Annotated in this window: 55 protein-coding genes (2 of these 55 only partly in view); 33 read left to right on the top strand and 22 right to left on the bottom strand. The window is 65.0% G+C overall.

Annotation, left to right across the window (positions count from 1 at the left end):
• The 8 genes from M1248_RS04510 to M1248_RS04475 form a co-directional block, all read left to right on the top strand.
• On the top strand, window positions 1-353 hold the end of the coding sequence (locus tag M1248_RS04510) for a dihydrodipicolinate synthase family protein (RefSeq protein ID WP_163725440.1). The gene continues 652 nt to the left of window position 1, outside the view; the window shows 353 of its 1,005 coding nt (coding positions 653-1,005); its start codon lies beyond the left edge, outside the window; its stop codon occupies window positions 351-353.
• Between the two features lie 89 nt (window positions 354-442).
• Window positions 443-1,300, top strand: coding sequence for an enoyl-CoA hydratase (locus M1248_RS04505; protein WP_317147658.1), 858 nt, complete (start codon window positions 443-445; stop codon window positions 1,298-1,300).
• A 14-nt stretch (window positions 1,301-1,314) separates the two neighbouring features.
• The gene (locus M1248_RS04500; RefSeq protein WP_317147687.1) at window positions 1,315-2,508 is read left to right on the top strand and encodes an amidohydrolase family protein; all 1,194 of its coding nucleotides are present in this window, start codon (window positions 1,315-1,317) and stop codon (window positions 2,506-2,508) included.
• 2 nt (window positions 2,509-2,510) lie between these two features.
• Window positions 2,511-4,127, top strand: a complete 1,617-nt coding sequence (locus tag M1248_RS04495) for an acyl-CoA synthetase (RefSeq protein WP_317147657.1) — start codon at window positions 2,511-2,513, stop codon at window positions 4,125-4,127.
• Entirely contained in the window at window positions 4,124-4,960 is an 837-nt protein-coding gene (locus tag M1248_RS04490; RefSeq protein ID WP_317147656.1) for an amidohydrolase family protein, read from the top strand. Before M1248_RS04495 ends, M1248_RS04490 begins: the two co-directional genes overlap by 4 nt.
• 2 nt (window positions 4,961-4,962) lie before the next feature.
• Complete coding sequence (locus M1248_RS04485) at window positions 4,963-6,000, top strand: acyl-CoA dehydrogenase family protein (RefSeq protein WP_163725454.1); 1,038 nt, start codon at window positions 4,963-4,965, stop codon at window positions 5,998-6,000.
• An 8-nt stretch (window positions 6,001-6,008) separates the two neighbouring features.
• On the top strand, window positions 6,009-7,202 hold the full coding sequence (locus M1248_RS04480) for an acyl-CoA dehydrogenase family protein (RefSeq protein WP_163725457.1): 1,194 nt from the start codon (window positions 6,009-6,011) through the stop codon (window positions 7,200-7,202).
• A 1-nt stretch (window position 7,203) separates the two neighbouring features.
• On the top strand, window positions 7,204-8,214 hold the full coding sequence (locus M1248_RS04475; RefSeq protein WP_317147655.1) for an NAD-dependent epimerase/dehydratase family protein: 1,011 nt from the start codon (window positions 7,204-7,206) through the stop codon (window positions 8,212-8,214).
• A 36-nt stretch (window positions 8,215-8,250) separates the two neighbouring features.
• On the opposite strand, the gene M1248_RS04470 is transcribed toward M1248_RS04475, so the two are convergent.
• The 3 genes from M1248_RS04470 to M1248_RS04460 are packed head-to-tail and all read right to left on the bottom strand — an operon-like array spanning window position 8,251 to window position 11,413.
• On the bottom strand, window positions 8,251-9,480 hold the full coding sequence (locus M1248_RS04470) for an amidohydrolase family protein (RefSeq protein WP_317147686.1): 1,230 nt from the start codon (window positions 9,478-9,480) through the stop codon (window positions 8,251-8,253).
• An 8-nt stretch (window positions 9,481-9,488) separates the two neighbouring features.
• Entirely contained in the window at window positions 9,489-10,256 is a 768-nt protein-coding gene (locus M1248_RS04465; protein WP_317147654.1) for an SDR family oxidoreductase, read from the bottom strand.
• An 8-nt stretch (window positions 10,257-10,264) separates the two neighbouring features.
• The gene (locus tag M1248_RS04460) at window positions 10,265-11,413 is read right to left on the bottom strand and encodes a thiolase family protein (protein WP_317147653.1); all 1,149 of its coding nucleotides are present in this window, start codon (window positions 11,411-11,413) and stop codon (window positions 10,265-10,267) included.
• A gap of 29 nt (window positions 11,414-11,442) precedes the next feature.
• On the opposite strand from M1248_RS04460, the gene M1248_RS04455 reads away from it, so the two are divergent.
• Window positions 11,443-13,755: a molybdopterin-dependent oxidoreductase gene (locus tag M1248_RS04455; protein ID WP_317147652.1), complete on the top strand. Its 2,313-nt coding sequence runs from the start codon at window positions 11,443-11,445 to the stop codon at window positions 13,753-13,755.
• A gap of 119 nt (window positions 13,756-13,874) precedes the next feature.
• A complete protein-coding gene (locus tag M1248_RS04450) occupies window positions 13,875-14,510 on the top strand; it encodes a DUF2510 domain-containing protein (protein ID WP_317147651.1) in 636 nt (211 codons plus the stop codon).
• An 18-nt stretch (window positions 14,511-14,528) separates the two neighbouring features.
• Here M1248_RS04450 and M1248_RS04445 read toward each other — a convergent pair whose 3' ends face one another.
• The 7 genes from M1248_RS04445 to M1248_RS04415 form a co-directional block, all read right to left on the bottom strand.
• On the bottom strand, window positions 14,529-15,740 hold the full coding sequence (locus tag M1248_RS04445; RefSeq protein WP_317147685.1) for a CaiB/BaiF CoA transferase family protein: 1,212 nt from the start codon (window positions 15,738-15,740) through the stop codon (window positions 14,529-14,531).
• 69 nt (window positions 15,741-15,809) lie between these two features.
• Window positions 15,810-16,448, bottom strand: a complete 639-nt coding sequence (locus tag M1248_RS04440) for a TetR/AcrR family transcriptional regulator (protein ID WP_317147650.1) — start codon at window positions 16,446-16,448, stop codon at window positions 15,810-15,812.
• Between the two features lie 3 nt (window positions 16,449-16,451).
• On the bottom strand, window positions 16,452-17,660 hold the full coding sequence (locus M1248_RS04435; protein WP_317147649.1) for a cytochrome P450: 1,209 nt from the start codon (window positions 17,658-17,660) through the stop codon (window positions 16,452-16,454).
• A gap of 257 nt (window positions 17,661-17,917) precedes the next feature.
• Window positions 17,918-19,573 (bottom strand): acyl-CoA synthetase, encoded by a 1,656-nt coding sequence (locus tag M1248_RS04430; protein WP_317147648.1) that lies wholly within the window; start codon window positions 19,571-19,573, stop codon window positions 17,918-17,920.
• 8 nt (window positions 19,574-19,581) lie between these two features.
• Complete coding sequence (locus M1248_RS04425; protein WP_232076060.1) at window positions 19,582-20,196, bottom strand: PaaI family thioesterase; 615 nt, start codon at window positions 20,194-20,196, stop codon at window positions 19,582-19,584.
• A complete protein-coding gene (locus M1248_RS04420; protein ID WP_317147647.1) occupies window positions 20,193-20,651 on the bottom strand; it encodes an isochorismatase family protein in 459 nt (152 codons plus the stop codon). The genes M1248_RS04425 and M1248_RS04420 overlap by 4 nt, the downstream gene beginning before the upstream one ends.
• A complete protein-coding gene (locus tag M1248_RS04415) occupies window positions 20,648-21,646 on the bottom strand; it encodes an aromatic ring-hydroxylating oxygenase subunit alpha (RefSeq protein WP_317147646.1) in 999 nt (332 codons plus the stop codon). Before M1248_RS04415 ends, M1248_RS04420 begins: the two co-directional genes overlap by 4 nt.
• Before the next feature lie 281 nt (window positions 21,647-21,927).
• Between M1248_RS04415 and M1248_RS04410 the strand changes: the two genes are divergently transcribed.
• The 3 genes from M1248_RS04410 to M1248_RS04400 all read left to right on the top strand — a co-directional run bounded on the left by M1248_RS04410 (window position 21,928) and on the right by M1248_RS04400 (window position 25,708).
• The gene (locus M1248_RS04410) at window positions 21,928-22,860 is read left to right on the top strand and encodes an acyl-ACP desaturase (RefSeq protein WP_163725483.1); all 933 of its coding nucleotides are present in this window, start codon (window positions 21,928-21,930) and stop codon (window positions 22,858-22,860) included.
• Window positions 22,861-22,964: 104 nt separating this feature from the next.
• Entirely contained in the window at window positions 22,965-24,590 is a 1,626-nt protein-coding gene (locus tag M1248_RS04405) for an NAD(P)/FAD-dependent oxidoreductase (RefSeq protein ID WP_317147645.1), read from the top strand.
• Entirely contained in the window at window positions 24,587-25,708 is a 1,122-nt protein-coding gene (locus M1248_RS04400) for an alpha/beta hydrolase (RefSeq protein ID WP_317147644.1), read from the top strand. The genes M1248_RS04405 and M1248_RS04400 overlap by 4 nt, the downstream gene beginning before the upstream one ends.
• Here the strand turns inward: M1248_RS04400 and M1248_RS04395 are convergent.
• A complete protein-coding gene (locus M1248_RS04395; protein WP_317147643.1) occupies window positions 25,680-26,306 on the bottom strand; it encodes a TetR/AcrR family transcriptional regulator in 627 nt (208 codons plus the stop codon). The two genes, M1248_RS04400 and M1248_RS04395, sit on opposite strands and share 29 nt — an antisense overlap.
• A gap of 59 nt (window positions 26,307-26,365) precedes the next feature.
• Between M1248_RS04395 and M1248_RS04390 the strand changes: the two genes are divergently transcribed.
• The 3 genes from M1248_RS04390 to M1248_RS04380 are packed head-to-tail and all read left to right on the top strand — an operon-like array spanning window position 26,366 to window position 28,832.
• Window positions 26,366-27,421: a phosphotransferase gene (locus M1248_RS04390; protein ID WP_317147642.1), complete on the top strand. Its 1,056-nt coding sequence runs from the start codon at window positions 26,366-26,368 to the stop codon at window positions 27,419-27,421.
• Window positions 27,418-27,792: a nuclear transport factor 2 family protein gene (locus tag M1248_RS04385; RefSeq protein WP_317147641.1), complete on the top strand. Its 375-nt coding sequence runs from the start codon at window positions 27,418-27,420 to the stop codon at window positions 27,790-27,792. Before M1248_RS04390 ends, M1248_RS04385 begins: the two co-directional genes overlap by 4 nt.
• Window positions 27,789-28,832, top strand: a complete 1,044-nt coding sequence (locus tag M1248_RS04380) for a TIGR03857 family LLM class F420-dependent oxidoreductase (RefSeq protein ID WP_317147640.1) — start codon at window positions 27,789-27,791, stop codon at window positions 28,830-28,832. Before M1248_RS04385 ends, M1248_RS04380 begins: the two co-directional genes overlap by 4 nt.
• 55 nt (window positions 28,833-28,887) lie before the next feature.
• Here M1248_RS04380 and M1248_RS04375 read toward each other — a convergent pair whose 3' ends face one another.
• Entirely contained in the window at window positions 28,888-30,384 is a 1,497-nt protein-coding gene (locus M1248_RS04375) for an acyl-CoA carboxylase subunit beta (RefSeq protein ID WP_317147639.1), read from the bottom strand.
• A gap of 86 nt (window positions 30,385-30,470) precedes the next feature.
• Between M1248_RS04375 and M1248_RS04370 the strand changes: the two genes are divergently transcribed.
• Window positions 30,471-31,508: an LLM class F420-dependent oxidoreductase gene (locus tag M1248_RS04370; protein WP_317147638.1), complete on the top strand. Its 1,038-nt coding sequence runs from the start codon at window positions 30,471-30,473 to the stop codon at window positions 31,506-31,508.
• 25 nt (window positions 31,509-31,533) lie between these two features.
• Window positions 31,534-32,754: a cytochrome P450 gene (locus M1248_RS04365; protein WP_317147684.1), complete on the top strand. Its 1,221-nt coding sequence runs from the start codon at window positions 31,534-31,536 to the stop codon at window positions 32,752-32,754.
• Between the two features lie 9 nt (window positions 32,755-32,763).
• Here M1248_RS04365 and M1248_RS04360 read toward each other — a convergent pair whose 3' ends face one another.
• Window positions 32,764-34,059, bottom strand: coding sequence for an amidohydrolase family protein (locus M1248_RS04360; RefSeq protein WP_317147637.1), 1,296 nt, complete (start codon window positions 34,057-34,059; stop codon window positions 32,764-32,766).
• A gap of 111 nt (window positions 34,060-34,170) precedes the next feature.
• Between M1248_RS04360 and M1248_RS04355 the strand changes: the two genes are divergently transcribed.
• Both M1248_RS04355 and M1248_RS04350 read left to right on the top strand, forming a co-directional pair.
• Window positions 34,171-34,761: a carboxymuconolactone decarboxylase family protein gene (locus tag M1248_RS04355; protein ID WP_317147636.1), complete on the top strand. Its 591-nt coding sequence runs from the start codon at window positions 34,171-34,173 to the stop codon at window positions 34,759-34,761.
• Window positions 34,762-34,862: 101 nt separating this feature from the next.
• Complete coding sequence (locus tag M1248_RS04350) at window positions 34,863-36,251, top strand: MFS transporter (protein ID WP_163725507.1); 1,389 nt, start codon at window positions 34,863-34,865, stop codon at window positions 36,249-36,251.
• Here M1248_RS04350 and M1248_RS04345 read toward each other — a convergent pair.
• Window positions 36,241-36,654 carry a group III truncated hemoglobin gene (locus tag M1248_RS04345; RefSeq protein ID WP_317147635.1) on the bottom strand — a complete coding sequence of 138 codons (414 nt, stop codon included), beginning with the start codon at window positions 36,652-36,654 and terminating at the stop codon, window positions 36,241-36,243. The two genes, M1248_RS04350 and M1248_RS04345, sit on opposite strands and share 11 nt — an antisense overlap.
• Before the next feature lie 46 nt (window positions 36,655-36,700).
• On the opposite strand from M1248_RS04345, the gene M1248_RS04340 reads away from it, so the two are divergent.
• The 5 genes from M1248_RS04340 (at window position 36,701) to M1248_RS04320 (ending at window position 40,159) form a co-directional block, all read left to right on the top strand.
• Entirely contained in the window at window positions 36,701-37,375 is a 675-nt protein-coding gene (locus M1248_RS04340; RefSeq protein WP_317147634.1) for an HTH domain-containing protein, read from the top strand.
• Window positions 37,372-37,797 (top strand): hypothetical protein, encoded by a 426-nt coding sequence (locus M1248_RS04335; protein WP_317147633.1) that lies wholly within the window; start codon window positions 37,372-37,374, stop codon window positions 37,795-37,797. The genes M1248_RS04340 and M1248_RS04335 overlap by 4 nt, the downstream gene beginning before the upstream one ends.
• Window positions 37,798-37,819: 22 nt before the next feature.
• A complete protein-coding gene (locus tag M1248_RS04330) occupies window positions 37,820-38,239 on the top strand; it encodes a pyridoxamine 5'-phosphate oxidase family protein (protein ID WP_317147632.1) in 420 nt (139 codons plus the stop codon).
• Window positions 38,240-38,303: 64 nt separating this feature from the next.
• Entirely contained in the window at window positions 38,304-39,713 is a 1,410-nt protein-coding gene (locus tag M1248_RS04325; RefSeq protein WP_317147631.1) for a wax ester/triacylglycerol synthase family O-acyltransferase, read from the top strand.
• A 5-nt stretch (window positions 39,714-39,718) separates the two neighbouring features.
• Window positions 39,719-40,159 (top strand): pyridoxamine 5'-phosphate oxidase family protein, encoded by a 441-nt coding sequence (locus M1248_RS04320; protein WP_163725531.1) that lies wholly within the window; start codon window positions 39,719-39,721, stop codon window positions 40,157-40,159.
• Window positions 40,160-40,204: 45 nt separating this feature from the next.
• On the opposite strand, the gene M1248_RS04315 is transcribed toward M1248_RS04320, so the two are convergent.
• From M1248_RS04315 to M1248_RS04305, 3 genes are read right to left on the bottom strand one after another with little or no spacing between them, the layout of a single operon-like run.
• Window positions 40,205-41,752 carry an ATP-dependent DNA ligase gene (locus M1248_RS04315; protein WP_163725534.1) on the bottom strand — a complete coding sequence of 516 codons (1,548 nt, stop codon included), beginning with the start codon at window positions 41,750-41,752 and terminating at the stop codon, window positions 40,205-40,207.
• Between the two features lie 21 nt (window positions 41,753-41,773).
• On the bottom strand, window positions 41,774-42,142 hold the full coding sequence (locus M1248_RS04310; protein ID WP_232076061.1) for a glutamyl-tRNA amidotransferase: 369 nt from the start codon (window positions 42,140-42,142) through the stop codon (window positions 41,774-41,776).
• A 41-nt stretch (window positions 42,143-42,183) separates the two neighbouring features.
• Complete coding sequence (locus tag M1248_RS04305) at window positions 42,184-43,716, bottom strand: molybdopterin-dependent oxidoreductase (protein WP_163725540.1); 1,533 nt, start codon at window positions 43,714-43,716, stop codon at window positions 42,184-42,186.
• Between the two features lie 98 nt (window positions 43,717-43,814).
• Between M1248_RS04305 and M1248_RS04300 the strand changes: the two genes are divergently transcribed.
• From M1248_RS04300 to M1248_RS04280, 5 genes are all read left to right on the top strand, one after another.
• Complete coding sequence (locus tag M1248_RS04300; RefSeq protein ID WP_163725544.1) at window positions 43,815-44,582, top strand: SDR family NAD(P)-dependent oxidoreductase; 768 nt, start codon at window positions 43,815-43,817, stop codon at window positions 44,580-44,582.
• Between the two features lie 71 nt (window positions 44,583-44,653).
• Window positions 44,654-46,390, top strand: a complete 1,737-nt coding sequence (gene poxB / locus M1248_RS04295) for a ubiquinone-dependent pyruvate dehydrogenase (protein WP_163725547.1) — start codon at window positions 44,654-44,656, stop codon at window positions 46,388-46,390.
• Window positions 46,391-46,438: 48 nt separating this feature from the next.
• Window positions 46,439-47,800 (top strand): neutral zinc metallopeptidase, encoded by a 1,362-nt coding sequence (locus M1248_RS04290; protein WP_317147630.1) that lies wholly within the window; start codon window positions 46,439-46,441, stop codon window positions 47,798-47,800.
• Window positions 47,801-47,987: 187 nt separating this feature from the next.
• Complete coding sequence (locus tag M1248_RS04285; RefSeq protein ID WP_317147629.1) at window positions 47,988-48,815, top strand: class I SAM-dependent methyltransferase; 828 nt, start codon at window positions 47,988-47,990, stop codon at window positions 48,813-48,815.
• A gap of 12 nt (window positions 48,816-48,827) precedes the next feature.
• Window positions 48,828-49,895 carry a phosphotransferase family protein gene (locus tag M1248_RS04280; RefSeq protein WP_317147628.1) on the top strand — a complete coding sequence of 356 codons (1,068 nt, stop codon included), beginning with the start codon at window positions 48,828-48,830 and terminating at the stop codon, window positions 49,893-49,895.
• On the opposite strand, the gene M1248_RS04275 is transcribed toward M1248_RS04280, so the two are convergent.
• Window positions 49,892-50,656: a sulfite exporter TauE/SafE family protein gene (locus tag M1248_RS04275; protein WP_317147627.1), complete on the bottom strand. Its 765-nt coding sequence runs from the start codon at window positions 50,654-50,656 to the stop codon at window positions 49,892-49,894. The two genes, M1248_RS04280 and M1248_RS04275, sit on opposite strands and share 4 nt — an antisense overlap.
• A 238-nt stretch (window positions 50,657-50,894) precedes the next feature.
• Between M1248_RS04275 and M1248_RS04270 the strand changes: the two genes are divergently transcribed.
• Entirely contained in the window at window positions 50,895-51,398 is a 504-nt protein-coding gene (locus M1248_RS04270; protein ID WP_174261998.1) for a homocitrate synthase, read from the top strand.
• Between the two features lie 21 nt (window positions 51,399-51,419).
• Here M1248_RS04270 and M1248_RS04265 read toward each other — a convergent pair whose 3' ends face one another.
• Both M1248_RS04265 and M1248_RS04260 read right to left on the bottom strand, forming a co-directional pair.
• Entirely contained in the window at window positions 51,420-51,800 is a 381-nt protein-coding gene (locus tag M1248_RS04265) for a hypothetical protein (protein ID WP_317147626.1), read from the bottom strand.
• Window positions 51,801-51,802: 2 nt separating this feature from the next.
• Window positions 51,803-53,284, bottom strand: coding sequence for a cytochrome P450 (locus M1248_RS04260; protein ID WP_163725565.1), 1,482 nt, complete (start codon window positions 53,282-53,284; stop codon window positions 51,803-51,805).
• Between the two features lie 118 nt (window positions 53,285-53,402).
• Here M1248_RS04260 and M1248_RS04255 point away from each other — a divergent pair, with 118 nt between their 5' ends.
• Window positions 53,403-54,032 carry a TetR/AcrR family transcriptional regulator gene (locus M1248_RS04255; protein WP_163725568.1) on the top strand — a complete coding sequence of 210 codons (630 nt, stop codon included), beginning with the start codon at window positions 53,403-53,405 and terminating at the stop codon, window positions 54,030-54,032.
• 20 nt (window positions 54,033-54,052) lie between these two features.
• Complete coding sequence (locus tag M1248_RS04250) at window positions 54,053-54,922, top strand: SDR family oxidoreductase (RefSeq protein ID WP_163725571.1); 870 nt, start codon at window positions 54,053-54,055, stop codon at window positions 54,920-54,922.
• Here M1248_RS04250 and M1248_RS04245 read toward each other — a convergent pair.
• Together M1248_RS04245 and M1248_RS04240 are read right to left on the bottom strand one after the other, a co-directional pair.
• Window positions 54,919-56,100: an AAA family ATPase gene (locus M1248_RS04245; protein WP_163725574.1), complete on the bottom strand. Its 1,182-nt coding sequence runs from the start codon at window positions 56,098-56,100 to the stop codon at window positions 54,919-54,921. The two genes, M1248_RS04250 and M1248_RS04245, sit on opposite strands and share 4 nt — an antisense overlap.
• A 30-nt stretch (window positions 56,101-56,130) precedes the next feature.
• On the bottom strand, window positions 56,131-56,820 hold the 3' portion of the coding sequence (locus M1248_RS04240) for a DNA polymerase IV (RefSeq protein ID WP_317147625.1). The gene runs 357 nt beyond the window's last position; only the last 690 of its 1,047 coding nucleotides appear in the window; the start codon falls outside the window, past its right edge; it ends in the stop codon at window positions 56,131-56,133.

Genomic DNA, 56,820 nt, shown 5'->3' with positions numbered 1-56,820 from the left:
TCGTCGGACCCGCGCAACTGGGCACGTCGGGCTATCTCTACGAAACCCCGCAGCATCGAGTGTTCTCCGAATACTGGGAGCTCGTGTGGAGCGACAAATTGTCCGACGCGATCGACTACGCGGAGAGGTCGGGTATCGACCAGTTCACCGTCGACATCGGAGGATGCTTCACGTGCTATCCGGGGCGGCCGGACTATTTCACCCACTGGGGCGGGGCGTTCAAGTACGCGGCATCGGTGCTCGGACTCCCCATCGGTTCATACCCCCACTCGCGGCCGCCGCAGGCCGAGCTTTCACAGGAGGCGAAAAGCCGGATCGACGCAGCGTATAGGCGATTCGGGTTGGTCGGCTGATGAGGCACCAGACGGTTGCGGAAGGCGCTACCGATAGGTGTACAGTATGCACATACATCCAGTTCTAAGCGCCTGAGGAGGGCTGACGGGTGAGCGTTGAAGACCGCGTCGCCGACCCCGTTGCCGCCCGCGAGGCCGAACCGGTGCTCTACGAGGTGCGCGATACCGGCGTCGCGGTCCTGACGCTCAACCGGCCCGAACGCATGAATGGTTGGGGTGGCGGTCTGGCCACGACGTTCTACCTGCGTCTCGACGACGCCGAGGCCGATCCCGATGTTCGTGCCATCGTCGTCACCGGCCGGGGCCGCGCCTTCTGCGCAGGCGCGGACATGGGTGACCTCAGCTCGATCAGCGCCGCCACCGTCGACGCCGCAGCGGACACCGACGTCGGCAAGTTGGTCGGTGCGCGTCATCCTCACTTCACGACCACGATGCGCAAGCCGGTCATCGCGGCAATCAACGGCGCGTGCGCAGGCATGGGTATGACGATGGCATTGATGTGCGATGTGCGGTTCGCTGCAGACGGTGCGAAATTCACCACGTCCTTCGCCCGACGGGGTCTGATCGCGGAGTACGGGATCTCCTGGATCCTGCCGCGCATCGTCGGTCAGGGTGTTGCACTGGACCTGCTGCTGTCCGGTCGCGTCTTCCTGGCCGACGAGGCGGCGCACCTCGGCCTGGTCAAAGAGGTCGTCGCACCAGACGAGTTGCTGCCGCGGGCGATCGCCTATGCCGAGGACATCGCCGCCAATTGCGCGCCCAGCTCGCTGGCGGTGATCAAGCAACAGGTGTACGCAGACACCATGCGCGAAGTATTGGATGCCAGCGACGATGCCGAGAAGCTGATGCACGAATCCATGCAGCGTCCCGATTTCATCGAAGGCATCACGAGCTTCTTCGAAAAGCGTCAGCCCAATTTCCCGCCTTTGAAAGGACAGGAATCGTGAAAGCCCTGGACTACATGGCCATCGACGTCGACAACCACTATTACGAGACGATCGACTCGTGCACACGCCACCTGCCCAAGGAGTTCAAGCGCCGCGGCGTGCAGATGCTGACCGAGGGCAAGCGCACGTTCGCCGTCATGGGTGGCGTGGTCAATCACTTCATCCCGAATCCGACATTTGATCCGATCATCGAACCGGGCTGCCTGGATCTGTTGTTCCGCGGCGAAATCCCCGAAGGCGTCGATCCGGCATCACTGATGAAGGTCGACCGGTTGCCCGATCATCCCGAGTATCAGAATCGCGACGCCAGGGTGAAGATTCTCGACAAGCAGAACCTCGAAACCGTATTCATGCTGCCAACTTTCGCGTGCGGCGTGGAGGAAGCCCTCAAGCACGACATCGACGCGACCATGGCCACGGTGCACGCGTTCAATCTTTGGCTGGACGAGGACTGGGGCTTCGATCGCCCCGATCACCGGTTTCTGTCGGCGCCGATCATCTCGCTGGCCGATCCGGACAAGGCTGTGGAAGAGGTCGAGTTCGTCCTGTCCCGCGGCGCCAAGAACGTCTGTGTGCGGCCCGCGCCGGTCCCGGGCCGGGTCAAGCCACGCTCTCTGGGCGACCCGTTGCACGATCCGGTGTGGGCCCGGCTGGCCGAGGCCGGCGTTCCGGTGATCTTCCACCTGTCCGACAGCGGCTATCTCGCGATCGCGGCATTGTGGGGCGGCAAGGCCACGTTCGAGGGATTCGGCAAGAAGGATCCGTTGGACCAGGTGCTGCTCGACGACCGCGCCATCCACGACGCGATGGCCTCGATGATCGTGCATCAGGTCTTCACCCGGCACCCGAAACTCAAGGTCGCGAGCATCGAGAACGGCTCGTATTTCGTCTACCGGTTGATCAAACGGCTCAAGAAGGCTGCCAACACCGCGCCGTACCACTTCAAAGAAGATCCGGTCGAACAGCTGAAGAACAACGTCTGGATCGCGCCGTACTACGAGGACGACGTCAAGGAGCTCGCCGCAACGATCGGTGTCGACAAGATCCTGTTCGGCTCGGACTGGCCCCACGGCGAGGGTCTGGCCGATCCGATGACCTTCACCGCCGACATCCCGCAGTTCCCCGAGTTCAGCTACGAGGACACCCGGAAGGTGATGCGCGACAACGCACTCGAACTGCTTGGTGCGAACGTGACGGCTTCCGCCTAGCCATGGGCGAATGGACCATCGGGGCGGTGCTCGACGCGATCGCCGAGGCCGTACCCGACCGGCTGATGACCGTCTGTGGAACACGCCGCAGCACGTTCGGCGAATCGGCGGAACGGACCCGTCGACTGGCCAATTTTCTGGCCGCCCAGGGCTTGGGCGCACACCGGGAACGGGACGAGCTGCAGAACTGGGAGTGCGGACAGGATCGCGTCGCACTGGTCATGCACAACGATCTCTACCCCGACGCGGTCATCGGCTCGTTGAAGGCGCGAACCGTGCCGGTCAACGTCAACTACAACTACGCCCCGCGCGAGGTTGCCGAACTGCTGGAGTACCTGCAACCGCGGGCGGTGATCTATCACCGCTCGTTCGGGCCCACGTTCGCCGACGTGCTCCCGCCTGCCGCGGCGGACGTGATGATCGCGGTGGACGACGACAGCACCGTCCCGTTCCTGCCCGGCGCCATCAGCTTCGACGATGCTCTGGCGCAGGGCGATACGGACCACGATCTCGCGCCTTCACCGGACGACGTGATGATGGTGTGCACCGGCGGGACGACCGGCCGCCCGAAGGGTGTGATGTGGCGGCAGAGCGACACCTACGTGGTGTCCATGAACGGTGCCGACCACGAGACCGTCGACGAGATTCACGCCAAGCTCGGATTCGAAGGCCAGCCGTGGTTCGCGGTGTCCCCGCTGATGCATGCGGCGGGTATGTGGACGGCATTCGCGGGACTGCTCAACGGGTTGCCGATCGTCCTCTACGACAAGACACGCTTCGACCCGCGTGCGGTACTGGAGACCGCCGAGCGTGAGAAGGTCGGGATGATGACGATGGTCGGTGACGCCTACGCGGCCCCGCTGGTCGAGGAACTGCGCGCCGGTTCCTACGATCTGTCGTCGATGTATGCGATCGGCACCGGCGGAGCGGCGACCAATCCGAAACACCAAGAGGCTCTTCTGGAATTGCTGCCGCAGATCACCCTGATCAACGGATACGGCTCGTCGGAGACCGGGAACGTGGGCTTCGGGCGCAGCCAGCACGGAGACCAGAAGGACACGTTCGTACTCAGGGAGGGCGCGCTGGTCCTGTCTGAGAACTACAGCCGCTTCCTGCAACCGGGGGAGCAGGAAGTCGGCTTCGTCGCGCGTGCGGGGCGTATCCCGCTGGGGTACTTCGACGACGAGGCCGCCACCCGCAAGACGTTCCCCGTCGTCGAGGGGCGGCGGGTGGTGATCTCCGGGGACCGTGGCTCGCTGGCTGCCGATGGCTCGCTGCAGTTGTTCGGCCGAGATTCCCTTGTCGTCAACACCGGAGGCGAGAAGGTCTTCGTCGAAGAAGTCGAGGAAGTGCTGCGCGCCTGTTCGGGCGTGGCCGACGCGTTGGTGGTCGGGCGTCCGAGCGACCGCTGGGGTGAAGAACTCGTCGCCCTCGTGGCCCTGAAGGAGGCCGTCGATGTCACCCCGGAACAGCTTCATCGTCAGTGCACGTCGCATCTCGCGCGGTTCAAGGCGCCGAAGGAGTTCATCATCGTGGATCAGGTCCGTCGGCTCGGAAACGGTAAGCCGGACTACCGCTGGGCGAAAGCCGCTGCCGTGCAAGAGGCGTCGCTGACGTGAGCACGAGAGCGATTGATTGTCTGGTCAACGTCCACTTCGGCGAGACCGAGAAGCAGCCCGAGTTCATGCTCAAGGTGCGTGACGACTACTTCAAGGGACCCCAGTCCCTCTATGGCCAGGTCGAGCTCGCGCAGCTACTCGAGGAGATGGACGAGCGCGGCGTGGAGAAGGCCATCCTGATGGACAACCTGACTAAGCCGTCGGTGACGGCCCGCAAGTTCGTCGATCAGCGCCCCGACAAATTCGCCCTCGCCATGGGCGGGGTGAACCTGCTGCGCCCCATGCCGTCGCTGCGAGAACTCACCGCCGTCGTGCGGGATATGCCGGTGGCGTATACCGCAGTGGGGCCCAGCTTTTGGGGCGACGGCCAATACCCGCCGAGCGACGCAGTGTATTACCCGCTCTACACCAAATGCGCTGAGCTCGGGCTGCCGCTGTGCGTGAACACCGGGCTGCCGGGGCCGCCGATCCCGGGGGAGGCGCAGAACCCGATTCACCTCGACCGGGTCTGCGTGCGATTCCCCGAGTTGAAACTCTGCATGATTCACGGGGCCGACCCGTGGTGGGATGTCGCGATCCGACTGATGATCAAGTACAAGAACCTGCGACTGATGACGTCGGCGTGGTCGCCGAAGCGACTGCCGGACAGCCTGCTGCACTACATGCGCACCCGCGGACCCGACAAGGTGATCTTCGCTTCGGACTGGCCGGTGCTGAGAATGCATCGGGTGGTGCCCGAGGCGCTGGCGCTGGACCTGCCAGCCGAGGTGCTGGACAACTACCTCTACAACAACGCACAGGATTTCTTTTTCGGGCCCCGAGAGGAGCAGTGACGATGGACCGTTACGAACTGCGAAGGCTGGACTACAGCCTGTCGGACGACCACGAGGCGATACAGTCCGCGTATCGGGAATTCTTCAAGACTCACTGCCCGATCGAAACCGTCCGCGCCGCCGAGGAATCCGGCTTCGACAAGAGTCTGTGGGAACGCCTGTGCGCCATGGGGGCAACCAGCATGGCGCTGGCCGAATCCAGCGGAGGAGACGGCGCCACACTCGTCGACCTGACCCTGGTGGCCGAGGAACTCGGCCGGGCGCTGGCTCCGGTTCCGTGGATCGATCACATCTGTGCAGCGCGCCTGCAAGCACGGCTCGGCACGGTAGAACCCGACGTGGTCAACGGTAAGCAGCTCGTTGCGCTCGATCCTCGACACGACAACGTGTCGGGTGTCCGGCTGATCCCGACCGGCTCGATCGCGGATCGCATCATCGTCCGCGACGGGGACGACGTGGTGTGCCTGACGTTCGGAACCCGACCGGCGAAGGTCGACAACATCGGCAAGATGCCAATGGCATGGGTCGATCCCAACGCGGCCGATGACCGTACCGTCCTGGGCAGTGGTCCGGAGGCGTTGACCGAATATCAACGTGCACTCGACGAATGGCGGGTGCTCACCGCTGCAGCGCTTGTCGGACTCGTCGAGGAGACGATGACCATCGCCGCCGAGTTCGCCAAGTCCCGCTACACACTCGGCGTCCCGATCTCGACGCTGCAGGGCATCTCGCATCCGCTCGCCAACATCGCCATCACGGTGCAGGGCGGACGCAACCTGGCGCGGCGGGCCGCGTGGTTCCTCGACAACGAGCCCGACGAACGTCCGGAATTGGCACCGTCGGCGTTCGTGTTCATGGCCGAAGAAGCCTCGAAGGCGGCGACGATGGCGGTTCACGTTCAAGGCGGTCTTGGTGTTTCGGCCGAAGCCGCCGCCACCGCCTATCTGGTGCGGGCCCGTGGATGGTCACTGGCCGGCGGCGATCCGGGCGTCACCGCCAAGTACGTCGCCGAAATCGTCGTGGCCCGGGAAAGCAGATAGGTACCGCCATGGATTTTTCACGGGTCGAACTCTCCGACGACGATCAGGCCTTCCTCGACGAGGTGCGTGGCTTCCTGCGCACCCACGTCACCGATGAGGTGATCCGCCGCGATCGCGAGACCGGCGACAACTTCGACGAGGGTGTGCACCTCGCCCTGGGCAAAGCGGGCTACCTCGAGAAGGAATGGAAGCCGGAATCGGAGGGCGGTTTCGATCGCCTCCGGGCCCGAATCTGGGCTCTGGAGAAGCGCCGCGCCCACGTGCCGTGGGTCACCTCGGGCACCACCGCCATGATCGCGCGCTCGGTCGAGAAGTTCGGTTCCCCCGAGCTCAAAGCCGAAGTGATGCCGCAGGTTTACAGCGGCCACGCCCGACTCTGTCTTGGATACACCGAACCCGAGGGTGGGTCCGACGTCGCGACGTGCAAGACCCGTGCGGTGCGTGACGGCAACGGGTGGGTGATCAACGGATCGAAGATGTTCACCACCGGTGCACACAACTGCCAGTACGTCTTCCTGATCACCAATACCGACCCGACGGCGCCGAAGCACAAGAGCCTGACCATGTTTCTCGTCCCGCTCGATTCGCCCGGCATCGAGATCCAGGGCGTACGTACCGTCGACGGTGACCGCACGAACATCGTCTACTACAGCGATGTGCGCGTCGACGACAAGTACCGGCTGGGAGAGGTCAACGGCGGCTGGACGGTGGTGCGTGAACCGCTCAACGTCGAACACGGTGCGGTGGAAGCCGCGAAGGACGGTCTGCAGGATGTGTCGATCATGATGCACCAGGCCGGGTTCATGGCTGCCGCAGTCGACAAGGCGGCCGCCAAGGTCGACGAGACAGGCCCCGACGGCCGCCGCCTGATCGACGACGGTTCGGTCGCATACCGACTGGGGCGAAGCGTCGCTCGAATGGAGGCGGCCCTGAGCGCGCCGAGCATCTTCGGACGCGTCGCGCTCGCCCAGACGATGCGCGACATCTCACCGGATCTGATGGACATCCTTGGCACGGCAGCGTCACTGCCGATCGGCGCCGACGGGGCGGCCGATGACGGGGCCGCCGAATATGTCTTCCGGTTCGCGCCGCTGGTCGGCATCTACGGTGGCACTCTCGAGGTGTTCCGAAACATGATCGCGCAGTACGTGCTTGGCCTCGGTAAACCGGCATACGCACCGGTGACCAAGAAGGCGTCGTAGTATGCCCTCGCCGCGTCGGGCTCTCGTCATGGGGGCGAGCGGGTTCGTCGGCTCCCATGTCACTCGCAAGCTCGTCGAGCGCGGCGACGACGTGCGGGTGTACCTCCGCAAGTCCAGCAAGACGCTGGGGATCGACGACCTCGACGTCGCACGATGCTACGGCGACCTGTACGACGAGGCAGCCTTGCGGGCTGCGATGGCCGACCGCGACGTCGTCTACTACTGCGTGGTCGACACGCGATTCCACCTGCGCGACCCAGCACCGCTTTTCGAAACGAACGTCAACTGCCTGCAACGGGTGCTCGATATCGCCACCGAGGCCGATCTGTATCGGTTCGTGTTCTGCAGCACCATCGGCACGATCGCCCTCGGCGAAGGCCGCCCGGCGACCGAAGACGATGCGTTCAATTGGCCAGGGGTGGGCGGACCCTATATCGAGTCGCGCCTTAAGGCGGAAGATATGGTGCTGCGCTATGCCCGCGAACGGGGATTGCCTGCAATCGCGTTGAATGTGTCCAACCCGTATGGGCCGCTGGACTGGCAGCCGAATCAAGGATTGATGGTGAAACTGGCTGCCCAAGGCAAGCTTCCGGTTTTCGTCAAAGGCGTGTCCACCGAGGTCGTCGGGATCGAAGATGTCGCCGACGCGTTCCTGCTCGCCGCCGACCACGGAAGGGTGGGAGAGCGCTACATCGTCTCCGAGACATACATGCCGATGCGGGAACTGCTGACGACCGCTGCGGACGAGGTCGGTGCGCGACCGCCGCGCTTCGGCATCCCGCTCGCGGTGATGTACGCCGCGGGCTTCCTCAACGGCGCGGTGTCCCGACTGCTGCGACGTGATCCCGTCATCGATGTGACGGGCGTGCGTCTGCTACACACCACATCGCCTGCGGACCACGGCAAGGCGACGCGCGAACTCGGCTGGAAGCCGCGCCCTGCCGCGGAATCGATTCGCAAGGCGGCAAGGTTCCACGTCGACCATGCCAAGGATGTAGCCCGCCGCGGCTGAGCCGGTCGGCATGCCGCGAACCGGCGAGATAGCCGGCTATGCGTTGGACAGCACGGGCGGCTCGAGCGCCGCTGGATCCGGGTTCGCGATCGGCAGTCCCATGAACCGCCGCGCGTTGTCGCCCATGAAGTCGTACGTACGCCGCTCGTCCATGCCCTCGGCGTACTTCCAAAACCCCTTCGGCTCCGCAAGTCCTTCCGGGTGCGGATAGTCGGAGCCGAACAGCACCTTGTCCCAGCCGACGGTTGTCACGACGTCGGACACACACCCCTCCCAGAACGGGCTCACCCAGATGTTGCGGCGGAATACGTCGTGTGGATGCTCGGGAAAGTTCTGCGGCATCTTCTTGTAGAGGTCCTCGAAGTCGTTGAACAACGGGAAGATCCACGAGCTGCCGTTCTCGACACTGGCGATGCGCAACTTCGGGAACCGGGTCAGCGTTCCGTGACAGATGAGGGCGGCGATCATGTCGGAGATCTCCCGGTGCCCCAGCACCATCCAGCGGAATGCGCTTTGCGCCATGAAGTTCTGCGTGTAGGGCGGCTCCCATTTGGCGACGTAGTCGTCGAGTGGGGGATAGCTGGCGTGCAGGACGACTGGCAGGCCAGCGGCCTCGACATCGCGCCAGAACGGGTCGAACTCGGGTAGCGCCGGTGAACGCCAGCCGCGGATGCCGTTGACGGGGCCGGGTTTGATCAGCACGACCTTGACGTCGTTGGCGAGCAGGTACTCCAGCTCGCGCTGGGCGCCGTCGACCTCGGAGAGGTTGATGATGGGCGTCGAGAACACGCGGTTCTGGTAGTCGAACGTCCACTGCTCGAGGATCCACTGGTTGAGTGCGTGAATGACGGCCAGCGACAGCTCGGGGTCATCGGCGGTCGCGTGCTCGATGAGGCTGGCCAGCGTCGGGTAGTTCAACGCCTCGACGACACCCTGACGGTCCAGTTCGGCAACGCGGTCGGCAGGGTTGCGGGTCGCGGCGGGCGCGTTGATCGCCGGCCCCTGCATTTCGCGCAGCGTGAGACCTTCGGTGTTCTCGCCCGCGAAGAACTTCTCGTGGGCACCCGGCGCAGCGACACGCTCGAACGTGGGGTTGGGGATGAAGTCGTTGACCCTGTTGTTGATCACGATCCGAGTGTGTCGACCGAACTGTGCGAATTGCACAGCGCGCGAGTACTTGTCGGGCAGGAACTTCGTCAGCGACTCAGGCGTCTCGTACATGTGCTGGTCCGCGTCGAAGATCGGCGCTCCGGTGAACTGGGTCATGGTCACTTTCACTTGGGCAGGGTCGTGGTGCCGGTTGGCGCGCCCCGCGCGATCACCATCGGCATCGACGTTGACGAATCGGTGCTCAGGATCGTGTGCACCACGTCGACGAGGTCCTCGACGGGCATCAACTTGCCGGGCATGCAGCCACGCGACACCCACAGCGGAAACGCCATTGTCGCGAGTTCCTTGTCCCAGCCGTCGGTCATGCCCGTCTGGCCGTCACCTTCGCCGCCGGAGCACTCGCCGACGACGAGACAGGTGAACCCGATGTTCGGATGCTCGGCCCGCCACGATTCGGCGAGTCGCTCGAGCGTCGACTTGCTCACGCCGTAGGCGCCGAGGCCCGGCCACGGCGGCCCGTACGTGCCCGCGTCTGAGGATAGATAGACCACCTTGCCCTTGGACTCCGCGAGGTGTGGCACCGCTGCGGCGGTGGCCAGCGCCGCACCGATCACGTTGGTGTCAAAGATGCGTCGCCACGTCTCGGCGTCGGTGTCAACGAGGCGCACCAGAGGCCCGACGGCGGGGGTGTACACGAGGTTGTCGATCCCGCCGAGTGCTTCCGCGGCGGCATCGATGGCACCCCGGACCGACGATTCGTCGGTGATATCGCACTCTAGGGCGACGGCGCCGGGCCCGGATTCCTCGGCCGCGGCTTCGAGACGCTTGACGCGCCTCGCGAGCAGCGCTACCCGCCCACCCCTCCGGGCCAGGCCCACCCCGATGCAACGCCCGAGGCCGCTCGACGCCCCTATTACGACGGTTTTGGACATCTCTTGCGTCACCTCGTGAGGATTGTCGCCGCTGCGGTGCCGGGTGCGCCGTAGAGCTGGGCGAAGCCGACCTTCGGCTCGCCGGGTACCTGCCTGTCACCCGCCTCACCACGCAGCTGTCGTACCAATTCGTGGATCTGGCGCAGGCCCGACGCGCCGATTGGTTCGCCGTTGGCGATCAGCCCGCCGTCGGTGTTGATGGGTAGCGCGCCGCCGATCTCGGTGGCGCCGTCGGCCAGCAGCTTCTCCTGATCGCCGTCGGCGCAGAATCCGCACTCGGCCATATGGATGATCTCGGCTCCGGCATCGGTGTCCTGCAGCTGGATCACGTCGACGTCCTCCGGTGCCACACCGGCCTTTTCGAATGCGGATCTGGCGGCGTAGACGGTGGGTGCCACGTCCTCGGCGACCGGAGCGAACGTCGTGTTGACCTCATAGGCGCCGTACCGGCGAGTCCGCACCTCGACCGCCTTCAGGTACACGGGTTTCTCGCTGTACTTGTGCGCGATGTCGGCGCGGCACATCACCACGGCCGCTGCTCCCTCGTCGGGTGCGCAGAACATGTACTGCGTGAGGGGATAGTTCAGCATCGTCGAGTTGAGGATGTCCTCCTCGGCGATGGGCTTGCGCCGGAACGCGTTCGGGTTCAGCGCGCCGTTGCGGAAGTTCTTGGCGGCGACCTTGGCCAGCGTCTCGTGCGAGATGCCATGGTCGTGCAGATACTTGTTGGCCTTCATCCCGAAGAACTGCGTGGTGAGGTACTGGCCGTTTTCGGCGTACCAGCTCGGCATCCCCACCAGTGCCGGATCTTCGGTGAATGCCCCCCGGGGATGTTTGTCCAGACCGATCGCGATGCCGATGTCGTAGTCGCCGAGCCGGATTCCGTCGGCACAAGCCTTCGCGGCGCTCGCGGCCGTGGCGCACGCATTGAACACGTTGGTGAACGGAATGCCGGACAGTCCGACCATGCCGACGATGGCGTCGGGGTTGGCGACGGTCCAGCTGCCGCCGGTGGCGGCCTGGATGTCTTTCCAGTCGACGCCGGCATCGGCGACGGCGGCGAAGATCGCGTCGACGCCCATCTCCATGGCCGACTTGCCCTCGAAGCGGCCGAACGGGTGGATCCCGACACCGATGATGGCGACGTCGTTGGTCATGTGCGAGACCTTCCTCCCTAGTCGGGCCAATGGCCTATCCCAACTGTAACTCTTACAGTATCGTAGTCGGCGTGCCGCCGGTGATCGAACACAAGCCCACGTTCTGCCGGATATGCGAGCCGCTCTGCGGCATGGTCGCGACCGTTGAGGACGGCCGTCTCGTCGCGCTGCGGCCCGACAAGGAACATCCGCTGTCGGCGGGGTTCGCGTGCCAGAAGGGCATCGCCTTCACCGAGGTCCAGAACGACCCCGACCGTGTCACGACACCGCTGCGGCGCCGGCGGGCTGGAGCGGTGGGCCCCCCGCTTGCGTGGGGACGACCCGGGGATGACGGAAGCCCGAACGGATTCGAACCGGTCTCTTGGGACGAGGCGATGTCCGATATCGCGGCGCGGTTGTCGGCGGTTCTGCGGCGGCACGGTTCCGGCGGCGTCGGTTGGTACATGGGCAATCCCGGCGCGTTCAGCTACGCGCATACCTTCGCGGCACTGTTGTTCATCAAGGGTCTCGGACGGCACGGTCACTACTTCACCGCGTCGTCGCAGGACACCAACAGCAGATTGATCGCGAGCCAGTTGCTCTACGGCGTGCCGACGTCGGTCCCGATCCCCGATCTGACACGTACCGAACTCTTGGTGATGATGGGCGCCAATCCGGTTGTCTCCCACGGTAGTTTCCTGACCGCGCCCAGGATCAAAGACCGCATGCACGACATCGTCAAGCGCGGCGGCCGGGTCGTGGTCGTCGACCCGCGCCGTACCGAGACCGCCGTCGCCTTCGAATGGCTCGGCATCGTTCCCGACTCGGACTCCTTTCTGCTGCTGTCGTTGCTGCAGGTGATGTTCTCCGAGCACCTCGTCGACGTGGCCAGGGTGAGTCGGGACGCCGACGGCGTCGACTGGCTGCGATCGCTGAGCGCACCGTTCACGCCGGAGGCGACGGCCGCCCACACCGGTATCGATGCTGCGAGCGTCAAGGCGCTCGCCCGCGACCTCGTGCGGACGCCGCGCGCCGCGATCTACGGAAGACTCGGTACCTGCGTGGGCCGTTACGGCACGCTCACCACCTACCTGATCGATGCGGTCAACCTGGTCGCGGGAAATCTCGACGCGCCGGGCGGGTCGGTGTTCAGCTCGATGCAGACGGTGGGCCAGAGGTGGCAGAACACGTTGATGGGCGCCGTGATGCGACGGTCCCGACGCCGGAAACGCTCGCGCGTCAGCGGGATTCGCAGTGCGATTGGTTCCGAGCCGGCCGCGCTGATGGCCAAGGAGATCATGACGCCGGGCGACCGCCAGATCAAGGCGATGTTCGTGTCGGCGGGCAACCCTGTGCTGTCGGTGCCGAACGGCGATGAACTCGAGGCCGCGTTCGAAACACTGGAACTGTCGGTGGCGCTGGATTTCTATATCACCGAGACCACTGCGCGATGCGACTACATCCTTCCCGTCACCACCATGTACGAGCGTGACGACTTCCCCTACACCTTCCAGGCCTTTCAGGCCACGCCGTTCCGCCAGGCCACCGAGGCCGTGGTCGCACCCGCGGGTGAGTCGCGCCCGGAATGGGACATCGTCGACGACCTCGCACGTCGACTGGGGAGACAGGTACCGGCATTCGCGGCCTTCGGAGTTGCGCGGAAGGCGTTGAGTGCCTTAGGGACCGACCTCACGCCGCGACTCATGATGGATGCGCTTGTGCGAATGTCGGAGGGTGGTGACCGCTTCGGCCTGCGCCGTGGTGGGCTGACGTTGCGCAGGTTGACCGAACGGCACCCGCACGGCGTGGTGGTGGCCCCGCACATCCGCACCGGAGTGTTGCGCGACGCGGTCGGCTATCTGTCCAGACGCGTCCGGTTGGTCCATTCCGATATCGCCGACGAGGTCGCCAAGCTGACGCGCAGCGAGCATCCGCCGGGCTACCCGCTGCGAATGATCGGCATGCGAGAGCCACGCTCGGAGAACTCGTGGATGCACAACTCGCCGTTGTTGATGCGCGGCGAGCGTCGCCATCATGCGCTGATCCATGTCGACGACGCGGCGGAGCTGCAGATCGCGGACGGCGATGTCGTGCAGATCAGCTCGCCCTACGGCCAGATCACCGTGCCGGTCACCGCGACGAAGGACCTCATGGCCGGCGTCGTCGCCATTCCGCACGGCTGGGGTCACAAGGGCACCGGCGGCTGGCAGCTGGCCAACCGCGCCGGCGGGGCGAACGTGAACCGGTTGACTTCGAGTGAGCCCGAAGACGTCGAGTCGATGTCCGGAATGGCCTGGCTGACAGGCATACCCGTGCGCATCGAGCGCATTGACGCTGCGTCCACGGCTAAGCAAAGCGAGTGAGGACGTGCTCGGCGGCGCTGACGCGGACTCAACGTTGTCGTGAAACCGGCATATCACGGTCGATGGCGTCGTAACTTGAACCCCTGGGGGTTGAACAGCAGGGGCGAGGGGGCGTCGCTATGGCGATCACATCTGAACAAATCGAACTGGTTGCGCGTCGGGTGACTGACGCGCACCTGAAACCGCCCAACAAGGCCAGTCGCGACGTAGACGACCGAATGGCGCGAGAAGCAGCCGCTCCCGCGGTGTACCAGGCCAGCCGTGAGTTGATGGGCGCCATCGCGCACCATGTCGCCACCGACGAGGCGCTCGTCGACGTGAAGCACGCATCCGGTTACTCCACTGTGGGATTCAGAGGGACCAAAGCCAAGGTGCGCCTGCTTGCCGCAACCAACCGCCGGGTCTGGTTCAGCCGGCATGAGGACGGAACCGTTCAGGATTTGCAGGCCGTCGAATACCCGACCATGAACATCGAAAAGAAGCGAATATCTATTGGGTGGCCGAAGCTGGAGGGTACGACCATCGCGTGCGGTGGATCGACCGCAGAGTGGCTGACGGAATTGAAGTCGGGTCGTCACCAGCCGGCACCTTGGCTGCAGCCGGCAGCCTCATCGCAAGCGTCCCAAGGCGGGCCCGCCCCGAACTGGTACCCAGATCCGTATGGGCGTCACCAGCTGCGGTACTGGGACGGCGCCCGCTGGACCCCTCATGTCTCTACGAACGGGGTCAGCGCGCAGGACCCCGTCAGCCAATAGTCGAAGCCCTCCGACGATTCAGGCGATCGCGCCGGAGTCCTTGAGTGCCTCGATGCGGTCCCAGTCCAGCCCTAGTTCCATCAACACGATCTCGGTGTGCTCCGAGGCCTGCGGGGCGCGCGTCGTCTCAAGCGGCTCGTGGTTGAACTGCACGGGGCCGCGCACGACCTTGAACGGGGCGCCGCCGTCGCTGGCTTCCACCTCGACGATCATGTCGTTGGCGATCGCCTGCTCATCGGAGGCGAGGTCGATGAGGCTCTGGAACGGCGCCCACTGGCCCTTCATGGTCTTGAGGTGCTGACGCCAATATGCGAAGGGCTTGCTGCGGATCGCCTCGGCGATGAGTTGTACACCCGCTTCGGCGTTTTGGATCAGTGGCATGACGTCGCAGAAGCGTGGATCGTCCGCCAGCTCGGGCAGTCCGAGATGCTCGAACGCATCCCGGATGTATCCGGTCGGGCTGACGATGCACAGGTTGATCGTGCCGCCGTCAGACGTCAGGTAGTTCGCCATGAAGGGGTTGACCGACGCTGTGGTTCCCGGCATCAGCGAGCGCATCGTCTCGCCGGTTTCCATACCCTGAGTGACGCTGGCGCCGGCGGCCCACCACGCGGTGCTCAGCAACGACACGTCGAGTTCGACGGCTTCGCCTGTGCGCTCCCGATGGAACAGCGCCGCGGAGATGCCGCCCGCGATGTTCATTCCGCCGATGGAATCGCCGAACGCCGGAATGCCCTGTGGCAGTGCGCCGCCGATCTCCTCGGGTGTCAGGGCATGGCCCACACCGCTACGTGTCCAGAACGCGGTTCCGTCGAAACCGCCGGTATCGCGTTCGACTCCCTTGTCTCCGTACGCGCTGCCGCGCGCGTAGATGATGTTCGGGTTGGCGGCGCGGATGTGCTCGATGTCGAATTTGTTCTTCTGCCGTTGGGCGGGCATGTAATTGGTGAGGAAGACGTCCGCGGTCTTGGCGATCTCGTACAGGACTTCCTGACCGCCGGGAGTGGAGACGTCGATGCCGACGCTGCGCTTGCCGCGGTTGGGATGCTCGATCAGGGGATGGCGGTTGGGGTCGAGCTGGAACCCGCCCATGTTGATGAAGCCGCGCTGGGTGTCACCGCGCACCGGGTGCTCGACTTTGATCACGTCCGCGCCCCAGTCGGCGAGGATCGCCCCGGCGGCGGGAACGAACGTGAACTGCGCAACCTCGAGAACGCGAACGCCCTCCATTACCTTGATCAAGTCGACCTCTCTGCCCACACGTCGTCGTATTTACCTACTGTAGTGATCGCTGCGAAATCACTGATCGATCAGCGTTTGCGCGTGGTCGAGAATGCTCTCAAGGATGTAGTCGTAGTCGATGTCGTCGGCGAAGCCGATGTAGCGCTTGCCGTTCGAGCGCGGAGCGGGGAAGCCCTCGGTCTTGTCCTGGATGCGCTCCAGCACCGCCGACCCGCGAGTGTGGACGGAGATCGCGCCGTAAACGGCGATGGCCTGGCTCGCATCGAGTCCCGCCTCGATCAGCGCTCCGACGGGCTGCTCGATCTTCTGCAGTGCTCCACGTACGGCGCTGCCACCGAACTGGCTGCGAATGAGGACCAGGTCGCACAGGATCGGATGGTCGCGGAAGTGCTTGCGCATCGTATGTGCGTGGTCGCGAAGCGACGCACGCCAGTTGGAGGCGTCGATGGTTGGCACGGTGAACTCGAACCGCTCCAGCGCGCAATCTGTCATCGCGTCGAGTAGGTCGTCCTTGCGCCGGAAGTACCAGTAGATGCTCGTGACCCCGACGTCCAGATGCTTGGCCAGCATCGGCATGCTGAGGTTGTCGATCGACACCAGCGCGGCTACGTCAAAGGCTCCCTGCAGGATCTCGTCGGCACTGATCGAGCCGCGGTCTCGTCGCTTGCGAGTGTCTGCCTTCGCATTGGCGCCCACAACTCAACCAGCGGAGTTGAACGTGACGGGGAGGGCGGTCGGGGAGCGGAAGGGCTGCCCGTGAATGGTGGGGTTGTCGTCGGTGACCAGGTGAATGTCGGTCAGTCGATCGAGTAGGCATTCGACGGCGACGCGGGTCTCCATGCGGGCCAGATGCAGACCCATGCAGGTGTGTTCGCCGGCCGCAAACGATATGTGCGGCACGCGTTTACGGTGGATGTCGAACTCCTCCGACCGTTCCCAGCGGTGCTCGTCGCGGTTCGCCGATCCGATGCACACGTCGATCACCGCGCCGTGTGGAATGGTGACGCCCTCGAGCTCGGTCTCCTCGGTGGCGTAGCGCTGCACCGTGGTGAGCGGCGTCTCGTAGCGCAACCCCTCCTCGATCGCGGGCCCGATGAGATCGCGGTCGGCCTGCACCGCGCGGAACTGCTCGGGATGGGTCAGCAGGAGGAACAGCAGGTTGCCCGACGACCGGTAGGTGGTCTCGAGCCCGGCGGGCAGTAGCAGACGCAGGAAGGAATAGATGGCTTCGTCGGTGAGCTTTTCGCCGTCGATCTCGGCGGTCACCAGGTCGCCGATGATGTCCGGCGTCGGCTTGCGCCTGCGCAACTCGATCTGTTGCAGGAAATAGTCTTTCAGCGCTGTCGACGCTTCGAAGGCCCGCTTCCACTTGACGGTGTAGCTGATCAGTTCGACAGCGCGCTTGCGGAACCAGGGCAAGTCTTCTTCGGGAAGCCCCAACAGCTTCGAGATCACCCGGGTGGGGAACTCGAGGGTGAATTGCTTGACCAGGTCGGCGTGTCCGACATCGATGAACTCGTCGATCAACCCCTCGACGACCGGGCGGACGATCTCGGGTTCCCACCGCGACAGCGATCTCGTCTTGAAGGCTGCCGAGACCAGATTCCGGTGCTCCCAGTGCTTCTTGCCTTCCATCGCGAGGATCGTCGGCCCAATGAACAGGCCGATGGTGCTGTCGTAGATGTGCGAATTGAAGACCTTGCTGTCCCGGAACACCCGGTTGACCGCATCGAAAGACACTGCGGCATAGATGTTTTCGTGGAGCATCGACTCCGGCGTCTTGGACCAATCCATGACGCTGCCCTTGAAGACACCGAACTCCTGCCGCCGCCGCGCGAACAGGGGATACGGGTCACGGACGAGGTCAGCCGCCTCCTCGACCGTGACGTTGTGCACTGAGCTCTCCACGAATGCTCCAGCATCTCCGGGTTCGGGCTTGGTCCTGCGAACAGTACTGTAAATCTTACAGTAGACTATATCAGCTGGACAGGAGGCCCGGCTGTCACCGAAGTGACGAACCCGCCGTCGACGTGAATGTCCTGGCCTGCCGGGCAGCCCCGCCGTTCAGCGCATCGATGCGGGCAGGTTCACGCCTCGCCTTGCGGATCGCGCGCAACCGTACGAGCCGTCGACTACGGTGCCGATGATTCGCTGGCAAGCGTCGCTCATGCGCTCCCGCTGATTGCCTGCTCGCGGGCCCACCGGTAGTCGGCCTTGCCTGCTGGACTGCGCTCGATGACGGGCCGGAACACCACCGCCTTCGGCAGCTTGTAGCGCGCAATGGAATTCGAGGCATGCTCGATCAGTTCCTGGGCGTCAGCGCTGGCGCCGTCCAGCAGAGCCACGATCGCGACGACCTCCTGGCCCCACCGCTCGCTCGGCCGGCCTGAGACCACGACGTCGGCCACCGCGGGGTGCGATAGCAGCGCGGTCTCGACCTCTTCGACGAAGATCTTCTCGCCACCGGAGTTGACGGTCTGGGACTCGCGGCCCAGTAGTTCGATCCCACCGTCGGCGAGATGGCGTGCGCGATCACCGGGAATCGAGAACCGGACGCCGTCGATGACGGGGAATGTCTTGGCGGTCTTGGCTTCATCGCCCTTGTAACCCAGCGGCACAAACCCGCGCTGGGCCAGCCAGCCCATGCCGTCATGGCCCGGTTCCAGAATCGAGTCGAGTTCCTCGGATGCGACGAAGGTGTCCGGCCCCGCGTTGAACTTGCCCGTCGACACCGCACCGGGAGTGGACATATGACTCATCTGGATGCCGGTCTCCGAGGATCCGACACCGTCCATGACGATCAGGCCCGGCTTGACGTCGATCAGCCGCTGTTTGGCGGTCGGCGTCAGCAGCGCACCGCCGTTCGCGACCACGGCCATCGACGACAGATCAGCCGACGAACGTTCGATGGCGTCGGCGAGTGGCCGTGCCATCGCGTCGCCGACCACCTGCACCGCCAACACCTTTTCCTTCTCGACGGTCTGCACGACCTCATCGGCGTCGAACCGGCTCGGGTTGTCCGAGAACACGACCGTTTGCCCGGTGGTGAGCGCGGTCATCACACTCCACTGCGCGGCGCCGTGCATCAGCGGCGGGAGCGTGAAGATCTTTGTGCCCGGGTTCTCCTGGACGCGTTTGGCGATCTCGTCGTAGGACTGGGTCAGCTCGCCGGTCGCCATGTTGCGACCGCCGAACGACGTCATGAAGATGTCGTGCTGACGCCACAGCACGCCCTTGGGCATTCCGGTCGTACCGCCGGTGTACAGGACGTAGAGATCGTCCGGGGAGGGCTCGACCGGCGGCGGCTCCGACGAGCCCGACCTGACGATCGACTCGTAATCGACCGCGCCGTGGACCAGGTCGTTGCCCGAGTCGTCGGCGATCTGGATGAGGACGCGCAAGCGCGGCAGCGCACGCTTGACGTCAGCGACGCGTGGCGCGAACGTCGCGTGGTAGATCAGCGCGGTCGCACCGGAATCTTGGAGCAGGTACTGAAGCTCGGTCTTCACGTAGCGATAGTTCACATTGAACGGCGCGACCCTGGCCCGCCATGAACCGAGCATCGCCTCGACGTACTCGGGACCGTTGTAGGCGTAGATGCCCAAGAGGTCCTGGCCCACCTCGTGCCCGGCGAGCTCGGACCGTTCGGTCTTGGCTCCCAGCCCGCGGGAGTGCAGATACCTGGCAAGCCGGTTGGACCGTTCCAGGATCTGGGCGTATGTATACCGGCGGTTGCCCTGGACGACGAATTCGCGGTCACCGATCACCGCGGCGACGGCGTCGGCGGTGGCCGGGACGGTGAACTGCGGCGTGTCGGACATCATGCCTCTCATGGCTGGTGGGGGAGCAGGCGGAGCATCAGGCCGTTGGCTTCGCTGAGGACATTGCCGTCAGAGTCTGTCATCGTCGCGGTGACGAAGGCCTTCCGCCCATCAATCGAATCTATCCGACCGTGAGAAACAAGTGGTTGGTCTATCGGCGTGATCTTGCGGTAGTCGACGTGCAAATACGCGGTGCGACTGTTGGCGCGGCTGGCCGCGGAAACGATCATCCCGAAATGCCAGTCGTAGAACAGCGGTATCACGCCACCGTGCACGGCGTTGTTGCCGCCAACATGGAAGCGGCTGAAGTGGCCCGTCATCACCACACCGTCGGGCCCGAACTCCGTCATCGTCCATGGCGGCATCAGGGGATGCCCGAGACCCGGCAAGTGAGGTCCGCGCCCGGCAGGGGCGACACCCTGCGGTGCGCGGTGGACTTCCAGGCGCGTGCACAGTTCTTCGATCTGGCCGGCGGCGTCGGCCCACAGTTCCTGGTCCGGATCGGTCGACACGACGATGTCCTGCAGTCTCCGCATGGCGGTCATGAAACGGCCCAACTCGGGGCCGGTGTCGACGGGTTCGATCTCGGGGAAGGCCGTGCTCTGGTGGTCGGTGTCTGTCACGGCTGCTTCCATACCTCGATGAGTTTGTCGGTGGTGGTGATGGTCGCGAGCAGGGACAGCATGTTGTCGATGACCGTGTTCGCGTAGTCGGTGGGGATACCGGCGACTGCGTTGCGTGGCAGGACGACGCGATAGGCCTTGTTCACCGCGTCGAGGTTGGTGCCGCGACCGATACCGTGCCGCCGGCGCAACACGAGATCGGTTGCTATCGGGCCGAGTTCGGGCAACAGCTCGGCACCCGGCGCGCCCGGGGTGATGGCGATTTCGCTGCCCGAGCCGTCGCCGATCGCGAAGATCTTCGCGTTGTGATTGCCGCCGAGACCGTCGGGTCGGCGTTGCACGAGACAGTGCATGACCTTGACACCGGCGTCCCGCGCGGCCGGCATCATACGTTCGATGTTCGGCAGGGCCTCACGACGGGCTTCGTCTGCAAGGGCGGCCAGACCAATTCTCATACAGATGCGGGGACCTCGTAAAACTGCTGCGCCCACTTCCTCAGCGCCATATAGGGTTTGGCGTCGATTTTCGCCAGCGGCGGGTTCTCGATGTACTCCTGGTATCGCCAGATGTCGAGGTCCTCCCAGACCGTGCCGAGGAACTGCTTCTCGACGCGCTCGCGCACCTCGTCGGGCGGGATGTCGGAGGTCTCACCGTTCAGCTTGGGCCACCAGACCGAGTAGAACATCGTCGACAGCCCGTCCTCCACGGGGGTCACCGCGAAGATCAGACGATGATTCGACTGTCCCTCGAACACGCTGATCGCGCCTCCGAGCCCGAACATATGGCTGTGGATGTGCAGCGCCATCTTGTTCGGGTCGTCGCTGCGGGCATCCGGCCAGCCGGTGAGGAACTGCCACTGCTCGTCGACGATCTTCCACTCCAGGTTCACCGGTGTCACCGTCGCGCCGTGCACGTAATGGAAGTGCGAGCTGTCCGGACCGTTCTCGGCCACGATCTGCGGGTGCACCGGCTCGTTCTCGGCACGGCGTGAAAACTCCGGGTACGGGCGGTAATACGCCGACGGGTCGGTCTCGAACTGCGGGAACGAGGTGAAGATGTCGGGCATCTCCCACTGCGGCTCCTTGCCCTGAGGCTGATGCCAGACGAAGACGCAGCCGTGCTGCTCGTTGACGGGGTACACGCGAAGCTTGAGTGCGCGGTTGGGTCGGTCGGGTTGGTACGGGATATAGCGGTTGGTCCCGTCGGGACCCCATCGCCAGCCATGAAACGGGCACTCGACGCAGTCGCCGACCACCTTGCCGCCGTGTCCGATGTGCGCGCCGAGGTGTCTGCAGTGCGCCTGCATCACATGGAGTTGGCCGGAGTCGTCGCGATATGCGACGAGATCCTCGCCGAAGTATCGGAGGGGACGGACCTCGCCCCGCGGAAATTCGGCCGACCAGCCCACCATGAACCAGCCGGTGACCTTCCAGGTGAACGGGACCTTCACAGCGCCTCCTCTGCCGGCAAAGCGTAGCCAACGGAAGATATTACAGTAGAGGTTTCGACAGTTCGCGGCATCGAAGTGCGTGGGCGTCGTACGCCGTGTGTAACGGCATGGCGAGATTTCGGTCCTGGTCGCGCCGCGTGGTTACACGCGGCCCGAAACAAGCTGTCGGCTAGGGGCTTTGAACCCATACCGCGCGGGAGTTCTAGCCGATGCCCGGCACTTGCATTTCCGTCGACCTACGGTAGCGTAGGTTACGCAGCCGTAGGTATTGGAGAGCCTTGATGACGACAACCCAAAGTGCACTTCTCACCGAGCTGGAACCAGTGGTGGAGAGCAACCTGAACCGCCACCTGTCCTTGGCGAAGCCATGGAATCCGCATGACTACGTGCCGTGGAGCCGCGGTCGTGACTTCGCATTTCTGGGTGGAGAGGACTGGGTCCCGGAGGATTCGCCTCTCGACGACGTCGCCAAGGCGGCCATGGTCGTCAATCTGCTCACCGAGGACAACCTGCCGTCCTATCACCGCGAGATCGCGGTGCGCTTCGGGCCCGACGGGCCGTGGGGCCAGTGGGTAGGCCAGTGGACCGCCGAGGAGGCGCGGCACAGCATCGCTATCCGCGACTACCTCATCGTCACCCGCGGCGTCGATCCGGTGGCGCTCGAGGAAGGCCGCATGATCCACATGAAGGCCGGTTACGACTCGGGTGACAAGTCGATGCTGGAGGCCTTGGCCTACGTGTCGTTCCAGGAACTCGCGACGCGGATCAGCCATCGCAACACTGGCAAGGCGTCGGGCTGCCCTCTGGCAGAACAACTCCTGACCCGAGTGGCCACCGACGAGAACCTGCACATGGTCTTCTACCGAAACCTGGTCGACGCTGCCTTCGACATCGCGCCCAACGAGACGATGAAGGCGATCGCGCACGAGGTCATCCACTTCCAGATGCCCGGCAGCACCATGCCCGGATTCGCGGACAACGCTTTGGTGATCGCCAAGGCGGGCATCTATGACCTGCGTTCACATCTGGACGACGTCGTCCGGCCCGTCTTGCGGTTCTGGCGCGTGTTTGAACGCGACGATGTCGACGGCGAAGGGGCGCGTGCGCGCGACGAGATGGCGGCCTTCCTTGACCTCGTCGAGGACAAGGCGAGTCACTACGAGCGGCGACGTCAGGAGCGACTCGCGGGCGCAGGAGCGCCTGCCGGCGGCTGACCTCCTGCGCCAGTCGGCAGCAATCTGGGTCACCGACGCTGCTCACGCCTGATACTGTAATCGTTACAGTATCTCCCGTCGGAGCGAACACGAGGTGCCGACACGTGACCAAGCCCAGCCCCTCCCGATTCGATGCGATCGTCATCGGTGCCGGATTCTCCGGCTTGTACGCGCTGCATCGGTTGCGTCAACTCGGCGTACGGACGCGCGTGCTCGAGGCTGCCGAGGACGTCGGCGGGACGTGGCTGTTCAACCGGTATCCCGGTGCTCGATGCGACATCGAGAGCATCGAGTATTCCTACAGCTTCTCCGACGAGATCCAGCAGGAATGGGTGTGGTCCGAGACCATGCCTGCCCAGCCGGAAATCGAGGCCTACCTCCACTTCGTGGCCGACAAACTCGATCTGCGCCGCGATATCCGCTTCAACACCAAGGTCGTTGCGATGACCTTCGACGAGGCGGCGGGCGAATGGCTGGTCGAAACCGAGGCCGGTGAGTCGTTGGTCGCCTCGTTCGTGGTCGCCGCATCGGGCATCCTGTCGGTGCCGCTGGACCCCGACTTTCCCGGAATGGACACATTCACCGGGGCGTCGTTGTTCACCGGTCACTGGCCGAAGGACGGCTTCGACGTCTCAGGTAAGCGGGTCGGTGTCATCGGCACCGGCTCGACGGGCGTTCAGTTGATTCCCGTGGTCGCAAAGCAGGCCGAACACCTGACGGTGTTTCAGCGCTCACCGGCCTACACGCTGCCGTGGGAAGTGCGTCCGTTCGACGACGGGGAGCTCGACGAGCTGAAGGCCAACTACGCCGAGATCCGCGCCGCACAAAGGGAACACGCGGTCGGGGCAGCTCGGCTGAGCGCGTTCTCGGTGTTGTTCGACATGATGGCCAAGCCGCCGTTGAAGTCGGCCTCGCGGCAGGACCAGCTGCGTGCCATCGAGGAGGGCGGCGTGATGGGCGCGCTCAGTTGGGGCGACGTCTTCTTCGACATCGAAGCCAACCGAATGGCCGCGAAGCTCTACGGCGAGGCGGTCGCCCGCATCGTCAAGGATCCCGAGACCGCGGCCTCGCTGACGCCGAGCCATCCCTTCGGGTGCAAGCGACCGATCATCGACCAGGGCTACTACGAGACGTTCAACCGCGACAACGTGACGCTGGTCGACCTGCGCAAGGGGCCGATCGTCGAGATCACGCCGACGGGTATCCGTACCGAGCAGGGGCACCACGACCTCGATGTCATCGTCTACGCCACTGGGTTTGACGCGATGACGGGAGCGCTCACCCGGATCGATGTCCGGGGCCGCGACAGGTTGTCGTTGGCGGACTTCTGGACGTCTGAGGGGCCGTACACCTATCTCGGGATCGCCGTCGCGGGTTTCCCGAACCTGTTCATCGTGCAGGCGCCCGGAAGCCCCTCGGCGGCAACTAATTTCGTCGCAGCACTCGAGCAGCACGTCGAGTGGATCGGCGACTGCATTGGATATCTGCGCGACAACGGCTACCGCACCATCGAGGCGTTGCCGGATGCGCAGCGTGAATGGATCGAGCACACCACAGCGCTCGTGGCGCCGACGGTCCTGGTCGATCCGTCGTGCAACTCCTGGTACAACGGCGGCAACGTCCCCGGGAAGAAGCGGATGTACATGGGCTACACGGCGGGCATCCCGGAGTACCGCAGGCGGTGCGACGAGATCGCGGACGCCGGCTACTCGGGTTTCAAGCTCGCATGAGGGCGTCCGAGCGGGCCCGGCTCATCGGCCGCGATTTCGCCGGCGTGGTGCCCAGGGCACACGTCGCGGTGTCGACCTCGGCGGACTGGAAGCCGTTGTCGCAGCGCGGAGCCCGTCAACTCGGCGAGGTGGTGCTGGACGAACTCGCGCTGTCCGGAATGACCTTGACCGCGCCGCCGCCCAAACTGGAACGCACGATCGACGCCTGTGCCGCCGCGGCGCAGGCGCTGTCCGGCCGCACCGTGGCGGAGGCCAACGCGGATCCGGAACCGTTGCAGATCAAGTCCATTCGACGACGCCGAATCGGGCGACTGATCTATGAACAGATGACGTTCGATCACGATCCGCGGCTTGCGCAGGCGCTGGTGTCAGAGGGGTTCGGAGGTCCCGCGACCGCTGTCGTTCATCTTTGTCGGACCGGAGACGACAAGCGTCCCTGGCTCGTCTGGGTGCATGGTGCGGGTCAGGGGCAGCCGATCGACATGTTGTTCTCGCGGGCGCGTCGACTCCAGGAGAAGTTGGGTTTCAACATCGCGCTGCCGGTGCAGCCCGGCCACGGTGCCCGCCGTGACGCGTGGCCGACCTATCCCGACATGGATCCGCTGAACAATGTCGCGGGCATGATGCGGGTGGTGTCCGAGGTCCGCGCGCTGGTCCGGTGGTTGGGCCCCCAATCCAATGCGATCGCGGTGTCCGGTGTGTCCATGGGGAGTCCAGTGGCGGCGCTGGTCGCACATCTCGAGAAGGTCGACGGGGTAGCGGTTTACACGCCGATCTCCGGGCTCAACGGGATGATCGCTCAGCACCTCGGCCGGTGGGGACCGTCGGTGCGCGACACGATCGAGCTACTGCAGTCCGACAACGTGGCCGCGGTGGCCTCCGTCGTCGATCACTTGGATGTCGAGCCGACTCCGCCCCCGTCGCGCAGGCTCATCGTGGGCGCCTGGCACGACCGGATGGCGATGCGCGAACCCGCTCAGCGGTTGCACGCGCGGTGGGGTGGCGAGTTGTACTGGCACCCGGGAAGCCACGTCGGGCATCTGTTCGCAGGTGGGGTTCAGCAGGCCTCGGAGCGATTTCTCCGCGGAGTCAGCGAGTCGAGCCATACTCGCGAATGAACCGGTCGCGGACGTAGGCCAACTCGCGATCGAGATCGTAGCCATCGCCAATCAGAGTCCACAGGTACGCGGCGCCGAAGATCGCCGCGCTGAGGTCGCTTGTCGCACGGTCGATGTCGACGTCATCACGAACCGATCCGTCGTCAACTCCGCGTCGCAAACCGGCCTCGACTTTGTCGACTCCGCGCTGGAGCCAACGCTGAACGCGTTCGCGCAACGGCGAAGTACTCTTGACGCCCTCGAACGTGGCAACAAACATTGCGCGCAAGAAGGCCTGGTCTTCGGAGAACAGTCGTCGAACCCGGTCGAAGTGGCCGACCGCCTCCTGCAGGCCCGTGGCATTGGGATCGGCGTCCGGACTGAGCTGCTTGACGTAGTCGTGCAGAAAGAAGGCGTCGAGAATCGCGTCCTTACTGCCGTACCTAGCGTGGACCATGGCCCTGCTGTAACCCGCCCGGCGGCCAATCTCCGCGGCTGTCGTTGCCTCCCAGCCCTTTTCGACGATCAACTCGGCGGCTGCCTCGACCAGCCGGCGACTGGAGATCTCGACCCGTTCCGGCTGTGTCAGGCGACGAGTGGGTGACGGCACGCATTGCATATTAGACGATCGACAACTATGTTAGTTGCGTCTCGTCAAGTAAGTGGCAGAGGAACTCGATGAAGAGTGCGGGTGCGACCGACGTTCCGTTGGGGATCGACGCCGTGACACCGCAGTGGTTGACCGATGTGCTCGGTTCCGACGTGACGGGTGTCCGTGCCGAACAGATCGCGATGGACAGCGGCTTCTCGTCGCTGCTTTACCGCCTGACCCTGACCGGAGACAGCGTCCCGCCGACGTTGATCGCGAAACTCCCCGCACTCTCCGAAGCCCGTGGTGCGATGGATCTGATGGGTGGTTACCGCAGGGAGGTCGTCTTCTACCGAGACATCGCCGGTCGGGCGCCGATGAAGACCCCGGACGTGCACGTCGCCCGGATCGCCGACAATGGTGTCGACTTCGTGCTGTTGCTCGAGGATCTCGCCAGCTGGGACAACGCGGACCATCTGGCAGGCCTGTCTATGGACCGAGCGCGAACGTGTCTCGAGTCATTGGCGGGATTGCACGCGTGGTCCTCGCACCGGGCCAACAGACATGTGCTGCAGCAGTTTCCGAGTATGGACAATCCGATGATCCGCGAAGCCATGGTGCCGGCCTTTGGCTACGGATGGCAGTCGTACCTCGAGAAGAGCGATACTGCTCTGCCGTCAGAGCTCGCCGAGTTCTTCGAGCACTTTTCGGATCGCGCTCCGTCGGCGCTTTCCGCGTTGACCCAACACGACATGCTGATACATGGTGACATCCGGGCCGACAATTTGTTCTTCGACGGTGACGCACTCAAAGTGGTGGACTTCCAATTCGCGGCCCGCGGGTCCGGTGTCGCCGACGTGGCCTACCTGCTCACCCAGGGATTGCCGATCGAGGAGCGTACCGGTCAGGACGAGGCCCTGCTCCGTGAGTATTTAGGCCATCTGGCCGACAGCGGAGTCGATTACGGATTCGACGCCGCGTGGCGCGACTACCGGACCGCTGCGGTGTACCTGACATTGATGCCCGTCGTCGCACTACTGACCTGGGATATCGTGCCGGAACGGTCGCGCCGGCTCTGCCTCACACTCACCGATCGTGCGGTCGCCGCCATCGACGAGATCGACGCACTGGAGGTGTTCAAGTGACCCGTACGGCGCGCGAAGTGGTGGAGCTGTACAACCTCGTCGTCTGGAACGAACGCAGGTTCGACCTTGCTGAGGAACTCATGGGGGACAGCGTGATTCGTCATGATGTCGGCGAATCGACGACGCTGACTCACGAGCAGGCGGTTGCGCGCATCGTGGACCACTGGGCCATGTTCGAGACGATTCGTTTCGACCTCAACCTGGTGGTGGCGGGCGACGACGGCGAGCACGTCGCCATCGTCTACCAGTCGCCGATGGAACTGAAGGACGGCACCAGGACCGATGTCGGCAGTATGGAGATCTTCCGGGTAGTCGACGGTCGGATCGTCGAAGTGTGGAATTGCGGCTACAAGCAAGGAGTTTGGCAGTGACTGAACGCGTCTTGGATGAGCTCGGCTACTATCTGCTGGCCGGCGCTGGAGGTGAGGGTCCGGCAGGCCTGATGGACGAGGCGCGGCGGGGTGAGGAACTGGGTTTCGGCACTGGGTTCATCTCCGAGCGGTGGAACGTCAAGGAAGCCTGCTCATTGACCGGCGCCGCGTTGGCCGTCACCAACCGGATGCAGATCGCCACTGCCGCGACGAATCACAACACCCGGCACCCGCTGATCACCGGCTCCTACGCGACCACCATGCACCGACTGTCGAAAGGCCGCTTCACCCTGGGGATTGGCCGCGGTATCGCAGCGATGTACGGCGCCTTCGGGGTGCCGGCTGTCACGACCGCGCAGATGGAGGACTTCGCTCAGGTCATGCGGCGGCTCTGGCACGGTGAGCTCATCTTCAACCACGACGGACCAATCGGGAAGTATCAGTTGTTGTTCCTGGATCCGGACTTCAACGAGGACATCCGGCTGGCGATCGTGGCGTTCGGCCCCAAGACGTTGGCGCTGGGCGGGCGCGAGTTCGACGACGTCATTCTGCACACCTACTTCACGCCCGACACCCTGCAGCGCGCGGTGAAGACCGTCAAAGACGCTGCGGAGCAGGCGGGCCGCAACCCCGACGACGTGAGGGTGTGGTCGTGCTTTGCGACGGTCGGTGACCATCTGCCCGAAGAGCTCCGACTGAAGAAGACGGTGGCGAGGCTGGCCACCTATCTGCAGGGATACGGCGAACTGCTCATCAACACCAACGGTTGGGATCTTTCAGTGCTGCAACGCTTCAGGGACGACGAGGTGGTGCAGTCCATCGGCGGCGGCATCGACCACAAGGCGACTGCCGAGCAGATCGAACACATCGCCACGCTCATCCCCGATGAGTGGCTCGAGCCCTCTGCGACGGGATCGGCGCAGCAGTGTGTCGAGCGGATCCGCAAGGAATTCGACTACGGCGCCGATGCGGTGATCATGCACGGCGCCACTCCCGACGAACTCGAACCGATCGTCGCCGAATACCGTGCAACCGTGTGATTTCGGTGTAGCTGGTCGCGGTGAGCGCAACCAGCTACACCGAAATCGCAAAGAGCTAGGGCGTGATGACGGTGCGGCTCACCGGTTCTGCCGCGGCCTGCCTGCTGTAGAGCCCACGCTGCAGCGCCGAGAGCAACGCGTTGCGCGTCTCCTCCGGGCTGATGAGGTCGTCGAACCCGAGGTGGCCGGCCGAGCGGAAGGACGCCTCGACTTCTGCCTTGCGCAGCTTGGCTTCCATATCCTCGGCGGCGTGGGAGGCCTTGCTCAGGGCGGCCGCGCTCATCGCGCCCATCGTCGCACCCGGGTAGGCGAACGTCGCGCTCTGGTTGTCGAAGCCAAGCAGCGACATCACCATCGACCCGAATCCGTAGGCCTTGCGCAGGGTTACATGCAGCTTCAGCGTGGTGGCCGCGGTCTGGGCGGCGAACATCCGGGCACCGCTGCGCAGCACGCCGCTGTTCTCGGATCGGCTGCCCGGCAACATTCCCGGGTTGTCCGCGAGGAACACGATGGGCAGGTGGAAAGAGTCGGCGACATTGATGAAATGCGCTGCCTTGTCGGCGGCGTCGGCGTCGATCGATCCGGCGATCACCTTCGGCTGATTGGCGATGACGGCGACGGGATGACCGCCGAGATGGGCCAGCGCACAGATCATCGCCTGCCCGAATTTCGGCTGCACCTCGAACCAACCGCGGTCGTCGAACACCACGTCGAGCACGGCACGCATGTCGTAGATGCGCCGGTTGCCACGCGGGACGATGTCGAGCAGTTCCGGCGTCGAGCGCGGTTCGCTCACCTCGTCCTCGGGCAGTGACGCCGGATACGACCACGCGCTCGACGGGAAGTACGACAGATAGCGACGGATGTCGTCGAGGACCGCCTGATCGTCCTCAGCGAGGTTGTGGATCACCCCGCTGGCGAGTGCCACCGACGGGCCTCCCAGATCTTCTTTCGAAATGTCCTCGCCCGTCGACTCTTTCACGACCGGCGGGCCGGCGGTGAAGATCGCGCCCTGGTTGCTCATGATGGTCCAGTCGCACACCGGCGCCACCAGTGCACCATGGCCCGCCGACGGGCCGAGCAGCCCTCCGACCATCGGCACCTTGCCGGAACATTGCGCCTGAGCGAGCAAATCGGTTGGGGTGCGGCCATAGTGCTCGCCGCTGGGCCGGAAGCCCGCGCCCTCCAGAAGCATCACCAACGGGATCCGGTCCCGCAGCGCCAACTCCGCAAGCCGATAGCGCTTCGCGTTACCGCCGGGGCCGATGCTGCCCGCCAGCGTGGTGAAGTCCTCCGCGCCGACCATCACCGGCGAGCCGTTGACGAGGCCCGAACCGGCCACAATCCCGTCAGCTGCGATCTCACCGCCCACCAGCGTGCCGAACTCCCGGAAGCTGCCCTTGTCGAGGAGGTGGTCCAGCCGCGCACGGGCATCCAGCTTGCCCTTGCCGTGATGCTTGGCCAGCCGCTCCGGGCCACCCATCGCGCGCGACCGCTCACGCCGAAGATCGAGGTCTTCGAGCGTCTCCTTCCAACCCTGCTCGTTCGTCATGCGCTCTTCCTGTCGTTGAAAGGCGATCGTCGCACCGGCATGTTCACGTTGACCATACTGAATTGCTTACTGTAGCGTCTGCGGGCATGGGTAGCGGCGCCGGCCTCAAGGTCGACGGCGGTGTGTTCAGCCAGCTCCATGCCGTGGTCGACGCGGCGGTGACCCTGGAACGGCGGGGCTATGACGGCTGCTGGACCGCCGAGGTCAACCATGACCCGTTCCTGCCGCTGACGCTCGCCGCCGAGCACACCGAGACGATCGAACTGGGCACCAGCATCGCTGTCGCGTTCGCCCGGAACCCGATGACCGTCGCCAACGTCGGCTGGGATCTGCAGGAGTACTCCGCGGGTCGGCTGAACCTCGGTCTCGGCTCGCAGATCCAGCCGCACATCGAGAAGCGCTTTTCCATGCCGTGGAGCCGGCCGGTGCCGCGGATGCGGGAGTTCGTGCTGGCGTTACACGAAATCTGGGCGTGCTGGCACAACGGCTCGAAGTTGCGGTTCGAGGGCGACTTCTACACACACAAGATCATGACGCCGATGTTCGTGCCGGAGCCGCACCAGTACGGCGTCCCGAAGGTGTTCATCGCCGCAGTCGGTGAGGCGATGACGGAGATGACGGGCGAAGTCGCCGACGGGGTTCTCGCGCACGCCTTTACGACCAAGCGGTATTTCGAGGAGGTGACCATTCCGGCGCTGATGCGGGGGATGGCCAAGTCGGGCCGGGTGCGCGACGACTTCCAGGTGTCGGCTCCGCTGTTCGTCGTCACCGGTTCCGACGAGTCCGAGTTGGGCGCCGCCGCCCTGGGCACCCGCAAGCAGATAGCCTTCTACGGTTCGACACCCGCGTACAAGAAGGTGCTCGATCTGCACGGCTGGGGAGCGTTGCACGACGAGTTGCACGGCCTTTCGCTGAAGGGCGACTGGGACGGTATGGGTGCCCTGATCGACGACGAGATTCTCGAAGCCTTCGCGGTCGTCGCGCCAATCGACAAGCTGGCGGCCAAGATTCGCGACCGTTGCGACGGTCTGATCGACCGCGTCATGGTGGGCTTTCCCCGTACGACTTCGGAATCAACAATCTCGGCGGTATTGACAGAGCTGCGCGCGCCGACTGCACAGTGAGGAACCGGCTATGGCCACCCGGATCATGGATGAAGCCGCGAAGGTGTTCGCGACCCCGCGGGCGTACACCGACGAGACCAAGCTGCACGCCGCACTGACGCATCTGCGCGCGAACGCTCCTGTGTCATGGGTAGACGTACCGGACTACCGGCCGTTCTGGGCGATCACCAAGCACGCCGACATCATGGCGATCGAACGGGCGAACACATTGTTCACCAACTCGCCGCGTCCCGTGCTGACCACCGCTGCCGGCGATGATCAGCAGGCTGCAATCGGGGTCAAAACCCTGATTCATCACGATGATCCGGAGCACCGCGCCATCCGGGCCATCGGAGCCGACTGGTTCCGGCCGAAAGCCATGCGTGCGCTGAAGGTGCGCATCGACGAGCTCGCCAAGCGCTATGTCGACCAGATGGTTGCGGCGGGACCGGAATGCGATTTCGTCCAAGAAGTCGCGGTGAATTATCCGCTCTACGTGATCATGTCGATGCTCGGCATTCCCGAATCCGACTTTCCGCAGATGTTGAAGTACACACAGGAGCTGTTCGGAACCGACGACGAGGAGATGCAGCGTAGTTCGTCCATCGAGGAATCCATGGGTGTGCTGCTCGAGATGTTCGCCTACTTCAACGAATTGACCGCGGCGCGTCGCGCGACGCCTACCGAGGATCTGGCCTCAGCGATCGCGAACGCCACGATCGACGGTGAACCGCTGTCCGACATCGATACCGTGTCCTACTACCTGATCATCGCGACCGCCGGTCACGACACCACCAGCGCCGTGATCTCAGGCGGACTTCACGCGCTGATCGACCATCCAGATCAGTTGCAGCGCCTACGCGACAACATGGATCTCATGCCGTTGGCCACCGAGGAAATGATTCGCTGGGTCACGCCGGTCAAGGAGTTCATGCGCACCGCGCAGCAAGACACCGAGGTGCGCGGTGTCCCTATCGCGGCAGGGGAGTCGGTACTGCTGTCGTATGTCTCGTCGAATCGCGATGAAGACGTTTTCGACGAACCGTTCGCATTCGACGTGGGACGTGAGCCGAACAAGCACAACGCATTCGGCTACGGCGTGCACTTCTGTCTGGGCGCGGCGCTGGCCCGGATGGAGGTCAACAGCTTCTTCTCCGAGCTGGTACCCCGGCTGGACTCGATAGAACTGACCGGCGATCCTGCGTATACCGCAACGGTCTTCGTCGGCGGTCCCAAACACCTGCCGATCCGCTACTCGCTCAAATGATCTGAGCGCTCACTTCTGCTGCGCGGTCGCCCGGTTCAGCTGGTCCTGCAACGTGGTCGCGCCCAGGCTCGAGTCCTTCTTGTGGTGCGACAGTGCCTGGATGGAGACATCGTGGCCTTCCGCCGCCTTGCGCAGGGCGCCGACCGTCGCCTGCTCCTTGGAAATGTGACTGAACGGGTCGAAGTTGTACCAGCGCATGGCGTTCTCGTAGGTCATCTTGTTGATCTCGACGTCGGTGGCGTGATGCTCCTTGAGGACCTCGTCGAGTTGCTCCGGGGCGCCGGGCCACATCGAGTCGCTGTGCGGGTAGTCGGCTTCCCAGCAGATGTTGTCGATACCGATCTGGTTGCGCAGTGCCACGCCGACCGGATCGGAGATGAAGCAGGTCAAGAAATGGTCGCGGAACACCTCGGAAGGTTTCTGCTTGCCGAAGTCCTGGCCCGTCCAGGTGGAGTGCATCTCATAGGTGCGATCGGCGCGGTCCAGGAAGTAGGGGATCCACCCGGTGCCGCCCTCGCTCAGGGCGATCTTGAGGCGGGGATATTTTTTGATCGGCTTGGACCACAAGAGGTCCGCGGCGGCCTGCACGATGTTCATGGGCTGCAGCGTGATCATCACGTCCATCGGGGCGTCAGCTGCGGTGATGGCAAGCTTCCCCGAGGAACCGATGTGCACGTTCATCACGGTGTCGGTGTCGACGAGGGCCTCCCACATCGGCGTCCAGTAGTCGTCGTGGAACGACGGATAACCCATCGCGGCGGGGTTTTCACTGAATGTGAGTGCGTGGACGCCGCGTTCGGCGTTGCGGCGGATCTCTTTGGCGCAGGCTTCGGCGTCCCAGATGACCGGCAAAGTCATTGGGATGAACCGGGCTGGATAGGCGCCGCACCACTCTTCGACGTGCCAGTCGTTGTAGGCCTGTACCAGCGCCACGCTGAACTCGGGATCCTCGGTGGCGAACAATCGGCCGGCGAAACCACAGAAGGTGGGGAAGCAGATGGAACCGAGGATGCCGCCGGCGTTCATGTCCTTGACCCGCTCGTCGACCTGCCAGCAGCCGGGCCGGATCTCGTCGAGACCCTGCGGCTCCAGTCCGTACTCCTCCTTCGGCCGGCCGGCCACCGCGTTGAGCGCGACGTTTGGGATGACCACATCGCGAAACTGCCAGGTGTCTGACCCATCGGGGTTGTGCACCAGCCGTGGCGCCTCGTCGAGGTATTTCTTGGCCAGATGATTTTTGAACATGTCCGGGGGTTCGACGATGTGATCGTCAACGCTGATCAAAATCATGTCGTCCTTGTTCACGGCGGCGCTCCTTTGTAGTTGCTTACCGTATGACCGACAGTTTAGCTGTCGCAGTTGACGCGATACGGTGTCTCCCAGCGCTAACCTACGGCAGATGTGAGGTGATTCAGAGTGTCAAAGTCCCGAATTACCCCTTCCGCGGCGTTCGCTGCGATCCCGGTGGACGACCTCGGTCAGGGCGACCGGATCAACATCGGAGTCGCGTCGATCCTCGGGCATCGGCCGGAGGTGGCGGGTGCGCTCGGATCGCTGAAGGCGGCGCTTACCTCGACCGGGACGCTGCCCCCGCGGCTCGTCGAATTGGTGCGGTTGCGGATCGCGTTCCACAACCAGTGCCGCAGCTGTATGTCGGTGCGCTATCAGAGCGCGATCGACGACGGTCTCACCGAGGACCTGGTGTGCTCGCTCGAACAGCCGGCCGACGCCGACGACCTCACCGACGCCGAGCGCAGCGCGCTGCGCTACGCAGACCTGTTCGCCACCAACCATCTGGCGATCGACGAGACTGTCTACGACGATCTGCGCAGGCACTTCACCGAAGATGAACTCGTCGAACTCGGCGTGCACTGCGCCTATATGGTCGGAATGGGCCGGCTGGCGGCGACATGGAGCGTCACCGATGATGTGCCCGACGCTTTCTGTGCGACATCGGATGCGCCTCTGGCGCCGTGGGATTCCGAAGGCGTCGTCGCATCCGGCTAGTTGCCGCAGGTCAGCGCCTTGCGAACCTATCTAGGCGTACGGCCCGCAAAGTAGGATTGCCGCTGGCATGATGTGCCTTTGCTACGGCAGAGAGGCGCGAGATGAACTCAGAGACGGCAGACGCTGATCTGGTCGGCGGAGTTCCGCGTCGCCGCATCGTGATCGCCTCGATGGTCGGTACCACCATCGAGTTCTACGACTTCTATATCTATGCCACCGCCGCGGTTTCGGTGTTCCCGCACCTGTTCTTTCCCAAGGGTGATCCGACGACGGCACTGCTGGCCTCGCTGGCCACATTCGGTCTCGCGTTCGTGGCACGCCCGGTGGGCTCGGTGCTGTTCGGCCATTTCGGCGACCGCGTGGGCCGCAAGGCCACCCTTGTCGCCTCCCTGCTGGTGATGGGGATAGCGACCTTTGTCATCGGGTTGCTGCCGACGTACTCGCAGGTGGGCGTCATCGCTCCGGCACTGCTGGCAGTCATGCGCTTCTCGCAGGGTTTGGCCCTCGGCGGTGAATGGAGCGGCGCGGCGCTACTCGCCACCGAGACCGCAGAACCCGGGCGGCGGGGATGGGCGGCGATGTGGCCACAGCTCGGAGCCCCGTTCGGATTCCTTTTGGCCAACGGGCTTTTCGTAGGGCTGCTGCTGTGGCTCGGGCACAGCAATCTGAACCCAGATCCCGACGGGGCATTCCTCACCTGGGGCTGGCGAGTTCCATTCCTGTTGAGCGCGGTGATGGTGGCCATCGGTCTGTACGTGCGGTTGCGGCTGATCGAGACGCCGGTGTTCACCCGCGCCGTCGCGCGCGGTGAAAAAGTGAAAACGCCGCTGACCGAAGTGTTTCGGACCAGCTGGCGTCAGCTGATCATCGGCACATTCGTGATGTTGGCGACGTACACCATCTTCTACATCGTGACGACATGGGCGCTGAGCTTCGGCACCGGCAAGCGACCGCCCGACGGTAAGGGACTCGGGTTCGCCTACGTCGACTTCCTGCAACTGCAACTGATCGCGGTGCTGTTCTTCGCGGCGACGCTACCCCTTTCGGGTCTGGTCTCCGACCGCTTCGGCCGCAGGCGCTCGCTGCTGGTCGTCACGATCGGCATCATGGCGTACGGCGCGCTGTTCGCCCCGATGCTCGGGTCGGGTAACACCTCCGAGGGCACGATGCTGCTCTTCTTGATCATCGGAATGACGTTGATGGGCTTTACTTTCGGGCCGATGAGCGCGGTTCTGCCCGAGTTGTTCCCGACGAATGTGCGCTATACGGGTTCGGGGATCTCGTACAACGTCGCCAGTATCCTCGGCGCCGCGGTGGCGCCGTTCATCGCCACCTGGCTGGCGACGTCCTACGGCGTCGGCTGGGTGGGCCTGTATCTGTTCGTCGCGGCGTGTCTGAGCTTCATCGCGATCTTCGTCATGCATGAGACCAAGGACACCTCGCTGGATTCGGTGGCCCAGCCAGATCCCGGAACGGTCATCACGCCCTGATGTCGGCTGTCGGTGCGTCGAGCTCGCGCGCGTCGGCGCCTCTGAGCCTGCGGTGCATCGCCCTCGCGATTCTGCCTGCTTGTGTCTTCGCGCGATCAGCCGCCGGGCCGTCGTACATCTCGTCGACCGTCGTTTCCCATAGCCCGAGCCAGCGCGCGAAGTGCTTGGCGTGCAAGGGATGCCGACGGTCAAGTTGGCGGTGAACCACCAGGGCGTTACCGCGATAGAGACCGGCGCGAAACAGCACGGTTTCCCAGAAGTCGCACATCACCGGAAGGTGTGATTCGAGTCCTTGCGCGCGCAGCTCGCTGAACGGCTCGGCGAGGACATCGTCGGCAAAGACCTGGCCGTAGAAGCGCCGCAACAGCACCTCGACGTCATCGCGGTTGGCCAAGTCGCCCATGCTGCCCCCTTTGTTTCTACAAGAGCATTTGTATAAACTCTAACCCATGTCGAGCGCGCCGACAGTGAGCTCCGTGTCACAGCCGTCCGGCCGTCGCGAAGACGTCCTGGCGGCTCTGAGGGATGCAACCGATGTCATGAGCATTGCGAACCTAGCGGAACAGCTTGAGGTGCATCCGAATACCGTGCGCTTCCACCTCGACGCCCTGGTCGCCGACGGCAGGGCCGAGCGGGTCGAACCGGGTCGCAAGGGCCAAGGCCGGCCGCCGCAGTTGTACCGTGCGGTCGCAGGGATGGATCCCGGCGGGACACGGCGCTACCGAATGCTGGCCGAGATCCTCACCTCGGCGCTGGCGGGCGACCCCAACGCCAGCGCCAAGGCACTCGAGGCGGGCCGCGCGTGGGCTGGCAGGCTGAGCCATCCGCCCCGCACCAAGCTTGGTGTCCGGGCGTCGGTCAATCGGCTGGTCGGCCTGCTCGACGACCTCGGGTTTGCCCCGCAGCGGCGGGAGAGCGACGGCGAAGTCCAAGTCGGACTCCGTCATTGCCCGTTTCTCGAACTGGCCGACGAAGCTCGTGGGGTGATCTGCCCGATTCACCTCGGTCTCATGCAGGGTGCGATGGCGACGTGGCGCGCGCCCGTCGCCGTCGACCGCCTGGAACCCTTCGTCGAGCCGGGCCTGTGTCTGGCTCACCTCACCCTCGATGAGGAGGCGTCATGAACGCGGGTCCGGCAGTCGCAACCGCGTTGACGTTCGTCTGGCTCGGCATGGTCCTGGCCATCTCCTTTCTCGAGGCACCGCTGAAGTTCCGGGCTCCCGGCGTGACGCTGCAGATCGGGCTCGGCATCGGCCGGTTGGTCTTCCGTGCGCTCAACAGTGCCGAAGTGCTGATCGCCGTCGGTATCACTGTCGCGCTGGCGCTGAACCACCCGCGTACCGGCATCGTCGTGGCGTTCGCCATCGCCTTCGGCGCGCTGATTGCCCAACTTGCCGGTGTGCGACCGCGATTGACACGCCGCTCCGACGCGGTGCTTGCTGGTGAGAATGCCCCACGCTCTCATGCCCACTATGTCTACGTGGCATTGGAGGCGGTGAAGGTCATCGCGCTGATCGTGTGCGGAATTCTGCTGCTGGCCAGCTGAACCGGGTCCCTACACTGCATTCATGGACGGTGAACCGATGGAGGTCCTCTCGGCAGACGAGAGCTGGAACCTGTTGTCGAGCCGGACGTTGGGCCGTCTGGTCACATGTGTGGACGGCTACCCGGAGGTCTTTCCCGTCAACTTCGTCGTCCAGCGCAGAACCGTCCTGTTCCGCACCGCGGAATTCGCCACCAAACTTTTCACCGTCGTGATGAATGCCCACGTGGTTTTCGAGGCCGACGACCACACCGTGTCGGAGGGCTGGAGCGTGATCGTCAAGGGCGTCGCGCAGGTGCTCAATACCAGCGACGAGATCGAAGAAGCGGAGCGCGCGCAACTGCTGCCGTGGACGGCCGGGATGAAGCCTCGATACGTGCGGGTGGAGCCGACCGAAATCAGCGGTCGCCGCTTCCGATTCGGATCTGCGGCCGTCACCGACTGACTGCCCTTCAACTAGGGGCCTTTGGCCCCTAGGGCTGCGGACCGGAACCGCCGACAGTGGACTCATGGAGCAATTGAGCACGCTCGACGCGGGATTTCTCCACGCCGAGGACTCCGACCGCCACGTCAGCCTGGCGATCGGTGCCGTGGCCGTGCTGGCCGGACCGATGCCCAGCTTCGATTCCTTGACCGCGACCATCGGTGAGCGCGTTCGGTCGGTTCCCCGCTTCACCCAAGTGCTGCACACCCAGCCCCTGGACCTCGGGGCTCCGCACTGGGTCGAGGACACCGAGCTCGACATCTCCCATCACATCCGGCTGGCGGCGCTGCCCCGGCCCGGAGACGACGCGGCCCTGTCCCGCTGGGTGGCCGAGGTCATGGAGCGGCGCCTCGACCGTGAGCGGCCGCTGTGGGAATGCTGGATTGTCGACGGCCTGGCGCACAACCGGTGGGCGATCCTGATCAAGGTTCACCACTGCATCGCCGACGGAATCGCCGCCACGCATATGCTTTCCCGAATCTGCGACGACGGCGCCGGTGGCACCTTCGCGACCGAAATCCGCGCCGCGCACGAGTCGACAGACGGTCTGCGGCTGCCCGTGCTCACCCTCAACCCGGTTGACTGGGTCGCCGGGGCGTGGCGTACCTCGGTCGGCGTGACGAGTGCCGTGGCGCAGGTCCTGTACGGGGCGGCCGAGATCGCGGCCGGTCTGCTGCGGCCCGCGGCGACGTCGTCACTGACCGGCCCGCTGACCAGCATGCGGCGCTACGCTTCGGTCGAGGTCTCGATGGAACACGTGACGAAGATCTGCAATCGGTTCGACGTGACCATCAACGACGTTGCGCTGGCGGCGATTACGGACAGTTACCGCACGATGCTCCTCCGTCGTGGCGAGCGGCCCCTGCCCGACTCGCTCCGAACCCTCGTTCCGGTGTCGATGCGCTCTGCCGATGCAGCCGACAAGACGGACAACCGTGTCTCGGTCATGCTGCCGTGCCTGCCCGTCGAGGAGGCCGATCCCGTCGCGCAGCTGCAAACGGTGCACAAACGACTCACGCGGGCCAAGGCCAGTGGCCAGCGCCAAGCCGGGAACATCTTCTTCTCCGCCGCGAAGGCAATTCCTTTCGCGCTCACGGCGTGGACGGTTCGGACGTTGACCCGGCTGCCTCAACGCGGCATCGTGACGCTGGCGACGAACGTGCCTGGACCGCGAAAGCGCTTGCGGGTCATGGGCCGAGAGGTCATCCGGCTGCTGCCGATTCCGCCGCTGGCGCTGAATCTGCGCACGGGCATCGCGATCATGAGCTACGCGGACCACCTTGCGTTCGGCATCATCGGCGACTACGACGCCGCCCCTGATGTCGAGGAACTGGCGATCGGCATCGAGCGTGCGGTCGAACGTTTGATGTCCGTCAGTGCCGGCTACTGGCGTTCCACACCCGTGGGGACGCTCTCACTCGTACAAGGGGGCTGAACACGATGCCGAACACCGGAGAACTCGACGTCCTCAACCGCAGGCAGTGCCTGGACCTCCTTCAGGACGTTCGGGTGGGGCGCCTCATCTTCACTGAAGACGCGCTGCCGGCGGTTCAGCCGGTCAACTTCCGAATGTGGCGCGACGACGTAGTGATTCGGGTCGCCGGCGGGGCCAAGCTGGCCGCCGCGAGCGACAACCTCGTCGTCGCCTTCGAGGCCGACGAATTGGACCCTGACCTGCGCAGCGGATGGAGCGTGACCGTCGTCGGGCACGCGCAGCCGATCACGGGCGTCGAGGATCTGGTCGAGATCGCGGGCACCTTCGTGCAGCCGTGGGTCCAGGGTCGACGCGACCACTTCATCCGCATCCGGACCGAGAAGATCACCGGACGCCGCTTCCGCGAACGGGGTTTACCGCAGTATCACGCTGCCGCGAGCGGCTAGCTCGCCCCTGTCGAACGGATCCGGCATGGTGGGACCTTGGACGGATCAGTCGGCGCGCTGGTAAAGGTCGCGAACGGTGTCGATGGTGTCGGCCTCCGCGGGGCTCTTGTCGTCGCGGTAGCGCAGGACCCGCGCGAAACGCAGTGCCATTCCGCCGGGATAGCGCGATGACGTCTGCACGCCGTCCAGCGCGATTTCGACGACCTGTTCGGGGCGCACCTTGACGACATAACCGTCGGTCGGGCCGTCGGCGAGTTCGAGGAAGCGGGCGGTCTGCCATGCCAGCATCGCGTCCGTCATCCCCTTGAAAGTCTTTCCGAGCATGACGAATTCGCCAGTCTGGGCGTCTCGCGCCCCGAGATGGATGTTCGACAGCTTGCCGGTTCGCCGGCCCGACCCCCATTCGACTCCGAGGACCACCAGATCCAGCGTGTGTACCGGCTTGACCTTCAGCCACCCGGCGCCGCGACGGCCGGCCTCGTACGGCGTCGACAGCGATTTCGCCATGACGCCTTCGTGGCCGGCGGCCAGCGTGACCTCGAGGAAATTCTGCGCCTGCTCGGCGTCGTCGGTGATCAACCGGTCGACGCGCTGGGCCTTCGGCACGATTGCGTCCAGCGCCGCGATGCGTTCACTGGTCGGCAGGTCCAGGAGGTCGGTGCCGTCGAGGTGCAGCAGATCGAAAACGAACACCGACAGGGGTTGCGCCGTGCGGGCCGCCGCGATGTCGACCGAGCGCCCGAACCGTGACGCGGTCACCTGAAACCGATGGGGACGACCGTCGGGACGCAGCGCAATCGCTTCGGCATCGGCGATCAGATCGGTGACCGACAGCGCCAATGTCGCATCCACCACCTCGGGCAGCCGTGCGGTGACATCGTCGAGGCTGCGGGTGTAGATCCGGACCTCGTCGCGCGTGCGGTGAATCTGCACCCGCGCGCCGTCCAGCTTCGCCTCGAAAACCGCTGCGCCACCAATACGTTCAAGTGCCTCGGCGACCCCGGTGGCGGTTTGGGCGAGCATCGGACCGACGGGCTGGCCGACCTCGAGCCTGAACTCCTGCAGCGCAACCTCGCCCCCCGTCAGCGCGGCGGCCGCGACGGCGGGAAGATCGCCGCCGAGCATGGCCGCGCGGCGCACCGCGGCGACGGGAACATCGGCGGCCTTCGCGACCGCGTCGGCCATCACTCCCACCAGGGCCCCCTGGCGGAGTTCGCCGCCGAGCAGGCGTCGCAGGAATGTCTGTTCGGCATCGGTGGCCTGACCGAACAGTCCCGCGACCAACTCGGCACGCCGAGCCTGGGAGCCCTTGCCTGCGACCGTCCCGATCTCGCTGAACCGGGCATCGACAGCAAGGACGGTCAGCGACGCCTCGGCCGCCGCGGGCGGCAACGATCGAAGCGCCGCCCAGCCGACGCCGATCTGGCGCTGCGGCAGCTCGCCGGACAGCCACGACACGACCACCGCGACCAGCGCGGCATCGCCCTCGTCACCAGCGCGGCGCAGCAGGTCGGCGATCCTGGCGATCTTTTTCAAACGGGCCGAAGAGGCGCCGACCTCGGCGGAGGCGGTGACGACGTCACGAAGCTGCACGACCCCAGCCTGGCACGGGTGTCAGACATCTCCGAGTAGGCCGGTGAGCACCGCGGCTTCCGCGCGGAGGCTGGCGGCGCGTTCGGTGTGCCCTCCGCTGCTCACCTGCTCGGCCGCGGCCAGCCGCTCGTCGACCTCGGCCCGCACCAGGTCGCGAATCTCGTCGTCGGACAACTCCCGGCGCGCCACCTCGGCAGCACCGAGCCCCACCACCCCGCCGGCGATGGCCTCACTCCCCGGCGCGTCGATGTCCACCGCGTCGGGGGTTTCGGCGTTGTCGATGGCACTCAGGGCCGAGCGCAGCGCGGACACCCGGGGGGCGTCGCGCTCTTTGCGGGCGGCGAGTAGCGCATCGCGCAGGGTTTCTCTCCAAAGCTGTGCAGCGGTCACGGCACGCCAAACTAGGCGGCCGAGGCCGCGACCGCAGCTCATTATTTGACTGCGAAGGAGACGGTGTGCCAGCCGGTGGCGCCGTCGGGAATCGGGTCGGCCAGGTCGGCCGTCTGGACAGCACCGGTGTTGTCGGTGGCGCGCACGGAGATCGTGTGCATGCCCGGCGCTGTGGCCTGCCACGGAAAGCTCCACAGCCGCCATGTGTCGTCGGCGTAGCTCGCGCCGAGCTCGGCCTGATTCCAGTCGCCCTCATCGATGCGCACCTCGACGGCGCGCACACCGCGGTCCTGAGCCCACGCGACGCCGCCGAACCTCACCGCCCCCTGTGCCACGTCCTGGCCGCTGCGCGGCACGTCGATGCGTGACTGCGTTTTGATCGGTCCGCGCGCGGACCAGCCCAGCGGCGTCCAGTACCCCTGTGCGCGATCGAACCGGGTGACTTCGAGGTCGACGACCCACTTGGTGGCCGACACATAGCCGTAGAGGCCGGGTACGACGAGGCGCGCGGGATAGCCGTGTTCGGTGGGCAGCGGTTGACCGTTCATGCCGACGGCAAGCAGCGAATCGCGGTCGTCGGTAAGCGCTTCCACGGGGCTGCCCGCGGTGAACCCGTCGATCGACATCGACAGCACCATGTCCGCGTCGGAGTGAATACCGGCCTCCGCCAACAGGTCCCGCAATCGATAGCCGGTCCATGCCGCGTTCCCGATGAGATCGCCTCCGACGGGGTTGGACACGCACGTCAGCGTCACCAGCTTCTCGACGACCTCGAACCGTTCGAGATCCTCGAAGCGGTAGGTGATTTCGCGGTCGACCATGCCATGGATCCTCAACTGCCAGTCGGCCCGACTCAGCTGCGGCACCGACAGCGCGGTATCGATCCGGTAGAAGTCCTCGTTGGCGGTGACGAAGGAGGGCAGCGCGACACCTTCCGGTTGGACTGTCGGCGGGACCGCCGGTGCGGCGAGGTCGATCTTGGGCAGTGCGAAGGCGTTGCGGTCGCCCGCGACCGACGTCGTCAGCCGCGACAACACCGCACCCCCGACCCCGGTGAGCGCTCCCGCACCGAGGAATCCGAGTGTGACGAGTGACAGCCGTCGGCCGCGATCGGGGGAGTCCGTCGCGGGATCGCCTTCCGGTTCGTCGACGAACCGGCCCGACGTCAGCAGCCGAAGCACGGCGACACCGCAGAGGGTGCCGATGATCGTCGGGACGACGTCGGCCCAGCCCGCGCCCGCACGCGACAGCACGGCCGCACAACCCGCGGCCCCGGCGGCGACGATCGCGGCGCTGCCTACGGGTACGCGGCGCGTCTCGTACTGCGCCGTCACCGCCGCGATCGCCGCGATGACGGCGACCACCGCGATCGACAGGAACAGTTTGTCGGCCGTGCCGAACGTCTGGATGGCCCATTCCTTGACCGGGCCCGGCGTGAGATCGATGACGGCCGATCCGACGGCATTGCGTGCGTCGGCTCCAGGCCCGAAGAACACGACGAGCAGTTGGGTCAGGCCGAGGGCGACCGCCGCCGCCGCCACCCCCGCCATCGCCTTGGCGCCGCGCTCCGTCATGAGGCCAAGCTACCCACGCACCGACCCGAAAGCCTTAACGAAAAGTGACGTCAGCTAAGTTGCTTTACAGTCTGACCTCATTTTGGAAAGGGAACTAAATGGAGATCTCGGGCAAGAAGGCCATCATCGTCGGCGGGGCTTCAGGCTTCGGTAAGGCCACCGCTGAATTGCTGGCCAAGCGCGGCGCGAGCGTGGCAGTGCTGGACCGCCCGCAATCGAAGGGCAAGGAAGTCGCTGACGAGATCGGCGGCACCTTCTATGAGGTCGACGTCACCGACTTCGAGGGCACCGAGAAGGTCCTGCAGCAGGCCATCGACCAGTTGGGCGGCCTGCACATCATCGTCACGACCGCCGGCGGTGGCGCCGCCGAACGCACCGTGAAGAAGGACGGGCCGCACAGCCTCGAGTCCTTCCGCAAGTGTGTCGACCTGAACCTCATCGGCACCTTCAACATCAGCCGGCTGGCCGGCTGGCAGATGAGCAAGCAGGACCTCGTCGACGATGAGCAGGAGGAGCGCGGCGTCATCATCAACACCGCCTCGATCGCCGCCTTCGAGGGCCAGATCGGCCAGGTCGCCTACACCGCGTCCAAGGCCGCTATCGCCGGAATGTGCCTCACCATGGCTCGCGACATGGGCAGCCTAGGCATCCGTGCCCTCGCGATCGCCCCGAGCCTGTTCGCCACCGGCCTCACCGAGGGCATTCCCGACGAATTCGCCAAGGCGCTCACCAAGGATGCGGCGTTCCCGAAGCGGCTTGGCCGGCCCGAGGAGTACGCGAAGCTGGTGGCCGCGATCGTCGAGAACCCGATGCTCAACGGGCAGTGCCTGCGCCTGGACGCTGGACAGCGTTTCGCCCCCAAGTAGGACGGCGATTTCGGCGCGCCCACAGCCACTGAGCGACTGTTGGCGCGCCGAAATCGCATAGTGTGGCGTGGGTGGCGACTGTTGCTGATCACGTCATCGAGGCCCTGCGGATCAGCGGCGTACGCCGCGTCTACGGCCTGCCCGGCGACAGCCTCAACGGCTTCACCGACGCGATCCGCCGCTCAGGCGAGATCAGTTGGGAGCACGTGCGGCACGAGGAGACCGCGGGATTCGCGGCCGCGGCGGACGCTGCGCTCACCGGCGGCCTGGCCGTGTGCGCGGGCAGCTGCGGCCCCGGCAACCTGCATCTGATCAACGGTTTGTTCGACGCGCACCGCAGCCGCGTTCCCGTGCTCGCGATCGCTGCGCACATCCCACGCACCGAAATCGGATCGGAATACTTCCAGGAGACGCACCCGCAGGAGCTGTTCCGCGAGTGCAGCGTCTACTGCGAACTCGTGAGCACCCCCGAGATGGCGCCGCGCATCCTCGAGATGGCGATGCGCGCGGCCGTCGAGGAGAACGGGGTCGCCGTCGTCGTCGTCCCGGGTGAGATCTTCCTGCAGCGCGCTGACTCCTCCGAGTGGAATGCACGGCCGGTCGTTGCGACACGGTCGGTGGTGCGCCCCGACGACGAGACGCTGCAGCGGGCGGCCACCATCCTCAACGACGCCGAGGCGGTGACGATTCTGGGCGGCGCCGGCGTGGCCGGTTCACACGACGCCCTGATCGCCGCGGCGGCGACGCTGAACGCGCCGATCGTGCATGCGCTGCGCGGCAAGGAGTTCATCGAATACGACAACCCGTACGACGTCGGCATGACGGGACTGCTCGGCTTCGCGTCGGGCTACAAGGCGATCAAGGAATGCGACGCGCTGCTGATGCTGGGCACCGACTTCCCGTATCAGCAGTTCTATCCCGACAACGCGAAGGTCGTCCAGGTCGACATCCGCGGCCGCAACCTCGGCCGTCGCACCCCGATCGAGCTTGGGCTGGTGGGGTCGGTCAAAGACACCCTCGCCGCGTTGCAACCGATGCTCAGACAGAAGACTCAGCGCGAGCACCTGGACCGTTCGCTGCGCCATTACGCCAAGACCCGTAAGCGGATGGACGACCTTGCGGTCAACGATCGCGATCGCACCCCCATTCGACCTGAATACGTTGCCGGACTTGCCAATCGGCTGGCAGCCGACGACGTCGTGTTCACCGCCGACGTGGGGTCGCCGGTGGTGTGGGCTGCTCGTTACCTCACGATGAACGGCCGTCGCCGGCTCATCGGCTCGTTCAACCACGGCACCATGGCGTGCGCGCTGCCACTGGCAATCGGTGCACAAACCGCTTACCGCGACCGGCAAGTCGTGGCGTTGGCCGGCGACGGCGGGCTGGCGATGATGTTCGGTGAGTTGCTCACGCTGATCCAGAATCGGCTGCCGGTCAAGGTGATCGTGTTCAACAACTCGTCGTTGAATTTCGTCGAACTGGAGATGAAGGCCGCGGGCATCGTCAACTTCGGAACCGATCTGGTGAACCCTGACTTTGCCGCCATTGCTCAGGCGATGGGAATCTTCGGCAGGCGCGTCGAAGAGCCGTCCGATCTGGAGGCGGCCTTGGTCGAGGCATTTGAATTCGACGGACCCGCCATCATCGATGTGGTGACTGCGCGGCAGGAGCTGTCTATTCCACCTGCGATCACAGTTGAGCAGGCAAAAGGCTTCTCGCTTTACGCGATCCGGACGATTCTCGCCGGGCGGGCCGACGAGTTGCTCGACTTGGCGACGACCAATGTGGCGCGACGTATTCTCGACTGAACACCCGCTTGCCGCCCAAATATTGATCTTGACCGCTAATGTTTGCCCATGCGCATTGGTGTGGCCGCGTTGGCGGCTGTCGTCTTGCTCGTGGCCGGCTGCGGCGGAGGCGGCAATTCGGCGCCGCCGTCGCAGACTCAGAAGGTCGCGGAGGGTGCGCCCGACATCAGTAACGTCAAGATCGAAGGTGACGCCTCGGCTCCGGCGAACAAGATCGCCATGCAGGCAATCGCGGATCTGGAGCAGTACTGGGCCGAGCAGTTCCCGAAGCTCTACGACAAGGAGTTCGAGCAGATCTCCGGCGGCTACTACGCCGTCACCGCGGACAGCCCCGCTCCGCCTTGTACGACGTCACCCGAGGAGGTTGCGGGCAACGCCTTCTACTGCTCGACCGAGGACGTCGTGGCGTGGGACGCCCAACAGCTGCTCCCTGAATTGCAGGACAAGTTCGGGCCTTTCACCATCGCGGTCGTGATGGCACACGAATGGGGTCATGCGGTTCAGACGCGGTCGAACTTCACGGGCCGCACCGTCACACAGGAGTTGCAGGCCGACTGCTTCGCGGGTGCTTGGTCACGACACGCGCAGGAAGACAAGGTGTTCGAGGTCAACGCCGCCGATCTGGACAGCGCCCTTGCCGGTGTTCTCGACCTGCGAGACACACCTGGCACGTCGAAGATCGATCCCAACGCGCACGGCAGCGGGTTCGATCGGGTCAGCGCTTTCCAGGACGGCTACGACAACGGGCTGGACAGGTGCAAGGACTACCGCGACGACGAACCGATGGTGCTCGCACTGCCGTTCAACGACGAAGAGGACGCGTCGCGCGGCGGCGACTCTCCGTACGACTCGATCGTCAACGGGGTGCCGTACGACATCGAGGATTACTTCACGCAGCTTTATCCGGAGATCGCCAACGGTCAGCAGTGGCGTCCGCTGGCGGGCATCGAGCCGTTCGACCCCGCCAACCCGCCGATGTGCGGCGACCAGTCGGCCGAGGGATACGCGCTGTTCTATTGCGTACCAGAGGATTACGTCGGCTGGGACAACGTCGATGCGATGCCGGAGGTCTATCGGCAGGGCGGCGACTATGCGGTGGTCACGCTGCTCGCCACCCAGTGGGGTCTGGCGGCGTTGACCAGGCTCGGCGACGAGTCCGACGAGAAGACGTCGACGTTGCGCGGGGACTGTCTGGCAGGTGGCTATACGGCGAGCGTGATCCTCTACAACCGTCCCGAGACCAGTACGTACCGCATCTCACCCGGTGACCTCGACGAAGGCATCAAGGCGCTGCTGGTGTTTCGGGGTGACGGTGATGTCGAACGCCAGGGTGCTGGCTGGGCCAGGGTGGAGGCGTTCCGTAAGGGCGTGATCGACGGCGCCGAATCGTGCCTGACCTATCAGGCATAGCGAACAGCTTCACAGAATCCGCCCTACAGCGGACAAACGCGCAACATTCTTGTCCATTAGCGGATATTCGCGCTCCTCAGGGCGTTGAGTTAGTGGTGCAGTATCGAACCGGCGTCGGTCAGATCTGTTACCAGATCGTCAATTTCGGCACCGGGTCGATGTTTTACTCGACAAGGAGGACCGCGTCATGACAGATCCCACAGCTACCCTCGACGTACAACAGGTCGCTGCCAAACATCGCGCGATGTGGGCGTCCGGCGACTATCCCAAACTTGCCGTCGAACTCGTCGCTCCGCTCGGCCCCGTTTTGGTGGAAGCTACCGGCATCGGCCCGGGGGATCGAGTATTGGACGTGGCCGCCGGTACGGGGAACGCGTCAATACCGGCCGCCGAAACGGGCGCGACGGTTGTGGCCAGCGACCTGGTCCCGGATCTGTTGGAGCACGGCAGTCGACAGGCCGCCCAGCGAGGCGTCGAGCTGGAATGGCGTGAGGCCAACGCCCATGAATTGCCTTTCGGGGACGACGAATTCGATGTGGTGATGTCGTGTATCGGCGTGATGTTCGCGCCGTTTCATCAGCTCGCCGCGCGGGAGCTGGTCCGCGTGTGCAAGCCCGGTGGCCGGATCGGGCTGATCAGTTGGACACCTGAAGGCCATATCGGGCAGCTGTGGGCCACGATGAAGCCCTATGCTCCACCCCCACCGACCGGTGCTCAACCGCCACCGCTGTGGGGAGATGAGGACCACGTCCGCGCGCTGCTGGGCGACGCGGTGACCGATGTCGTCATGGAGCGACGGATGCTGACGGTCGACACATTCGCCGACGGTGCCGAGTTCCGCGACTACTTCAAGAATCTCTACGGGCCGACCATCGCGGTGTACCGCAACATCGAGGGCGATGCGGCTCGCGTCGCCGAACTCGACGCGGCGATCGCGGATGTCGGCGACAGCGTTTTGACCGGCTCGTCGACGATGGAATGGGAGTACCTGCTGCTGACGGCGCGTAAGACCTGACAACATGTCTTCATGCCCGATGACGCGCAGCAGCTGCCGACACTGAGCGACGACGACCAGGCTGCGCTGCAGCGCTGGGCGCAACAGCAGGGCCTCGGCTCGACGGTGAGCGATGTGCAGCCGCTCACCGGCGGCACGCAGAACATCGTGGTGCGGGTGCACATCGACGGACGCCCCATGGTGCTGCGCCGCCCGCCCCTTCATCCTCGGCCCACGAGCGACAAGACGATGCTGCGCGAGATCGCGGCGCTGCGCACGCTCGCCGGTACCGACGTCCCCCATCCGTCGTTCATCGCCGGCTGCGAAGACCTCGACGTGCTCGGGGTCGTCTTCTACCTGATGGAGGAGATCGACGGCTTCAACCCCGGCAGCGAGGTGGCCGAGGCGTACGTCCGCGACCAGTCGTTCCGACACGACGTCGGCCTCTCCTACGCGGCGAGCTTGGCACGGCTGGGGAATGCCGCCTGGGAGGGTAAGCCGCTCGCCGAGCTGAAACGTCCGGGGTCCTTTGTGGAGCGCCAGGTTCCGCAGTTTTCGCGGCTGTTGGAAAGCTATCGACACGAGCGCTACGAGCCCGAATCGCTTGCAGTCACCGACCTTGCCGACTGGCTTCTTGCCAACGTCCCGCCGGAGAGCGAGCCGGGAATCATGCACGGCGACCCGCATATGAGCAACGTCCTGCTGCGGCGCGACAAACCGGAGCTGGCAGCGTTCGTGGACTGGGAGATGTGCACCGTCGGTGACCCGCTGCTCGATCTCGGCTGGATGCTGATCACCTGGCCGCTGGACACCAGCACGATCACCGCGGGCGGTGCTCTTGGCGCACTCGGGGGGCTGGCCACCCGGCGCGAACTTCTCGAGGCCTATTGGAACGCCGGCGGACGTGAGACGCCGAGACTCGATTGGTACATGGCGATGGCGTGTTTCAAGCTCGGCGTGGTCATCGAGGGCACCTGGTCGCGCTACCTGATGGGCAAGGCGAGTCGCGACGCAGGCGAGGCACTGCATGCCAATGCCCAGAACCTGATCGATATCGGTACCCGGGTCGTCAAGGGCGACAACCCGTTTGACCTGAACTAGCCGAAGGCGTCGAACCCGAGTTTGACGGCCAGCGCCAGTCCCGCCGCACCGATCGCCAGCCGTATCGGCTTGGCAGGTGCGTGACGCACGACGACGGGACCCAGCCGTGATCCCACGAGGCAGCCCAGCCCGAGTGGAACGACCGCCGACCACTGCACCGCTGCGACGAAGACGAAGATGACCGCCGCGACGACGTTGGCGATGCCGAGGATGACGTTCTTGCCCGCATTGGCGTGCGCGAGCGTCGCCCCGCCCGCCCGGAGCAGTATCGCGAGCAGGAGAACACCCGCGGCCGCACCGAAATAGCCGCCATAGATACAAATTACGAAGATCGCAGCTGATTCGAGTACCAACGTCACCGTGTGTCTTCGATGACTTGCCACCGTCGCATCCTTGCGCTGCCGGGCCGGGATGAGGATGGCGACCGAGGCGAATGCGAGGAGAAGGGGAACCACCTTCTCGAAACCTTCGGCTGGGAGCGACAACAGCAGAACGGCGCCGATTAGTCCGCCCAGCGCCGCAACCGGGGCGATGCGTTTGAGCCACGGTCCCTGCCCCTCGAGTTCAGGACGCGAGCCCCACACCGACCCGATGCCGTTGAACACCACGGCCACCGTGTTGGTCACGTTGGCCGTCACCGGTGGCAGACCCACGAGCAACAGTGCGGGATACGTGGCGACCGAGGCCAAACCCGCGATGCTGCCGGTGAGGCCGCCGAGCACTCCTGCTGCGGCGAGAAAGGCCGCATCCCACCACGTCATTGCGGGCTCACGTTACTTCTCGGACCGTTCCGAGCTGCCCGCTGGGGCGGGGATTCGCGCCCGACCCGCCTTGCCGCCTGAAATGTGTTTGCACCTGCCTTCGGGGGCGTCTAGAGTCGCCAACGTGCCGAGGCGACTCGTAGTAGCAACCCGCAGCGGGGTCTGATCCTGACCGACCCCTCGCTGTGGGTCGTCGCTACCTCGTCGGTCACTTCCTCTGAACTGAGAAGACCGGCACATGTCATCCGAACCCGCAATCAACACAGGGCCCTTACCGGGCGCAGCCCCGTTCGCCACTCACGTGGACGGACCTCTGCCCCGCGGTCTTCGCCAGGAGGCCGATGCAATGTCGTTCGAAACGTTCCTCGATCAGTACGCACCCAGCACGGGACCGCTGCGGCTGGGCCAGTGGTCCTGCACCGACGGTGAGCGTCCCGCGACGCGCTTGGGTCCCCAGGCGCGCAACTATCAGGCCACGCTGGCCGTCGGCGACCGCATCAGCACGTCGTCGGCGAAGGCGTCCGGACCACTTGCCGCGCTGACGGAGATGCTGTACGAGCGTGGCATCGCTGTCGAGATGACGGCCTTCCACCAACTGCCGGCCGGCGACAACACCGCGACGTTCATCTGCGGTTCCGACGGTGGGCACTCCGAGTGGGCGATGGGCCTTGCCGACGACCCGACGCAGTCGGCGTTGCGGGCCATGATCGCATGCGCAAACCGGCTCCTGGCCTCCGCCTGATTCGCCGCTCGCGGCGATCCCCTAGCGCTGGAGTCCGCGCAGCGCCCACGCGCCGAGGGCGACCGCGAGCACAGGGACGGTGACCGGTGCACCCGCCGTCGATCGCGTGAAGTTGCCGCGCGACATGGCGACGGCGCCGGCGGCACCATCGCCCATGTCGCATGCGAGACCGGCGGTCACGAAGGCCCGCCGCTGCGCACCTGACGACAGCAGCGTGCCGACGCCGATGACGATGTCGCGGATGCCGAATAGCCGCCAGGCGTAGTGCGATTGGCCGCCGTCGGCCTCCATCCCGAACGCCCGCGCGGTGACTCGGGGACTGATCCACGCCAGCATCCCCGCCACAATGCGTCCAGCCGCCAACGCGGCGACCGTGCGATCGACCAAAGGGTTGTCCGCCATGGTCAGTGCAGCGGACGCAGCACGATGTGCATACCGTCCTTGGGCACCGGCATGCCGCCGTAATCCCATTCGGTCGTGTAGCCCTTGTGCGGGAGCTCCAGCCGGTACTTGCGCAGCAGCCGGTGCAGGATCGTCTTCACCTCGAACTGGCCGAACGTCATGCCGATGCACTTGTGCGCGCCGCCGCCGAATGGGCTGAACGCGTACCGGTGCGACTTGTGCTCGTTGCGGGGTTCGGTGAAGCGCAGCGGGTCGAACTTCATCGGCTCGGGGTAGAACTCCTCGAGCCGGTGGTTCATCCCCGGATAGGCGATGACGTTCGTGCCCTTGGGCAGGTAGTAGCCCAGCAGTTCGGTGTCGCGCACCGTTTGACGCATCGCCCACTGCACCGGGGTCACCAGGCGGATGGACTCGTTCATCACCAGGTCGAGGGATTCCAGCTTCTCGAGTGAGTCGATGTCGAGCGGTCCGTCGCCGAGACGGTCGGACTCGTCGCGGCAACGGTCTTGCCACTCAGGGTGTTTCGCCAAGTGGTAGATCATCGTGGTGGCCGTCGATGTCGACGTGTCGTGCGCGGCCATCATCAGGAAGATCATGTGGTTGACGATGTCGTCGTCGGAGAACTTGTTGCCGTCCTCGTCCTCGGTCTGACACAGCACGGTCAGCAGATCCGATCCGTCCTTGCCGCGACGTTCCCGGACCCGCTCCTGGAAGTAGTCCTCGAGAAGCTTGCGTGCCTGCAGGCCGCGCCACCAGGTGAACGGCGGCACACCGGTGCGGATGATCGCGTTGCCGGCACGGGTGGTCGTGGTGAACGCGTTGTTGACCTTGGTGACGAGTTCGTGGTCGGTGCCTGGCTCGTGACCCATGAACACCATCGAGGCGATGTCGAGCGTGAGCTCCTTCATCGCCGGATACATCAGGAAACGCGAGTCGTTGGTCACCCAGTCATTCGCGATGACCTGTGAGACCACCTTGTCGACCTGCTCCTGGTAGCCGACCAACCGGCTCCGGACGAACGCCTCCTGCATGATCCGCCGGTGGAACATGTGCTCCTCGAAGTCGAGAAGCATCAGGCCGCGGTGGAAGAAGGGACCGATCACCGGGACCCAGCCCTGCTGATTGAAGTCCTTGTTTCGGTTGGAGTAGATGGCCTGCGCGGCATCGGGGCCGAGCGCCGTGACGGCGGGCAGGACGGGCGAGTCGGCGTAGTAGAGAGGGCCGTATTTGCGGTAGATGTGCAGCAGATAGTCGGGGCCGCCGCGGAACATCTCGATCATGTGGCCGACGATCGGCAGGCCGGCATCGCCCGCCACCGATTTGAGGCCGCTTCCCGGGGGCGGCGACGTCATCTCCTTCTGTGGAAAGTCGGTCTTGAGCAGCTGCTTCTCGACCATGCCCAGCCCCGGGAAGTTGGTGATCGACGGAGTCAACCGCCGCTTCGCCTTGTCGAGCAGGTAATCCTTGGTGCTGATGGTGGGCATCTACGCTCCCTCACGCCAAATGACTGTGGCCGTTGTCACTCCTATCTCCATCCTGAATGGCAGACTTGACGCATGTCAAGTTTGGATCCGACGTGTCGTGGTGCGAAGGTCTAAACCCATGACTGCCGAGTCCGCATCGTCCGAGGTCCGTCGCAGCAGGGGTGATCGGCAGCGCGACGCGATCGTGACCGCGGTTCGTGAGCTTCTGCAAGAACGGTCGTTCGCCGATCTGTCGGTCAGCACCATCAGCGAACGCGCCGGCGTCGCCAGGTCGGGTTTCTACTTCTACTTCGATTCGAAGTACGCGGTGCTGGCGACCATCGTCAAGGACGCGGCCGAGCTGCTCGACGACCTGACTCACCATTTCGCGCCGCGTGAGCCCGGCGAGGCGCCCGCGGACTTTGCGAAGCGGATGGTCGGTAGCGCAGTCACCGTGTACGCGAACGACGATCCGGTGATGTCGGCATGCGCAGTCGCCCGCAACACCGACGCGGAGATCCGCGAGATCATGGACGACTTCTACGACAGCGTCGTGGCCAAGTTGATCACCCTGCTCGAGAATGACCCCGATGCGCGACCGATCTCCGATGACCTGCCCGCTCTCGTGCGGACGCTGGCTGCAGTGACGTCCTTTACGTTGACGCATGACACCGCATTCGTGGGCCGCGGTGAGGATGTCGCCCGCGCCGTCGAGATCGTTGAGCGGCTGTGGGTGTCCGCGTTCTGGGGCAGCGGTCAGCCCGACTAGGCACCGGTAAGGTCACGGCCATGACTGCGGTGTCTCGGGGGAGCGATTTCGCCGGTAAGCGTTGTCTGCTCACCGGAGCCGCCAGCGGCATCGGCCGCGCGACGGCGCTTAAGCTGGCCGCCGAAGGCGCCCACCTCTATCTCACCGACCGCGACGCCGAAGGTCTGGAGCAGACCGTGGCCGACGCCCGTGCGCTGGGTGGCATCGTCGGCGCCTACCGAGCTTTTGACATCTCCGACTACGACGCCGTCGACAAATTCGCCGCCGACGTCCACTCTGAGCATCTGGCGATGGATGTAGTGATGAACATCGCGGGTGTGTCGGCGTGGGGCACCGTCTCCACGCTTTCACACCAGCACTGGAAGTCGATGATCGACATCAACCTGATGGGTCCGATCCACATCATCGAGTCGTTCGTGCCTCCGATGGTCGCCGCGGGCCGGGGTGGCCATCTGGTGAACGTGTCGTCGGCCGCTGGTCTGGTCGCGTTGCCGTGGCACGCCGCCTACAGCGCGAGCAAGTACGGCCTGCGTGGCCTCTCCGAGGTGTTGCGATTCGACCTGGCCCGGCACCGCATCGGCGTATCGGTCGTGGTACCGGGCGCGGTGAAAACGCCACTGGTGCAGACGATTCACATCGCGGGCGTGGACCGGGAGGATCCCAGCGTCCAACGGTGGACCGAGCGCTTCAGTGGCCACGCGGTGTCACCGGAACATGTCGCGGACCGAATCCTGCGCGGCGTTCGGCGCAACCGGTTCCTCATCTACACGTCTCCGGACATCCGGGCCCTCTACATGTTCAAGCGCACCATGTGGTGGCCGTACAGCGTCGCCATGCGTCAGGTCAACGTGCTCTTCACCCGTGCGCTGCGGCCCGCGAAATCCCGTTAGCGCTTACCCCACTCCCACGCCGGGGCCGTGAGCATGGTCAGGCCCTCGACACATGTCTCGCCGAGATCCTTGCGCAACTCGAGCTGGATCGCGTCGCCGCCGGAGTCGGCATTCCCAACTGCGCCTAGGTGATCCAGCAGCGCCGTCGAATGCGTGACGACGATGACCTGCGTCGCGTCGGCCGCTGCGCGGATCAGCGACGCGAGCGGGCGGACCAGGTCGGGGTGCAGGGACGTCTCCGGCTCGTTGAGGACCATGAGTGACGGTGGTTGGGGGCTCAGCAGCGCGGCGGCCCACAGCAGGAAACGCAGTGTGCCGTCGGATAATTCAGCGGCGCGCAGTGGACGCAGCATGCCCTGCTGCTGCAGTTGAAGGTCAAACAGCCCGTCGTGCACGGCGACGGACACGGCGGCGCCGTCGAACGCTTCGGCGACGGCGCGATGCAGATCGTCGAAGCCCGCTTCGATGATCGTCTGGATAGCGGCCGCCAGATCGCTGCCGTCATCGGCGAGCACCGGTGTCCTGGTACCCACCTGGCGTAGCCGCGACGGCGCCGTCGCATCCACCCGGAAGCCGTCGTAGAACCGCCAATTGCGCAGCCGGTCGCGTACCGCGGCGAGCTCCGGATGTGCGCCGGGATGGGCGTACTCGGCGAGGACGCTGCGGTATGCCGGAAGCGCTTGGGTGAGTTTGTCGAAGCCGCGGCCCGATTCCGAACTCGCCTCGGCGTATTCGCGGGTGCGGCGCACCAGCGTCGAACCGGACCGCATCACGGGTCCGACGAACACTGCCTCGCGCTTGATCTCGGGGTCGCGGGCGAACAACGACCGATGACCCGCCATCTGAGGCAGCCCGAGGTCGACCAGATAGCCGAAGTCATCGGACGCGAATCCCAGCTCGAGCGAGACGGGTCGGGTTCGCGCCGTGCCCTCGACCCGTCCGGTGCGCTTGGCGCCGCCGAGTTGTTCCGGACCCGCCCACAACACCGACTCCAGGCCACCCTCTGCCGCCAATGAGCCGATCACCTCGCCGCGGCCGCAGTCCGCGAGCAGTCGAAGCGACCGATACAGAGACGATTTGCCCGTACCGTTGGCGCCGGTGACGACCGTCAGCCCGGCCAGCGGCAGCACCACATCACGCAACGACCGGTACCCGCGGATCGCGATCGTTTTCAGCATGGGTGCAGCGTATTGCCGGGGTGTGACGGGTCAGTACCCGCCGGCGGGCGCCGCGAGTTCCAGTCGCACACCGAGCAGTCGTATCGGGCGGTCCAGTTCGAACTGGTGCAGCAGTTCCAGCGCGGTGGTGACAATCGTCTGTTCGTCGTTACCCGCCGACGGCAGCTTGCGAATCTTGGTGCGGGTGAAGAACGTCTTGGTGCGCACCGTCACCGAAACCCGTGTGACGACCCGGCCCTGGTCGACGATTTCGGCGAGTGTCGTCCTCGCGAGTTTCACCACCGCCGCATCGATCTCAGCGGGGTCGGTCAGGTCCTCGGGGAAGGTGATCACATGGCTGCGTGAGCGCGGAACCCATGGCTGCGCACTCACCTCGGTGTCGCCGCCACCCTTGGCCAGCAACAGAATCCAAAGCCCGGTCGTCGGACCGAAGGTCGACGTCAACAGTTGCGCGTCGGTGGCGGCCAGGTCTGCAACTGTGGTGATACCCATACCCGCAAGCTTTTTCGCCGTCTTGGGACCGACCCCCCAGAGCGCGTCGACCTCTCGGTCGCCCATCACCGCCATCCAGTTGTCCTCCGTCAGCGAGAAGATTCCCGCCGGCTTGCCGAAACCGGTCGCGACCTTGGCGCGCTGCTTGTTGTCGCTGATGCCGACCGAACACGACAACCCGGTGCCCGCGGCCACGACCTCACGAATCTGCTCGGCGAGTTGGAACGG

Origin of the sequence: Mycobacterium sp. 29Ha (assembly GCF_032883055.1) — a bacterium.
GTDB lineage: Bacteria > Actinomycetota > Actinomycetes > Mycobacteriales > Mycobacteriaceae > Mycobacterium > Mycobacterium gallinarum.
This window is presented reverse-complemented; position numbering and strand designations above follow the sequence as displayed.

Excerpts from the sequence above, each read along its gene's own strand:
- M1248_RS04410 (WP_163725483.1), top strand. The coding sequence starts at position 21,928 with ATGACGACAACCCAAAGTGCACTTCTCACCGAGCTGGAACCAGTGGTG.
- M1248_RS04350 (WP_163725507.1), top strand. The coding sequence starts at position 34,863 with ATGAACTCAGAGACGGCAGACGCTGATCTGGTCGGCGGAGTTCCGCGT.
- M1248_RS04395 (WP_317147643.1), bottom strand. The coding sequence starts at position 26,306 with ATGCAATGCGTGCCGTCACCCACTCGTCGCCTGACACAGCCGGAACGG.
- M1248_RS04470 (WP_317147686.1), bottom strand. The coding sequence starts at position 9,480 with ATGACCCAGTTCACCGGAGCGCCGATCTTCGACGCGGACCAGCACATG.
- M1248_RS04370 (WP_317147638.1), top strand. The coding sequence starts at position 30,471 with ATGGGTAGCGGCGCCGGCCTCAAGGTCGACGGCGGTGTGTTCAGCCAG.
- M1248_RS04275 (WP_317147627.1), bottom strand. The coding sequence starts at position 50,656 with ATGACGTGGTGGGATGCGGCCTTTCTCGCCGCAGCAGGAGTGCTCGGC.
- M1248_RS04245 (WP_163725574.1), bottom strand. The coding sequence starts at position 56,100 with ATGCTGAAAACGATCGCGATCCGCGGGTACCGGTCGTTGCGTGATGTG.
- M1248_RS04280 (WP_317147628.1), top strand. The coding sequence starts at position 48,828 with ATGCCCGATGACGCGCAGCAGCTGCCGACACTGAGCGACGACGACCAG.
- M1248_RS04290 (WP_317147630.1), top strand. The coding sequence starts at position 46,439 with ATGCGCATTGGTGTGGCCGCGTTGGCGGCTGTCGTCTTGCTCGTGGCC.
- M1248_RS04365 (WP_317147684.1), top strand. The coding sequence starts at position 31,534 with ATGGATGAAGCCGCGAAGGTGTTCGCGACCCCGCGGGCGTACACCGAC.
- M1248_RS04475 (WP_317147655.1), top strand. The coding sequence starts at position 7,204 with ATGCCCTCGCCGCGTCGGGCTCTCGTCATGGGGGCGAGCGGGTTCGTC.
- M1248_RS04335 (WP_317147633.1), top strand. The coding sequence starts at position 37,372 with ATGAACGCGGGTCCGGCAGTCGCAACCGCGTTGACGTTCGTCTGGCTC.
- M1248_RS04305 (WP_163725540.1), bottom strand. The coding sequence starts at position 43,716 with ATGACGGAGCGCGGCGCCAAGGCGATGGCGGGGGTGGCGGCGGCGGCG.
- M1248_RS04260 (WP_163725565.1), bottom strand. The coding sequence starts at position 53,284 with ATGCCCACCATCAGCACCAAGGATTACCTGCTCGACAAGGCGAAGCGG.
- M1248_RS04445 (WP_317147685.1), bottom strand. The coding sequence starts at position 15,740 with ATGGAGGGCGTTCGCGTTCTCGAGGTTGCGCAGTTCACGTTCGTTCCC.
- M1248_RS04375 (WP_317147639.1), bottom strand. The coding sequence starts at position 30,384 with ATGACGAACGAGCAGGGTTGGAAGGAGACGCTCGAAGACCTCGATCTT.
- M1248_RS04320 (WP_163725531.1), top strand. The coding sequence starts at position 39,719 with ATGCCGAACACCGGAGAACTCGACGTCCTCAACCGCAGGCAGTGCCTG.
- M1248_RS04325 (WP_317147631.1), top strand. The coding sequence starts at position 38,304 with ATGGAGCAATTGAGCACGCTCGACGCGGGATTTCTCCACGCCGAGGAC.
- M1248_RS04390 (WP_317147642.1), top strand. The coding sequence starts at position 26,366 with ATGAAGAGTGCGGGTGCGACCGACGTTCCGTTGGGGATCGACGCCGTG.
- M1248_RS04250 (WP_163725571.1), top strand. The coding sequence starts at position 54,053 with ATGACTGCGGTGTCTCGGGGGAGCGATTTCGCCGGTAAGCGTTGTCTG.
- M1248_RS04270 (WP_174261998.1), top strand. The coding sequence starts at position 50,895 with ATGTCATCCGAACCCGCAATCAACACAGGGCCCTTACCGGGCGCAGCC.
- M1248_RS04465 (WP_317147654.1), bottom strand. The coding sequence starts at position 10,256 with ATGTCCAAAACCGTCGTAATAGGGGCGTCGAGCGGCCTCGGGCGTTGC.
- M1248_RS04460 (WP_317147653.1), bottom strand. The coding sequence starts at position 11,413 with ATGACCAACGACGTCGCCATCATCGGTGTCGGGATCCACCCGTTCGGC.
- M1248_RS04345 (WP_317147635.1), bottom strand. The coding sequence starts at position 36,654 with ATGGGCGACTTGGCCAACCGCGATGACGTCGAGGTGCTGTTGCGGCGC.
- M1248_RS04255 (WP_163725568.1), top strand. The coding sequence starts at position 53,403 with ATGACTGCCGAGTCCGCATCGTCCGAGGTCCGTCGCAGCAGGGGTGAT.
- M1248_RS04495 (WP_317147657.1), top strand. The coding sequence starts at position 2,511 with ATGGGCGAATGGACCATCGGGGCGGTGCTCGACGCGATCGCCGAGGCC.
- M1248_RS04420 (WP_317147647.1), bottom strand. The coding sequence starts at position 20,651 with ATGAGAATTGGTCTGGCCGCCCTTGCAGACGAAGCCCGTCGTGAGGCC.
- M1248_RS04450 (WP_317147651.1), top strand. The coding sequence starts at position 13,875 with ATGGCGATCACATCTGAACAAATCGAACTGGTTGCGCGTCGGGTGACT.
- M1248_RS04285 (WP_317147629.1), top strand. The coding sequence starts at position 47,988 with ATGACAGATCCCACAGCTACCCTCGACGTACAACAGGTCGCTGCCAAA.
- M1248_RS04500 (WP_317147687.1), top strand. The coding sequence starts at position 1,315 with ATGGCCATCGACGTCGACAACCACTATTACGAGACGATCGACTCGTGC.
- M1248_RS04300 (WP_163725544.1), top strand. The coding sequence starts at position 43,815 with ATGGAGATCTCGGGCAAGAAGGCCATCATCGTCGGCGGGGCTTCAGGC.
- M1248_RS04400 (WP_317147644.1), top strand. The coding sequence starts at position 24,587 with ATGAGGGCGTCCGAGCGGGCCCGGCTCATCGGCCGCGATTTCGCCGGC.
- M1248_RS04430 (WP_317147648.1), bottom strand. The coding sequence starts at position 19,573 with ATGTCCGACACGCCGCAGTTCACCGTCCCGGCCACCGCCGACGCCGTC.
- M1248_RS04455 (WP_317147652.1), top strand. The coding sequence starts at position 11,443 with ATGGCCTATCCCAACTGTAACTCTTACAGTATCGTAGTCGGCGTGCCG.
- M1248_RS04340 (WP_317147634.1), top strand. The coding sequence starts at position 36,701 with ATGTCGAGCGCGCCGACAGTGAGCTCCGTGTCACAGCCGTCCGGCCGT.
- M1248_RS04480 (WP_163725457.1), top strand. The coding sequence starts at position 6,009 with ATGGATTTTTCACGGGTCGAACTCTCCGACGACGATCAGGCCTTCCTC.
- M1248_RS04265 (WP_317147626.1), bottom strand. The coding sequence starts at position 51,800 with ATGGCGGACAACCCTTTGGTCGATCGCACGGTCGCCGCGTTGGCGGCT.
- M1248_RS04485 (WP_163725454.1), top strand. The coding sequence starts at position 4,963 with ATGGACCGTTACGAACTGCGAAGGCTGGACTACAGCCTGTCGGACGAC.
- M1248_RS04330 (WP_317147632.1), top strand. The coding sequence starts at position 37,820 with ATGGACGGTGAACCGATGGAGGTCCTCTCGGCAGACGAGAGCTGGAAC.